The following is a 44,988-nucleotide window of genomic DNA, read 5'->3' on the forward strand; positions in this document are numbered from 1 at the left end:
CGGAACGATAACCTCAACCACGACCACTATCGTGCGACGCTCCGCGTCGGCATGCTGTTCTGGACGCTCCGCGTCTTCTTTTGTGACGCAGAGCGTCACGCACTGTATTCCCACCAGCGCGTGCGGAACGATCAGACGTCGCCGACGTGCTCAATCGCGCCATCGCTGTAGGGCAATCCCTACCCCCGGCCTTCCAGCCTGCCTAGGCCATTCTCTCCCGGTCCCCGATTTGCGGGGCGATCACGCTGCTCTAGGCTTGAGCCCACGCAGACAAAACAAAGGTGTGGGTAATGAGCGACGTCGATACAAGCGCTGGAGCGAGTGATGTTCTGGTCAGCTTTCGTGGTGTGCAGAAGAGCTACGACGGCGAAGCATTGATCGTCAAAGACCTCAATCTGGACATTCGCAAAGGCGAATTCCTCACCCTGCTCGGGCCTTCCGGTTCCGGCAAGACCACCAGCCTGATGATGCTGGCCGGCTTCGAAACACCGACCGCTGGCGAAATTCTGCTCGGTGGCCGCGCCATCAACAACGTGCCGCCGCACAAGCGTGACATCGGCATGGTGTTCCAGAACTACGCTTTGTTTCCGCACATGACGGTTGCCGAGAACCTCGCGTTCCCGCTGTCGGTGCGTGGCATGAGCAAGACCGACGTCGGCGAAAAAGTCAAAAAGGCTCTGGGCATGGTCCAGCTCGACACGTTTGCGCATCGCTACCCGGCGCAGCTGTCCGGTGGCCAGCAGCAACGTGTAGCTCTGGCGCGCGCGTTGGTGTTCGAGCCACAACTGGTGCTGATGGATGAGCCGCTCGGCGCGCTCGACAAACAACTGCGCGAACACATGCAGATGGAGATCAAGCATCTGCACCAGCGCCTCGGTGTGACAGTGGTCTACGTGACCCACGACCAGGGTGAAGCACTGACCATGTCCGACCGGGTTGCGGTCTTCCATCAAGGTGAGATCCAGCAGATCGCGCCGCCACGCAGCCTGTACGAAGAGCCGAAAAACACCTTCGTAGCCAATTTCATCGGCGAGAACAATCGACTCAACGGGCGTCTGGTCAGCCAGGACGGCGACCGCTGCGTGGTCGAGCTGGAGCGCGGCGAGAAAGTGCACGCACTGGCGATCAACGTCGGTCGGCCGGGTGGCCCGGTGACGCTGTCCATTCGCCCCGAACGCATCAACCTCAATGGCCGCAGCGAAAGCTGTGTGAACCGTTTCTCTGGTCGAGTGGCCGAGTTTATCTACCTCGGCGACCACGTCCGTGTGCGTCTGGAAGTGGCCGGCAAGACTGACTTCTTCGTCAAGCAGCCGATTGCCGAACTGGACCCGACGCTGAGTGTGGGTGACGTTGTGCCGATCGGTTGGCAAGTCGAGCACGTACGTGCGCTCGATCCCCTGCAGCAAGAGCATTGATCTGTACATAAAAGCAACAACAGAGGCGAATTGATCGCCCATCCCAATCGCTTACCAACACTGCTCGTGGAGAAAAGAATCTATGTTGAAGTCTTTGAAGTTCACCGCCATCACGTTGGGCCTGATGTGCGCCGCGCAAGCCATGGCCGCCACCGACCTGACCGTCATTTCCTTCGGCGGTGCCAACAAGGCCGCTCAGGAAAAAGCGTTCTACGCGCCGTGGGAAAAGGCCGGCAACGGCAAGATCATTGCCGGTGAGTACAACGGTGAAATGGCCAAGGTCAAAACCATGGTCGACACCAAGAGCGTTTCCTGGGATTTGGTAGAGGTTGAATCGCCAGAACTGGCTCGCGGCTGCGATGAAGACATGTTCGAAGAGCTGGACCCGAAACTGCTCGGCAATGCCGCTGACTTCGTGCCTGGCGCCATCACCACCTGCGGTGCGGGCTTCTTCGTCTGGTCCACCGTGCTGGCCTACAACGCCGACAAGGTTGCCAGCGCGCCAAGTGGCTGGGTCGATTTCTGGGACACCAAGAAATTCCCTGGCAAGCGCGGCCTGCGCAAAGGCGCCAAATACACCCTGGAATTCGCGTTGATGGCCGACGGCGTTGCGCCGAAAGACGTCTACAAAGTGCTGGCCAGCAAAGACGGTCAGGACCGTGCGTTCAAGAAACTCGATGAGCTCAAGCCAAACATCCAGTGGTGGGAAGCCGGCGCACAGCCGCCGCAGTACCTCGCTTCCGGTGACGTGGTGATGAGCTCGGCCTACAACGGCCGGATCGCTGCCGTGCAGAAAGAAAGCAACCTGAAAGTGGTGTGGACCGGCGGCGTGTACGACTTCGATGCCTGGGCAATTCCAAAGGGCTCGAAAAACGCCGATGCAGCGAAGAAATTCATCGCTTTCATGCTGAGCCCGGAGCAACAGAAAACCTACTCGCAGAACATCGCCTACGGCCCGGCCAACACCCAGGCGGTCAAGCTGCTGGACAAGGAAACGCTGCAGAACATGCCCACCACACCTGAGAACATCAAGGATCAGGTGCAGATGGACGTGGCGTTCTGGACCGACAACGGCGAATCCCTCGAGCAGCGTTTCACTGCCTGGGCTGCCAAGTAAGCCGTTTGCGTTGAGTCAGATCCGGGCGTTCCCTGCTGCAGGGAACGCCCCCTTGTTGAAAGATTTCGGAGTTCGCTATGGCCATCGCCGTGCCCTTGACTGAAGGCGCCAGCCCCACCTTGAAGCAACGTCTCGCTCGCGCCGAGCGGGTCAACCGCTGGAAGGCTCAGGCATTGATCGCGCCGTTGGTGATTTTCCTGCTGTTGGTGTTTCTGGTGCCCATCGCCGCGCTGCTCTACAAGAGCGTTGGCAACCCCGAAGTTGTTACCGCGCTACCGACCACCGTGGTCGAGGTGCAGAAATGGGATGGTAAAGGGCTGCCGCCCGAGTCGGTCTATAAGGCGTTGAGCCTGGACCTGGCTGAAACGCGCAAGAATTCCACGCTGGGCGACCTGTCCAAGCGTTTGAACATGGAACTGGCCGGTTATCGCAGCCTGCTGAGCAAGACCGCTCGCGCGCTGCCGTTCAAGACCGAACCGGCCTCTTATAAAGAAGCGCTCGAAGCGCTGGATGAACGCTGGGGCGACCCGGCTTACTGGCAGGCGGTGCGCCGCAACACCAGCAGTGTCACGCCGTATTACCTGTTGGCGGCGGTTGACCATCGCGTCGATGACCTGGGGGAAGTCGCCCCTGCAACGCCGGATCAGGCGATTTACCTGGATATCTTCGCTCGCACCTTCTGGATGGGCCTGGTGATCACCGCTATCTGCCTGGTGCTGGCGTATCCACTGGCTTACCTGCTGGCCAACCTGCCGGCACGGCAGAGCAACCTGCTGATGATTCTGGTGCTGCTGCCGTTCTGGACCTCGATTCTGGTGCGTGTCGCGGCCTGGATCGTGCTGTTGCAGTCGAGCGGCCTGATCAATAGTGCGCTGCTGGCGATGGGCATCATCGACAAGCCGCTGGAGCTGGTCTTCAACCGGGTCGGTGTGTACATCTCGATGGTGCACATCATGCTGCCGTTCATGATTCTGCCGATCTACAGCGTGATGAAGAACATCTCCCCGACCTACATGCGCGCCGCCATTTCGCTAGGCTGCCATCCGTTCGCCAGCTTCTGGCGCGTGTATTTCCCGCAGACCTACGCCGGCATCGGGGCGGGCTGTCTGCTGGTATTCATTCTGTCGATCGGCTACTACATCACCCCGGCCTTGCTGGGCAGTCCGAACGACCAGATGGTCAGTTATTTTGTCGCGTTCTACACCAACACCAGCATCAACTGGGGCATGGCAACGGCGCTCGGCGGGCTGCTGCTGTTGGCGACCATCGTGCTGTACCTGATTTATAGCTGGCTGGTAGGCGCCAGCCGCCTGCGACTGAGCTGAGGAGCGTCAACATGTTGAATGCCTACACATCGCCGATCGAGCGCATCTGGTATTACGCCTTGCGTATCCTCTGCGCGCTGATCCTGCTCTTTCTCGTGTTGCCGGTGCTGGTCATCGTGCCGTTGTCGTTCAATTCGGGGAGCTTTCTGGTCTATCCGCTGCAAGGCTATTCGTTGCAGTGGTACCAGGACTTCTTCAATTCTGCCGAGTGGATGCGGGCGCTGAAAAACAGCATGATCGTCGCCCCGGCCGCGACCCTGTTGGCAATGGGCTTCGGCACGCTTGCGGCGATCGGCCTGACCCGTGGCAATTTCCCCGGCAAGGCGCTGGTCATGGCCTTGGTGATTTCGCCGATGGTGGTGCCGGTAGTGATCGTCGGTGTGGCCAGTTACCTGTTCTTCGCGCCACTGGGCCTGGGTAACAGCTACACCTCGCTGATTCTGGTCCACGCCGTGCTGGGTGTGCCGTTCGTGATCATTACCGTGTCGGCGACCTTGCAGGGCTTCAACCACAACGTGGTACGCGCTGCGGCAAGCCTCGGTGCGTCGCCGCTGACCGCGTTCCGCCGTGTGACCCTGCCGTTGATTGCGCCGGGGGTGATTTCCGGTGCGCTGTTCGCCTTTGCGACGTCGTTCGACGAAGTGGTCGTGACGCTGTTTCTCGCCGGGCCGGAACAGGCAACCTTGCCCCGGCAGATGTTCAGCGGCATCCGCGAAAACCTCAGCCCGACCATCGCAGCGGCCGCGACGCTACTGATCGGCTTCTCGGTGCTGTTACTGCTGGTGCTGGAATGGCTGAGAGGGCGTAGCGAGAAACTGAGAACGGCTCAGTGAACTGGAGCTACAAGCTACAAGCTACAAGCTACAAGCAGATCAAACGCTTGAAGCTTGAAGCTTGAAGCTTGAAGCTTGAAGCTTGAAGCTTGCCGCTTAACGCTCCAGGCGAAGCTTGGCGTACAATGCGCACCACCGTGATTCTGCTCAAACAGGTGCGTCATGCAGCCCTTCGTTATTGCCCCATCGATTCTTTCCGCTGACTTCGCCCGCCTTGGCGAGGAAGTCGACAATGTGCTGTCCAGCGGCGCTGATTTTGTCCACTTCGATGTCATGGACAACCATTACGTCCCGAACCTGACCATCGGTCCGATGGTCTGCAGCGCACTGCGCAAGTACGGCGTGACCGCCCCGATTGATGTGCACCTGATGGTCAGCCCGGTGGATCGCATCATTGGCGATTTCATCGAGGCCGGTGCCACGTACATCACCTTCCACCCCGAAGCGACCCAGCACATCGATCGCTCGTTGCAGTTGATTCGTGAAGGCGGCTGCAAGGCGGGGCTGGTGTTCAACCCGGCCACGCCCCTGAACCTGCTGGAATACGTGATGGACAAGGTCGACATGATCCTGCTCATGAGCGTCAACCCAGGCTTTGGCGGGCAGAAGTTCATCCCCGGTACGCTCAACAAGCTGCGCGAAGCGCGCGCGCTGATCGATGCCTCGGGCCGTGATATCCGTCTGGAAATCGACGGCGGCGTCAACGTCAACAACATCCGCGAAATCGCCGCCGCAGGTGCTGACACCTTCGTCGCCGGCTCGGCCATTTTCAACGCCCCGGACTACCGTGAAGTGATCGAGAAAATGCGCGCAGAACTGGCGTTATCCCGCGCATGAGCGGCTTCGAGCAATTGTTTGCAGGCAAGCTGCCCAAGCTGATCATGTTCGATCTGGACGGCACGCTGGTGGACTCGGTCCCCGATCTTGCCGTCGCCGTGGACACCATGCTGGCTGAGCTTGGCCGGCCGACAGCCGGGCTGGAATCGGTCCGCGCCTGGGTCGGTAACGGCGCGCCGGTGCTGGTGCGTCGTGCGCTGGCCAACAACCTTGACCACAGCGGTGTCGATGAAGCGCTTGCCGAGCGGGGGCTGGACATTTTCATGCGCGCCTACGCTGAAAAGCACGAGTTCACCGTGGTTTACCCTGGCGTGCGCGAAACCCTCAAGTGGCTGCAGAAGATGGGTGTCGAAATGGCCCTCATCACCAACAAGCCGGAACGCTTCGTTGCGCCGCTGCTCGATGAAATGAAGCTGGGGCGGTTCTTTCGCTGGATCATCGGTGGCGACACCATGCCGCAGAAAAAGCCTGACCCTGCGGCGCTGTTTTTCGTGATGAAAATGGCCGGTGTCCCGGCCTCGCAATCGCTGTTTGTCGGCGACTCGCGCAGTGACGTGCAGGCCGCCAAGGCTGCCGGTGTGGCCTGCGTTGCGCTGAGTTATGGCTACAACCACGGCAGGCCGATTGCCGAGGAAAATCCGGCGATGGTAATAGATGATCTGCGCAGGCTGATTCCCGGTTGCCTGGATCTGGACGCTGAGATACTGTTGCCCGACATCAAACGTCCCTCCTCAAGAGAATCCATCGTGGTGGTCACTCGCAAACTCTGGATGAAAGTCATCAAGGCCCTGGCCCGCTGGCGTTGGCGCGCCTGACTTGATTCTGGCCGGCCTGCCGGCACGTTTGCCTACCTGACCGTTTACCCTCAAACCACGAGGTTGCTCATGAACCGTGAAGAATTCCTGCGTTTGGCTGCTGATGGCTATAACCGCATCCCGCTTGCCCGTGAAACCCTGGCTGACTTCGACACGCCGCTGTCGATCTACCTCAAGCTTGCCGATCAGCCGAACTCCTACTTGCTGGAATCGGTGCAGGGCGGCGAGAAATGGGGTCGTTACTCGATCATCGGGCTGCCTTGCCGCACCGTGATGCGCGTACATGGCCATCACGTCAGCGTGACCCACGATGGCGTCGAGATCGAAAGCCTGGACGTTGAAGACCCGCTGGACTTCGTCGAGACCTTCAAAGCGCGCTACAACGTGCCGACCATCGCCGGTCTGCCGCGTTTCAATGGCGGGTTGGTCGGTTATTTCGGTTATGACTGCGTGCGTTACGTCGAAAAGCGTCTGGCCAACTGCCCGAACCCTGACCCGCTGGGCGTACCGGATATCCTGTTGATGGTGTCCGATGCCGTGGTGGTATTCGACAATTTGGCGGGCAAGATGCACGCCATCGTATTGGTCGACCCGGCGCAGCAGGACGCTTACGACAGTGGCGCTGCACTGCTTGATGAGCTGATGCACAAGCTGCGTCAGCCGATCACACCGCGTCGTGGCCTGGATCTGGACCGGCCTCCGGCTGCCGACCCGGTGTTTCGCTCAAGCTTCACGCAGAATGATTACGAAACCGCAGTCGACACGATCAAGCAGTACATCCTGGCGGGCGACGTGATGCAGGTCGTGCCATCGCAACGCATGTCCATCGATTTTGCTGCAGCGCCCATTGACCTGTACCGTGCGCTGCGCTGCTTCAACCCGACGCCGTACATGTATTTCTTCAACTTCGGCGACTTCCACGTTGTCGGCAGTTCGCCGGAAGTGCTGGTGCGCGTCGAGGACAACCTGATCACGGTTCGGCCAATCGCCGGTACGCGTCCGCGCGGGGCTACTGAAGAAGCGGATCGTGCGCTGGAAGAGGATCTGCTGTCCGATCACAAGGAGATCGCCGAGCACTTGATGCTGATCGATCTGGGTCGTAATGACGTCGGGCGGGTGTCCGGGATCGGTACGGTCAAATTGACCGAGAAGATGGTTATCGAGCGTTACTCCAACGTGATGCACATTGTTTCCAACGTCACTGGCGAGCTGAAAAGCGGGCTGACGGCGATGGATGCACTGCGGGCGATTCTGCCGGCCGGCACCTTGTCCGGTGCGCCGAAAATCCGCGCCATGGAAATCATCGACGAGCTGGAGCCGGTCAAGCGTGGCGTTTACGGCGGGGCGGTGGGGTACATGGCGTGGAACGGCAACATGGACACCGCCATCGCAATTCGTACGGCGGTGATCAAGAACGGTGAGCTGCACGTGCAGGCTGGCGGCGGTATCGTCGCCGACTCGGTGCCAGCACTGGAGTGGGAAGAAACCCTCAACAAACGCCGCGCCATGTTCCGTGCCGTGGCTTTGGCTTCGCAGACTGCCGAGGGTTGAGCAGACGATGCCCTGCGTTTTGAAGCAGACGCAGAGCATCACGACAGTTGGGATTATCGTTCCTCACGCTGCAGCGTGGGAAAGCCATGGGTGACGCTCCGCGTCACAGATCTGCGCGGCACCGCAGAATCAGGGTAGGACGCAGAGCGTCCAGAAAGGCATGCCGACGCGGAGCGTCGCACGATAGAGAGGTTGTCGTTCCGCACGGTTCAGCGTGCTGTCTAGAAACTCATACTCAATGCCACATTAACCCCCTGCTGAGTCACGTCGTCGTTCTTGCGCCAGTTGTAGTTGCCGCGCAGCGTCAGGTCCTGGGTGAGTTTCTGGCTGACGCCGAAAGTCGCCCGGTTCAGGTCGCGTTGCGGCGTGTAGCCTTCGAGTGTGAAATCGACCGACTGCACGCTGTTGAGGGCCATCGTCACGTTCTGCTGATCGGTCTCGAACTCCCGTTCCCTTGCGACTTCTGCCCACAGTTGCGTGGTGGGCGTCACTTCGAATTTGCCCTGCAAACCAACGCCTGCACGACGCGACTTGCGCGTCTGATCGCTGAACGTCAGCGCGGTCGAGCGGTTGCCTTTTTCCGAGTAGCCATCCACGTCGATATGGGCATAGTCGGCACTGACGAAAGGCGACAGGTGCCAGCGACTGGCTGCCCCTGCGATGTCAAAACCGACTCGCCCGCTGACGGCCCACAACTCGCCGTCGGTGTCGCCTTTTTCCTGACCTTCGCTCACGCCCAGCGCGAACTTGCGTTCGGCGTTTTCGTAATCCAGCTTGCCGCCTGACACCGCAAGGTCGCCCCACCAGTGGTTGGCCTGATATTGCACAAAGGCCGTAGCGATATAGCTGTTGAGTTTGTAGTCCGAGTCTCTGGCACCGGCCTCAAGGTTCTGTCGATAAGCACCCGCAACGACGCCCGTGCGCCAGTGTTCGGCGAAACGGTAGCTGCCGCCAATGGTCAGGTTGTAGCCCCGGCCGTCAGCATCGGCCGAGCTGTCCTGCGCGTCGAAGTCCATTTTCTGACCACCCGCCGCAATAATGCTCTGCCATTGGCCGACACCCTGCCAGTTGCCCCAGTCGCTGAGCCATTGCGCGCGCAGTTCGTCCTGATGCATGCGCAACGTGCCATTGGCCATTTCCGGCAGCAGGCTGATTTCCCAGGGGGCCGAGAGCAGCGAATAGGCGTAGTCGGCCAGCAGTCGCTGCCCGGCTTCGGTAGGGTGGACGCGGTCATTGAAAAACACCCGGCTCGGATCAGGCGTCGCGCTGGACCGACCGTTGGCTGCACTTTCTCTACAACTGTCGCCACTGAAGCACGTGGCGACCAGATTCTCGTTGGGGTCGAAACCGAAGCGTGCGGGAGCCGCCAGCGTTTCAGATATCAACAGTGGCACGTTGAGCGGGATGACCTGTGCATCTATCTGCGCCAGACGGCTGACCAGTTGCTGATTGAACACGGCGCTGAGGGCTGATGTCGCTGACGCCAGAGGCGTACCGCTCAAGGCTGGCGTCTGGCCGATGTCCGGTAACAGCCAGACCATGATGTAGCGCGCGCCGGCCTGTTGCAGTGCCAGTGCACTGTCAGCCAAGCGGTTGGCGGCTTGTCCCGCGCTGCTGGCGCTCAACACGCGACCTTGCAGAAAGTCGTTACCGCCGCCGGTCAGGTAATACAGCGCATTGGGGTCGGCGCGAAAGCTGTTGGCGGGCAAATATCCGGTCCGGCTGCGCAACAGCGTGCCTGAGTTCGGATCGACCACGGTGGATTGCGAGTTGATCGAATCAAGGATCTGGTCCGTTCGGTAACCACCGACAGCCCAGTTGTTGCCATCCGCCTGCCCCAGAGCGGCGTTGACGGGTGAGGTGGAGGCTGCCAGATCACCCGCCGAGACATTGAGCATTCTGCCGATCAGCGTCGATGAGTTCAGGTTGAACGCTTCACCGCTGCCATCCTGATACGTCGGGCCGACGCGATTGGTGAAGCGCAACGTGGAGCCTCTGGGGCCAGCGGTGTCCGGGAACTGTCCGGCATCTGCCAGGCTGTCGCCGAACACCACCATGGTCGAATAGGGCCCCGCAGTGGCGGTGCCACAGGCCAGCGATAGCAGGCAGGCCGCGAAGGGCCAGCACCTTGATGTCTTGGTCATGAAAGAATCCTGATTGTTGTTATTTTGTAGCGGAAACGTACCAAGATTTGTCATGACTGCAAAGGTCAGCCGAGACTTTTTACTCGGCTGCGGCGCTTTTTTGAACTCATGCGGCCCTGCTGGTCACGATGTCGCTCAGGTAATTGGCCAGATCGTGCAAATAGACGAACGGGTGGCCCTGGCGAGTGCCGCCTGTGCGGCTTACTTTCAAGGCGATACGGCCCGCGTTGATCTTGCGCAGCAGATTGCGATCATTCGAAAGGTGCGAAAAATATCGCTCTCTGACGGCGCTCAACGAAGGGCACGGCGTGGCGAATTCTTTGCGAAGTTGATCGAGTATTTCGTTCATTCCATGACTCCCTGTGGTTTGCATGTAGGCACTCCCGAGATGAGGTGCAGACAAACAATACGATATGTAGGGCTTCGTTACAATACAGTTTGTATTTTAAATACAAATTGTCTTGTTTGCTTTACAGGGAGTCGATGTACCAGGACACGTGCGCGGTGCCATTTTCAGGGCTGCGGGTCACGACGATGCCCTCGGCCTCGCTGATCTGATCCACGATGTGATCCCAGTGGGCAGCGGATTCGCCAGGCTCTCTGATCAGCAGCACTTGATGCTCGATCTGGGCCTTGTCGCTGGCGATGGCGTCCTGAATACGCTGTGCCAGAGCGAGGTAAGCGTCGTGTTGCGAATTGCCGGGGGGCTGGTCAAGCATGCGTTAACTCCTTTTTACTGTATGTGCATACAGTAATTGAGGGGTGTTTCTCACGCAAGCGGCAAATTTTTCCTACAGATATGTGGACCTTTGCTCAGACCGGACGCATAAAAAAGCCCCGATGATCGGGGCTTGGGCAGATGGTGCGGGTATCACAAGCGCATCGTCATTTGCCTGATGACCCCGATCAGCTTGCAGTCTTCGGTGACCGGGAGGGTCGGATAGGCGGGGTTCAACGGCTTGAGAAAATAGCGTCCGGCATCTTCGACCAGTTTTTTGAAGGTGGCCTCGTTGCTTTCCGGCAGCTTGGCGATCACCAGCTTGCCGGCCGTGGGCTCGATTCCGGTGTCCACCAGGATCAGCATGCCTTCAGGAATGCTCTGGCCTGCGGGCGCAGTCATCGAGTCGCCACGCACCACCAGCCAGAAGGCGCGGCCCTTGGCTTTATAGTCGCTGATCTCGAAGGTGTCGGAATAACCCGCAGGGTAGGGCTCGACCGCCTCGCTCCAGCCGCCGGCCTCGACCCAACTGATAACCGGGTACCGATAGAAACGCGAAGGCTGCACCGTATGCGCCACGTTTTGCATGCCCGGCTCGCTCGACGGGATCGAGGTCGCGAGGATCGGCAGGCCCAGCTCACCCAGCAATCGATTAATGACCTCGATCTTCGGTTCGCGTTTGCCGTTGAGCCAATGCCCCACCGCGCCGGGGGTAACGCCCATGCGCTCAGCCATTTCTTCCTGGCTGATTTCCTGGGTTTCCATGACCTGTCTTGCGACTTCATACCATTTTCTGTTCATGCGTCGAATCATACAGGCTGTAGGGTGCGGATCAATATACATAATGTAATGCGTCATTGTGCTGAAAATATACAAAATGTATTGTTCGGCCTTGAGCGGTGTGATCGGAAGAGTCGCACTGCATTTTCAGAAAGGTCTGACAGGAGACACACGATGATCGAGAAAGTGGAAGCAGTGCTGCAGCATTGGGGCGAACAACGGATGCGGGTAGGTCTGGGCGGCGGGCTGAGCAGTCCGATGGCCGGGATCATGGAATGGGGCGCTTACATTCCGCGACGTACACCGGGTTCTCGTGCGCTGGTCGGCAATGGCAGTGGCATGGACTATATAAGCAGCGAAGTGGAAGCGGCCATTGCGCAAATGTCCCGCAGCCCTGCGAAAGGCCGTGGGCCTGAATTGGCTCGGCTGGCGACGTTGCGTTATGTCGAGTCGTTGCCGGTGCGCGAGCAGATGCGTCTGGTCGGCATCAATGAAGGCGCGGACCGCACCTATCGCAACTGGATCAACAAGCTTCACCAGCAAGTGCTGGCCATTCTTGCCGAACGCAGTGCTTCCAGAAGCAATAAAGCCACCGCGAGCAAGGCCGGATAAGTGCCCATGAACACGCTGGCCGGCACCGTTTATCCGGGTCGATTGCACAGCTGTGGTCGAACTCGTGTTGAACTCCGGTCAAACTCGACCCGCCCCGAAACTGCCCCTTCCCAGGCTTTCCGGAGGGGGGTAAAAAGGTCCCACGATATGCGATTTGCGCCTCAGGGCTGCAGCCGGACACAGGCTGTTCAGCAGCGCCAACCGGTCAAACGCAACCCACCCCAAACCCCGCTTCGGCGGGGTTTTTCATTAGGCCAGGCACACAGAGGCCTCGTGCACATGTTGAAAGACTTTCGATGCGGCCAGTGCTGGAAACTGCAAGCCCGTATGGGTGATCCTACCGAACTACATCAAGCGTTCCCTATGTGGAACGCTGAGCCATGTGAAGGCCGTGAGCCATGAGTCATCGCCTTTGATCTATATAGAAAAGCGGAATCCTTCGCGAACATCAACTTATTAACAGGTAAAATCAATGCCTATTGAGCTTCCTCCGACATACATCACCCCTTATCCTGAAATTAGCGCAGGAGGTAATGGTACCTATCGTGGTCAAGACCTTAGTTCTGGTCAAAGCTTTCCGCGAGGTATGCAGAATCCTGTAGCGACTGTGCTGCTTCTTCAGGGTGATTTGTATTGCAGCCCGAACTGTCTTGCCACGTTTCAGGATCAAGCGAGGCGTGACAGCTTCGGGATTCAATCCAAGGTTGCCTTGAAGACCTTCGCAGCGGCGGATCAGCGTGAGGCTGAAGGGCGTGATCTTCGAACGGCTTACAACGAAATCGCAACTGACATCGGCAGAAGCCAGCAGATCAACGAAAATATCATCAAGTATCCGCCAGGCAACCATGTATTGTCTGGCGGCCTTATGACACCATTTCATGCGCTGGCTCATGGCATGTTTGGTTTGGGCGCACCCCTTACGTTCCCTATTCAGAATGTTGGGCTTAACGTCGATATCCGTGGTATCCCTGATGTAATGAATGTTATTCAGAGCGCACGCCCAGTTGGCACCAGTTCGCTTGATGTCAACTTCGCCTATGATGTCGGTAAGGATTCCAACGCATCTTGGCTGACGCTGGGGAACATTACACTCAGGCTGGTGGGAACTATCGATAAAAACGCGAGTGGAGCATGGACATTCTCGGGCGAGATTCGCGCCTTCAATGATGTCTACGATGCCAATCCGTCCAATCATCGCGGATGGCTGGGTGAAAATCTTACTTCGTTGTTGAGTGCCGTTCCATTTACCTCGTACTCGATCGAAATTCCCGGTTCGTTGCCGGTTACGGTTAGTGGCAACTAGGTCAAAGGCATGACAGGTAGCGCCTGAGCAGTGGCGTAGCCAGCGTTGACTTATCTGTAAAAAAGACAGGCAGGCGTGTACTGTTTTTCTACTCGTTCGAACCTCTTTCCATAAGGATTGACAATGGCTGCGTTACGCAGGAATTTTGTTTTTTTATCATTTCCAGTCGCTCTAGGTGTTTTAGGCTTATCAATCAGGGGGGGCAGTGAAAATCCGCTACAGCCTTCTGATACCTATGGGCTGCCACCGGTGGCTATTTACTTCGTTGTGCTTGTTGGATTTGGAGCCCTCTCTTTTCTCCTGGCTGCGGCCGGAAGATTATTAGAGTGCTTCACCTCCAGTGTCGGCAGAATGGGGAGGGTGATTCGACTCGTTCTTTTCGCGCCTATGCTGCTCTCGACCTGTCTCGCCACGTTGGTAAGCGCTGGTTACGCTTTGGATTCATTGACTGGAATATTCGCCTGCTTGTTATCACTGATATCGATCCTCGGCGCTTATTCCTTGTTTTCAAAAAGGAAAAATTTGGGCTAGCGTCTGATTTCAGGCGCTCTTTTTCTCGAGCTCAAGTTCCTGCTTTCCGTGCGGTTGAACACTGATATGACACGCACGGCTATCTCAGGCCTCGGCATCTGCCGGGGCTTTTTCGTATCTGGAGTACCCATGGACCCAACCGACCTAGGCCCAGGCACAGCTACCTGGCTGGGCGGAACGGGCACCATTCTGCTTGGCGGCTTTTTGTGGCTGCGCAAGTTTCTTTCAAGGGATGCCACTGACCGGGCGATGGATAACGCTGATATCGGTACGGTTCGCCGCCTCAATGAACTGCTCGACTCCGAGCGGCAAGCTCGCAAGGAGGCTGAAGCGCGGTCCGATCAGTTTGCCAGGGAGCGCAACGAACTCGCCGCTGCGGTTGGCCGTATGGAAGGCAAGATTGAAGCCCTCACCAGCCACATCGTTCAGCTCACCGACAAGGTCACCACGCAGAGTGCCGAAATTGCCCGGCTCCGTTCCAAGCTCGGAGGTGCCAATGATGCACAGATGCGCAATTGATTTTATAGCTCGCCACTGGTGGCGGCGGCTGGAGATCTGGCTGATCGCCGTGTTGTTGATTGCCGGGTGCCTGATGCTCGGTTTTCAGGCCGGGCAATGGTCGGCCAGTGCCGAGCACACCCGGCAGTTGGCCGAGGTTCGTGATGCCTACGATGCAGCCTTGGGCAAGCGCGATCGTCGCCTGGACAGGCTGGCTGAAACCACCACCCAGGCGGCGGACAAGGTCGAGACGGCGGCGTCTATCGCCAGTCAGGCTGCGCATGCTGCCAACCGCGCTGCGGACAAGGCCGATGAAGCGCTGGGCAAGGCAAATCAGTAGGCATTTCTCACGCCGGATCAACCCTTACTACACGCGGAACCCCTTATGAAGATAACCCCGATAGTTGCCCATTTGCAGGCGACCTGCCCGACCTTTGCCGGTCGCATCAGCGCTGGCATCGACTGGGCTGCGGTTGCTCTTGGCGATCAACTTGCGCACCCCTCGGCCTATGTCATCGCTACGGGTGATGTGGCCACGGCCAATGACCTGCAAAACGTCATTCGCCAGAACATCACCGACCAGATCGACATCGTGGTGGTGCTTGACGGTGACGACAAGCGCGGGCAGCAGGCCAGCGATCAGTTGCATGCCGTTCGCGCCGAGTTATGGCGCGCGCTGGTGGGCTGGAATGCTGACCGCGATTACGACGCGATGCAATACACGGGCGGTGCGCTGGTGCAGATCAGCGGCGCACGCGTGACCTATCGCTTCGGTTTTGCCGCGCAGTTTCAACTGGGCCGCAGCACCTCGGATCAGCCCGCCGAAACCTGGCACGAAGCGTATCTGGATGGTTTGCCGGGTTTTACCGGCGCGACCCTCGAGATGGACTGCGTCGATCCCGCCGACCCGAATCTGAAATCCCCAGGCCCTGATGGCCGTCTCGAAGCGAAGTTCACCGCAGAGGTAACACCATGACCCAACGCATCACTGTAGTACCGGCCGAAGGCCGCACTGTGCCGGATCCGGAGGCGGGCGATTTGCTGCCCGTCGAAGGTCGGCAGGTGACATTCAATGCCTGGTGGCAGCGTCGTCAGAACGACGGCGACATCACCATTCAGACCGAGCAAACCCCTACCACCTATCAGGCCTTCACAGCCTAACCAAGAGGAAGCCCAATAATGGCTATCAGTTTTAACAACATTCCATCCGATGTCCGCGTGCCGCTGTTTTATGCGGAGATGGACAACACGGCCGCCAACAGCGCTTCGGCGAGCATGCGTCGCCTGATCGTTGCTCAGGTCAACGACGACGTGTCCGGACCTGAACTCGGCTCCCTGGTGCTGGTGCCCAGCGTGGCGCTGGCAAAAAACATCGGCGGTCAGGGTTCCATGCTGGCGGCCATGTACGAAATCTGGCGCAAGGCTGATCCGACCGGGGAAGTCTGGTGCCTGCCGCTGCTCAACACAGAAGGTGTCAAGGCCGGTGCAACCATCACCCTGACGGGGGCGGCGACCGAAGCGGGCTTGCTGAATCTGTATGTCGGCGGTGCACGGGTGCAGGCGACTGTCGTTAACGGCGCAACGGCTGCACAAGCCGCAACCGCGCTGTCGGTGAAGATCAATGCCACGCCCGATCTGCCGATCAAGGCCGTTGTCGAGGCCGGCGTGCTGACCCTTTCCTGCAAATGGAGCGGGGCAAGCGGCAACGACATTCATCTGGAATTCAATCGTCTGGGCAAAACCAACGGTGAGGTCATTCCAGCCGGCCTGACTGCCGCAGTGACTGCCATGACCGGTGGTGTGGGTACGCCTGATCAGCTCAAGGCGCTGGCTGCGCTGGGCGACGAACCGTTCGAGTTTCTGTGCATGCCATGGACTGATACCAGCACCCTGGATGCCTGGAAAGCGGCGATGGACGACAGCACGGGTCGCTGGAGTTGGGCGCGTCAACTGTATGGCCATGTGTACAGCGCCAAGCGCGGTACGGTCGGTACGCTGGTGGCTGCTGGCCAACTGCGCAACGATCAGCACATCACCATTCAAGGCGTGGAAACCGGTGTTCCGCAACCGGTCTGGCTGCAGGCCGCTGCCCTGGCTGCGCGCACTGCTGTGTTCATTTCTGCCGACGCCAGCCGTCCGACCCAGAGCGGCACCATGCCCGGCCTGGACCCGGCGCCAGCGAGTCAGCGTTTCACCCTGACCGAGCGTGAGTCACTGCTGCGTTATGGCATCGCGACGGCGTACTACGAAGGCGGTTACGTGCGTATTCAACGCTCGATCACCACCTATCAGAAGAACGCCTACGGCCAGGCTGACAACTCATACCTGGACAGCGAAACCATGCACCAGTCGGCGTTCATCATTCGTCGTCTGCAAGGCATCATCACCAGCAAATACGGTCGCCACAAGCTGGCCAGCGATGGCACGCGCTTCGGTGCGGGTCAGCCGATCATCACGCCGAGCACCCTTCGTGGCGAGTTGATTGCGCAGTACGCCCGTCTTCAAGAAGAAGGCCATGTGGAGAACGCCGAAGTGTTCGCCCAGCACCTGATCGTCGAGCGTGACGGCAATGATCCAAGCCGCGTGAACGTGATGTTCCCGCCTGATTACATCAACGGCCTGCGCGTGTTCGCGCTGCTCAACCAGTTCCGCTTGCAGTACGACGAAGCGGCGTAAGCCTCACTCATCCTTTCAAGCCCGCCGCGTGCGGGTTTTTTCATTCTGGAGATAAACAACATGGGTCAGAAAGTTGCGGGTACCTGCTACATCAAAGTGGATGGCACCCAATTGACCATCATTGGCGGCGGCGAAGCCCCTCTGACGAACGTCAAGCGCGATACGGTCGTGCCGGGCTACTACAAGGAAGTCGACAAGGCGGCCTGGTTGAAATTTCAGGCGCTGCATACCGCGGACCTGCCGATCAAGCTGCTCACCACCGGTGTGGACATGACCATCACCTGTGAATTCAGCAACGGCAAGATCTACGTACTGTCCGGCGCTTACCTGGTCGAAGACCCGATCAGCAAGGCAGATGACGGCGCCATCGATTTCAAATTCGAAGGCAGTCAGGGGAGCTGGCAATGAGTGAAGTCATCGACCTTGCCAGCCCGATCGAAGCACACGGGGAAACCCTTTCGCAGGTGACATTCCGACGTCCTACGGCGCAGGAAGCGCGAGCCATCAAGGCCCTGCCGTACAAGATCGACAAGAACGAAGACGTGTCGCTGGACCTGGACGTGGCGGCGAAGTACATCGCCGTCTGCGCCGGGATTCCGCCCTCGTCGGTCAATCAGATGGATCTGTGCGACATCAACACGCTGAGCTGGAAGGTTGCGAGTTTTTTCATGGCAGCGGCATCAGCAACCTTGAAGGACTGATCGCCGTCGTTTACGACCTCGCGTACTTCTGGAAGACCGATCCCGAACTGATGATGTCCAGGGAGCTGGACGTCATCACCGAATCGATCTTGCAGGCGCAACGCATTAACCAGATCCTGCAGGGGGAGTGATGGCAGACACTATCAGAACGCTGATTACCGGCGTCGACCAGCTGTCTCCAACGCTGGCAACTATCCGCAACAACGTCAAAGGCCTCGAGACTAGTCTGGGGGCCATAGAACTTGGCAAGGCAATCACGGACAACGCTTTGGCGGGGCCTTTGATTGCCGGGGTAAAGGCAGCGATCGGTTTCGAGACCAGCATGGCCGGCGTGAAACGGTCAGTTACCTTTGAAACACCGCAGCAATTTCAGCAGATGGGGTCCGATATTCTGGACCTCAGCGAACGGCTGCCGGAAAGCGCCAATGGCATCGCGGCGATTGTTGCCGCCGGTGCCAAGGCCAATGTACCGCGCGAAGAACTGACCGGGTTTGCCAGCGATGCCGTGAAAATGGGGGTCGCCTTCGATCAGACCGCGGCCGAGTCGGGCGACATGATGGCTTCGTGGCGATCTTCGTTCCAGATGACTCAACCGCAAGTCGCGGCGCTGTCCGAGAAGATCAACGTGCTCGGCGGCAACAATCTGGAAAAGAAAATTGCCACCATGGTCACCGCAATGGGCCCGCTCGGGCCGGTTGCGGGTCTGGCATCCGGGCAACTGGCGGCGATGGGCGCCACTTTGGCCAGCGTCGATGTACCGGCCGATGTGGCCGCCAGCGGCATGAAGCGCTTCATGCAGTCGTTGACCGAAGGCGGCGCGGCAAAAGCGGGGGCGTTCGAGGCGTTGCAACTCGACGTCAACCAGCTGACCCAGGGCATGCAGAGCGACCCGTCCGGGACCATTGAAAAGGTCCTGACGGCTGTCTCAAGTGTTGACCCCGACAAACAGTCGGATGTCATCACGCAACTGTTCGGCGCCGAATCGCTGGGTGCGATTACACCATTGCTGGCCAACCTCGATGTGCTCAGGTCCAACCTGGCCAAGGTCGGCGAGGGCGTGCAGAACAGCGGCACCCTCGAGAAGGAATTCGCCGACAACTCGCAGACCACGGCCACGGCCATCAAAGAGATGACCAACCGTGTCGATCGTCTGGGCATCAACATCGGCAGCATGTTTCTGCCTGCGATGAACCAGGCAATGGCCGTGATCGGGCCGATGATTTCTCAGGTCGCCGCACTGGCGGCCGAACACCCTGGCGTGATCAAGGGTGTGGTGGCCGCTGCAATTGCGTTCGGCGTCTTGCAAGTTGCGGTAATGACCGCAACGACTGCGATGAGCGTACTGAGCGCGGTAATGGGCCTGTCACCGCTGGGCCTGATCGTGCGCGGCCTGGCGCTGGCGGCAGGTCTGCTGATCGCCAACTGGTCGACCGTCGCGCCTTATTTTCAGGCCGTTTGGGAGGCGATTCGCGGGCCGGCCATGGCGCTGTGGGATGTACTCAAGGCGGTATTTGCCTGGACGCCGATCGGCATGATCGTAGCCAACTGGCAGCCGTTATCCGAGTTTTTTGCGGCGCTGTGGGATGTGATCAAAGCGCTGGCCACGCCGTTTTCCGACTTCCTGCAGACGCTGTTCTCGTGGACGCCGCTGGGCATGGTTGTGGCCAATTGGCAGCCAATTTCCGAGTACTTCGCCGGCCTGTGGGAAAGCATCAAGACCGCTGCGCAGCCGTTTACCGACGTGCTGGCAATGATGTTCAGTTTTTCGCCGCTGGGCATGGTTATCGAGAAGTGGGAGCCGATCAAAGCCTGGTTCGCGGATTTGTGGGCGGACATCAAGCCGTTCATCGACCCGATCATGAGCTGGTTTGGCGGCGACGGGGATAAGTCCTTGCTGAAAAGCGCCACCGAAAAGGTCAATCAGTTCGCTGAAGAGCAGCGGGTACGCAACGCAGGGCCTGGTGGCGGAACCGGGGCGTTTCTGGCTGCAAATGCGGTTGACGCCAGTCGCTCGCAACAGCAGCAGCTCAACCTGGCGACCGGAGTGCCGCCGACCAGTCAATTGCTCAGTGCGCCGAACTTTCCAGCCCCCGGCAACCTGTTGCTGCAACAGGGTGCTGCGGGGGCCGGCGCGCGGCTTGAAGGCGAACTCAATATTCGCTTTGAAAACGCACCGCCTGGCATGCGTCCGGGACAAGTGCAAAGCAACCAGCCGGGTTTGACGATTTCGCCAAACGTCGGTTATCGAACCCTCGGCGCAGGAGCCGGATTATGAGTACATGGCGTGACAGCCTGCTGCCAGCGTCTTTCCGTGGTGTCGGTTTTTTCATTGAAAAAGCCGTCGTCCCGGTGGGTCGCAAAGGGCAGTTGCATGAATTTCCACAGCGCGACGAGCCTTACTTCGAGTCGCTGGGCAAGCAGGCGCAGGTTCATACGCTGACGGCTTTTATTGTCGGTCGCGACTGTTTTGAAAAACGGGACAACTTGCTTGAGGCGCTGGAGAAGGACGGTGCGGGTGAGCTGGTGCACCCGTGGCTGGGGCGCATGCAGGTACAGGTCGGGCAGTGCAGTGTGACGCACACCCTGATTGAAGGCGGGATGGTCCGGCTGGACCTGGTGTTTTATCCGGCCAACCCGCTCAAGTTTCCTGTGTCGACGCTCAATACCCGGCGGCAACTGCTCGGCGCGTCCGCAAGCCTGCTGGACTCGGCGCTTCGGCGCTATCGCTCGGTGATGGCCGTCGTGGATGCCGTGCGCATCAACGTTCAGGCGCTGCGCAGTGCGCTGTCCGGGGTGTTTGCCACTATTCAGCGGCAGTTTGCGCCGTTCATGGCGATTTACTCGGATGTCACTGCGCTGGTGCATTCGCTGGTCAATGCGCCGCTGACGGTGAGCACGTTGTTCACCACGTTCTTTGCCAGTTTCGACGGCGACAGTCGCCGATCCAGACGAGCGAATGGCAGCAGCAGTGTCAGCGGTGCCAGCACCACAACAGGTTCTAGCAGTTCGGTCGGCGGGGGTTCAGGTGGTAGCTCGGGTGGAAGTTCCGGCAGCGGTTCCGGCAGCAGCACCTCCATCAGCCTGGCGTCGAGTTCCGGCAGCAGCGGTGGGTCTTCCGACCTTGAAACGGTCCCTTACCGGTCGGTCATTTCCGAGGCCACACAACAGGCACAGGCGGTGTCCGGCATCAACCTGGTCGGCCAGGGCAGTGGGCTCGATACCGGCCTGACGGCTCAGGCCATCGCCAATCTGGTTCAGGACGCGCTGCTGGTCAAGGTGGCGAGAATCGTTGCGAGCATGCCGGTGGCCACAACGGTTGCGCCGCTCACAGTGGTGCCCTCGCTGGACCAGCAAAGGGTGCAAGCGCTGCAACGTGTGGATGTGCCGGTCGCCGATGACGTGATCGAACTGCGTGACACGTTGAGCTCGGCCATCTGGGAAGCGTCGCTGAAGGCCGACCCTGACCATTACCTGGCGTTGAACACATTACGTCAGGCCTTGATCCGGCACCTCAACGCGGTAGCGGCGTCTGGCGTGCGTCTGGTGGACATGAAAGTGTCCGAACCGCTGCCTGCGCTGGTGCTGGCTTATCGGCGGTTCTGCGATGCCAGCCGGTCGCTGGAAATCGTCCAGCGCAACCGGCTTGCCCACCCGGGTTTCGTGCCGCCCGGTACGCTGAAAATCGCTCAGGAGTGACCCATGATCGACCCTAATGTTGTCACCCTGACGGTTGGCGATCACGACTATGCCGGTTGGAAGTCGGTGGAAATCTCTGCCGGGATCGAGCGTCAGGCACGCAGCTTTGAAGTGAGCATTACCTGGCAGTGGCCGGGCACCGAAGTCGCGCATCCGATCATGCCCGGCGCTGCCTGCGAAGTGCGTATCGGCGGCGAATTGATTCTGACCGGCTGGGTGTTCGCCGCGCCGATCAACTATGACGGCAAGCAGGTCACGCTGAAGATTTCCGGTCGCTCGAAAACCGCTGATCTTATTGACTGCGCGGCCATCAACAAGCCCAGCCAGTGGAAAGACGTCGGGGTGCTGAAGATCGTTCAGGCGCTGGCTGCTCCCTATGCGTTGTCGGTGATCAGCGAAATCCCGGAAACCTCGAAGATGGCCGATCACACCATCGAGCCTGCTGAAAGCGTGTTCAAGTCCATCGACCGGCTGCTGACGCTGTTCCGGATTTTTTCCACCGATGACGAGTTCGGCAATGTGGTGCTGGCAAGGCCGGGCAGTCGAGGGCAGAGCGCAGACGCACTGGAACTCGGCAAGAACGTGTTGAGCGCCATCATCGCGAGGGATTTTTCCGGGCTTTATTCCGAGTACCGGGTCATTGGTCAGCAGACCGGTAATGACAAGACGTTCGGCAAGGAAGCGGCGGAGGTGTCAGCGGTGGTTACCGATGACAGGAATAAAGAGCGCCTTCGCGTGCTGATCCTTCATGAGGATGCGCCGCTCACACCCAAGCTCGCGCTGAGCCGCGCCAATTGGGAGCGTGGTCAGCGGGCGGGCAAGGCGCTGCTCACCACCTACAAAGTGCAGGGCTGGCGGCAGTCCAACGGAGCGCTCTGGCGGCACAACACGATGGTGCAGGTGGTGGATCCGGTCATCGGTCTGGGCAGGAACATGCTGATTTCAGCCGTGACCTACTCGCTGAGTGACCAGGGCACCATCACCACGCTGGTGGTCGGACCGCCTGAAGGTTTCCAGGCCGAGCCCGGTGACCCCAACAAGCGCAGCAAGGTACAGCTCAATCAGGACGCTTACTCCTGGCTGCTGCCTATCGATGAGGAAACAACCGCATGAGCTTACTCAATCGCATGCTGGTGCGCGGCACGGTGGTGCTCGCCAAGGCCAGCAGCAAGATGCAGGCGCTGCAAATGCGCCTGACCGCTGGGGAGGTCAAGGACGACATGGAACACTTCGAACCCTACGGTTTTACCAGCAACCCGCTCGCGGGCGCCGAAGGCATTGCCGCCTTTATCGGCGGCGATCGTTCTCACGGCCTGCTACTGGTGGTGGCCGACCGACGCTATCGCCTCAAGGGCCTGGAGTCGGGCGAAGTGGCGATCTACACCGACGAGGGCGACAAGGTGCACCTCAAGCGCGGCAAGGTCATTGACATCGAAACCGGCACCTTGAACATCAAGGCAGCCGTGGCGGTAAATTTCGATACGCCGCAGATCACCCAGACCGGAAAGATAGTTTCCAAAGGCGACCAGATAGCCGGGGGCATCAGCCAGATCAGCCATTTGCACGGCAACGTTCAGGGCGGTAACGGCCAGAGCGGGCCACCCGTTGGAGGTGCCGGATGATCATTGAAGGCTCTCTGCAGGCTTCCTTGCTGCGCTCGGTGGTCATCAGCCTGTTCACCTGGCGTCGCGCCGAAGCGGACGATCCGATCGACGATGCCGAACGCTTTGGCTGGTGGGGCGACACCTATCCGACGCAGGCCAACGACCGCATCGGCTCCAGGTTGTGGCTGCTGCGTCGGGTCCGTCTCACCGCGCAGACCCAGCGTGACGCCGAGTTCTATGCGCGCGAAGCGCTCGCCTGGCTGATCGACGATGGCCAGGTCAAAAACATCAACATCCTTACCGAACAGGTTCAGAGCAATCGCCTGAACCTGGGCGTCGAGCTGGTCGTTTCTGACGGTCAGGTCGTGCGCTTCAACCCTTCAGAACAGTGGCAGGTGATTTATGCCGTTTGAAACGCCTACGTTACCGGCGCTGATCAACCGAACCCAGGTCGACCTCGCCGACGAAGCGCTGCGTCAGTCCGATGCCCGGGTATTGTCGCGTGCCCACAGCGGTGCGGCCTACGGGCTGTACGGCTATCAGGACTGGATCGCCGACCAGATCCTGCCGGACACCGCCGATGAGGACACCCTTGAGCGGCAAGCCATCCTGCGTTTGCGCCAGCCGCGCAAGGTCGCGCAGGCCGCCAGCGGCTCGGTGCGTTTTAGCGCTGCAGCCGGTGCGGTGCTGGATGTCGACACCGTGCTGCAATTCAGCGACGGACGCTTTTACCGTGTGACCAAAGGCGTCACCACGGTTGCGGGCAACAACACGACCACGGTCGAGGCGGTAGACGCAGGCGTTCTCGGCAACGCCGATGCCGGCCTGGTGATGACCGCCGTGCAGCCTGTCGAAGGCATCGACAGCACGTTTACCGTGATTGCGGACGGGCTGACCGGGGGGATTCCCCAAGAAAGTATCGAGTTGTTGCGGGCTCGTGTAGTGCGTTCCTATCGAGTCATCCCGCACGGTGGCAATCAGGATGATTACGTGACCTGGGCGCTGGAATTGCCGGGCGTGACACGTGCCTGGTGCGTGCGTCGTTACATGGGGCCGGGCACTGTCGCGGTGTTCTTCATGCGTGATGATGAAGTCAATCCGATCCCCGATGCCGGGCAACTGGCGGAAATGGCCGCCTACATCGAGCCGTTGCGCCCAGTCACTGCCGACGTGTACGTGCTGGCGCCGGTGCAGAAGCCGGTGGTCTACACGATCAGGCTCACGCCGGACACCTCGGCAGTCCGGGCGGCGGTAGAGGCTCAGTTGCTGGACCTGCACAACCGTGAAGCGGGGCTGGGCGAAACGTTGTTGCTGACCCACATCGCCGAGGCCATCAGCCGCGCGACAGGCGAAACCGATCATGTGCTGGCTGCGCCTGTCGCCAATGTCACCGCGGCCCCCAATCAGCTACTCACGTTCGGGGGCATTGTATGGTCGTCATAAGAACTGCCGAACACTACGCCGAGCAACTACAGGCGCTGCTGCCACCCGGCCCCGCCTGGGACCCGGAGCGTGTGCCGGAACTGCAGCAGGTCATCACCGGCCTGTCCCGCGAGTTCGCCCGTATCGATGGCCGCGCCTTCGACCTGCTCAACGAGATGGACCCGGCCACCGTCAGTGAACTGGTGCCGGACTGGGAGCGGGTCATGAACCTGCCTGACCCCTGCCTGGGGCTCAAACCCTTGTTCGCCGACCGGCGCCTGTCAGTGCGCCAGCGGCTGGTGGCAACAGGAGGGCAGAACGCAGGGTTCTACATCGACATTGCCGTCAGTCAGGGCTACCCCGACGCCACCGTGACCGAACACCGAGCGCCCCGTATGGGGCGTTCGCGTTTTGGTCAGGCGTACTTCGGCACCTGGAACGCGCAATTCATGTGGACCCTGAACACCGGCGGCCGTCAGCGGCTGGGCCGGCGCTTCGGGGCCAGCTACTGGGGAGAGCGATTCGGGGTCAACCCCGGCATCGCGATCGAGTGTTTGATTCGTCGAGCAGCACCGGCGCACAGCGTCGAATTCGTTAATTTCAACTGAGGAACACAATGTGGATTATCCCAAGAGTGTGCCAAGCGTAGGCTTGGTCAGCGGCAAATTTGTAGATGAAAACCCGGCCACCGGCACGCCTGGCTCGCTGATCCCTGCAAAGTGGGGAAACTCGGTGACGCAAGAAATTTTGAATGCCATGGCCGCGGGTGGCGAACTGCCGGACGAAACCAGAACAGACCAGCTCGCGTCGGCCATTACCCAGATTGGTTCGCAGGTCAGGCAGGCCTACCGAGGTGCCGGTTTTGGCTATACAGCGTCCGAGATACTTCTGCCGGGAGTGGCGGGGCATTGGCACAGGATCAACGTTGCAGGCATCACGCTCACACTGCCGTCCAAAGCGAACGTGACGGTCGGCAAGTCCGTGACTTTTCATAATGCATCGACCGGAGCGGCAACCATCAAGGCCAGCGGTGCCGAGGTTATTTCACTGTTTGGCTCTGGCAGCAATACGTTACAGCTGAATGCGGCTGAATGGGTGGAGCTTGTCTTTAATACTGACGCGATCTACATCACCAAGCGCGGGAAAATAACGGAGGTCGTTGGGGTCGACTCTCAAAGAGTGTTCTCGTTCAACGCCGATACAGCTTTTACAAAGGAGCAGATGGAGTTGCTGCTTCTGGATGCTGCTGGCGGCAATCGTGCGTTCACACTGCCCTCCTCAAATGCGGCACTAGGCGTCAGAGACGTCATCGTTCGCAGGATAGACAACAGCGGTAACCGGTTGACCGTCAATGCTGCTGCCGGCGAAAAGATCAGGTTTCACACCCATTTAAATGCTGCTGGCTACTCTTTTCTGGTTCTGATGGGGGCTGGAGACTGGTGGCGTCTGCGCAGCGATGGAGCCGGCAGTTGGTGGCCAGTAGGACGCTACGACAACACTCCGCTGGGGCGACCCGTCTTTGAAACAACGACATTGTTCAGCCCCGGAGGATATGGAGCGTTGAACGGTGCGCTGCTTAACCGCGCCGAGTGGCCGTGGCTCTGGGACCATGCGCAGAAATCCGGGATGGTTTACACCGAAGCAGCTCGTTCCGGTAAGGAAGGCGGATGGACCATTGGTGACGGTGCTCTGACCTTTCGCGGACCTGAGGGGCGAGGGGAGTTTCTACGGGTGCTTGATGAGTCTCGTGGCGTTGATACGTCGCGTGTTGCTGGTTCCTGGCAGGACGGTACTTGGCTGAGGACAATGTCACAAGAGTGGAGCGGGTCTGACATAGAGACCGGTACCTACTTGTTAGGCAACGGCCACGCTCAGTCAGATGGGCGTCTCAATTCCACGGGCCCTGGCGGTTTGTTGCCTCCTGGAGCGCTGGTTCCTGCTGGCGGTTCTGCGTACCTCCCTGAAACGACAGACAACGGTGTGACGGGAACTGTACTGAGGGATCAGCAGCCGATGAACAACTGGATTCGCTTCCGTAGCCGCAACATGGCCTATCCCGGCCGCATCAAACTGATCTGAGGACGTTATGCCTACTTACTTGATAGATGATTCGAATGCCTTGATTGGCCCTGTTGAACTTCCGGTTATTCCGGGGCTGGGCGAGCAGGTACCTGGCAATGCAGTCAGCCTGGCAGATTTTCTAAGCGAACCCGACAACGGGTTTACCTGGGCAATTGTTGACGATGAGCCGCAGCAGGTTGTGGATCGTCGTGGCTTGATGTACCGAACAAGCGACGGCTCTGAAGAAGAGTGGACCAGCCTGGGTGCGCCGCATGACGGTCTCACCACAAAAAAATGGCCTGGCAAATACCACGTATGGCGGGATGGTGCCTGGGCTCTTGATGATGAGACGCAAAAGTTTGCGTTGGCCGGTGCCGCACTGCTTGTCCGCGATCAGCGTTTGCAGGAGGCCGCAACACGTATAGCTCCCTTGCAGTACGCCGAGGATCTGGGGGAGGCCACTGAAGCAGAAAAGACAAGCTTGCTTGAATGGAAACGCTACAGCGTGAAATTGAACCGGATCGAGCAAAGCCCTGATTACCCTCTCCAGATCGAATGGCCGTCACCGCCCTTGGATGCACTCGCTCAATAATCCTGGCCGCGAAAGTGTTTTTACGGTGCTGATCTTGTTGGCGTTGCACGCGCTATCAATTCTTAACGTGAAGCCAGTCAGGCATAGCGTGTTAGCTAATTTAGACGTTGATTCTTAATGCTAAAAACAGCAGCAGCGGTATTGCATGCAACTTCGCAGTTGCAGGAGATGAAACATGAAGTTCACATAAAGCGTTTTCTAGTTCGCGAACACTCACGCTGTTTAACTACATTACATAAAAGGTATGCACATGAACATAGTCCCTACTTCTCGTAACCCTCAATGGGCCGATCAGGCCCACACGTCCATGACACTCTGGGTGATCGTTAGCGAACCCGGCTATATGGACCGTCAGGACGCTATATCGGTCTCTGCCAATCACCCGGATCCGCAATACGTAGCATTTTTCAACCGGGCAATCGCTGGTGAGTTTGGTGAGATTCTTGAGCCGAGCGAGCAGATGATTCTGATGAACGCCAACGCGGAACGCGGCGTCTACCTCAACAACGCCACCAAGAAAATCAACGAGCTGGATTTTCAACTGGTCATTGTGCAAAACGCTATCGCGTCGGGATCGGCCACTGACGCTCAAATCAAATCCCGGCCTGCGCTGCAAGCCGAGCTTGATGCCTATGCACTCTACCGGGCACAGCTTTCCAACCTCTCGACGCTCCCGGGATATCCGATGTCCTTCGCATGGCCCGTTCCGCCAGCGACGCCATTTGTTTACGTGGAGCCTCCGGTTGTCCCGACACCTCCTACAGGCGTGAGCGAAGATGAACTGCCTTGGGTCATGAACAGCATTCGCAACCCCCGCTGGGTCGATCAGGCTCATACGGCTATCGTGCTTTTGGTCGTCTTTGAAAAGACCAAATACACTAATGGCGAGGAGGCCGTAACTGTTTCTCCCGGCTCGCTGAAGCCACAAGCCAGAGAACTCTTCAATCGTGCCTTCAACGGCGAGTTTGGCGTGATTCTCGAGCCGATCACGGAAGTGGGTACGGGCGACGCCATCAGTCAGCGCAACGTGTACTCGGCCACGGCATCGGCGAAAATCGACTCACTGATCAGCAGGCTGGGGACCGTGCAAAGTGCCATTGAAGCCCAGTTGAAAACCCTGCCTGTGCTACAAGCCGAACTCAGTGCGTACTGGCTTTACCGGGTGCAACTCGCCCAGCTCGATGCGCATCCAGGCTTCCCAGGGTCGTTCGTGTGGCCCGTACCGCCTGCGTCGCCATTCGTGTATGTAAAGCCGATTGAACAGCCAACACCTTTTATCGGTGTCAGTGCAGACGAACTGCCCAAGTAATAACGCCCCGCACTGACGGGGCGTTGTTTTATCCGCGATGCGTAATTGCACTTGGAACAGGAAAACTTCGTCGATCGGTGAGTTAAGCAAGCTACTTAGGAGGATCCATGCCTATCAACCAGCAACAACTGCTACAAATCCTCCCCAACGCCGGCCCGCAAGCCGGCGTTTTTGTTCCTGCGCTCAACGCCGCCATGACTCGCTACGCCATCAACACCCGGTTGCGCATCGCCGGTTTCATTGCCCAGGTCGGGCATGAGTCCGGGCAGCTTCGTTATGTGCGTGAACTGGGTGGCAACAGCTATCTGGCCAAGTACGACACCGGGCAGTTGGCGCTGCGTCTGGGCAACACGCCAGAGGCCGATGGCGACGGTCAGCTTTACCGGGGGCGCGGGCTGATTCAGGTGACAGGGCGGGCCAACTATGAAGCGTGCGGAGAGGCGCTGGGGCTGGACTTGTTGCGCCAGCCGCAACTGCTTGAACAACCTGACCACGCCGCGATGTCGGCGGCGTGGTTCTGGGATCGGGCGAACCTCAATGTGCTGGCTGACAAAGGGGATGTGCTGATGATCACCCGACGTATCAACGGCGGCACCAATGGCCTTGCTGATCGGCAGATGCTGTACCAGCGGGCACTGGAGGTGCTGCCATGAAAGCACTGGATGTGCGCTTCCTGATCCTGGCATTCGTGCTGGGTTCGGGGCTGGGCACATGGTGTGCCTGGAAGTGGCAGGCGGCGTGTTACGGCCTGCAATTGTCCGCACAGGCGCTGGGTTATCAGCGTGAGCGCGAGCAGGCGGCGCTGGCGGTTATCGACTGGCAGAGCGCCGAGCAGGCGCAGCGGCGCGCGCTGGAAGTCCGTCTGCAAAACAACGATACACACATTCACAAGGAATTGAGCGATGCACAGACCTCTCAAGCTCGCCTGCGCGACCGTCTGGCTACTGCTGATCTGCGGTTGTCAGTCCTCCTCGCCAACCCCGCCGGTGGTGATGACGTGTCAGCCACCACCGATTCCGCCAGCGTGGTTCATGGAAGCACGCGAGGCGAACTTGACCCGGCGGCTGCTGGACGAATTGTCGCCATCACCGACTACGGCGATCAGGGATTGATCGCCTTGAAGGCTTGCCAGGCCTATGTGCGCGAGATTGCGCATTGATGTTCCTTTCGGCTCCCCACCCTCGGCCATCGTGCCCCCACCTCAATCCCGCCTCTGCAAGGAGGCGCGGCCCTCTTTCGAGCGTTTGCAGGCTTGCCAAACGGTCTTGCCCGGTACATTCATATTGCACCGGTCGATTCGGTACGCTAATGTCCCGAAACGTACCAACGAGACCCCCTCCGTGACGACAGTCAGCAAGCTTTTGATGCGCGTTATCAAGGCTCACGCCCGTTGGCGTTGGCGCGCCTGACTATTTCCTTGCCGGCCCTGCCGGACCCGTACCCGTATGCCTTCGATTTTTGATGTTTTTGCCGTTGTCACCTCAAGCGTAGTGGCTGAAGAGTGGCGCATGAGCGAAGCAGAATCCGGAAGGCTTGAATCAAGTCAGTAAATCAAAAGGTTGATAGCAAAATGTTGCTGATGATCGATAACTACGACTCCTTTACCTACAACGTTGTGCAGTACCTCGGTGAGCTGGGGGCAGACGTCAAAGTCATTCGTAATGACGAACTGACCATCGCGCAGATCGAAGCCCTGAACCCGGAGCGCATCGTGGTTTCGCCCGGCCCGTGCACGCCCAACGAAGCCGGTGTCTCGCTTGAGGTGATCAAGCACTTCGCGGGCAAACTGCCGATTCTGGGTGTCTGCCTTGGGCATCAGTCCATCGGCCAGGCGTTCGGTGGCGAGGTGGTGCGCGCGCGTCAGGTGATGCACGGCAAGACCAGCCCGGTGGTGCACGAGGACGGCGGCGTATTCGCAGGTTTGAACCATCCGCTGGTGGTAACCCGCTACCACTCGCTGGTGGTCAAAAGCGATACCCTGCCCGAGTGTCTGGAAGTGACGGCATGGACGGCACTGGAAGACGGCTCGGTTGATGAGATCATGGGCCTGCGTCACAAGACACTGAACGTTGAAGGGGTGCAGTTTCACCCTGAGTCGATCCTGACCGAGCAAGGTCACGAGTTGTTCGCCAACTTTCTCAAACAAAGCGGCGGCCATCGTCAGGGCTAAGGATTTTTTATGAGCACCCCCATGAATATCAAAAGCGCGCTGAACCGCGTGGTCAACCAGCTGGACCTGTCCACTGACGAGATGCGCGACGTCATGCGCGAGATCATGACCGGCCAATGCACCGAAGCGCAGATCGGTGCGTTTCTGATGGGCATGCGCATGAAGAGCGAGACCATCGATGAAATCGTCGGTGCGGTTTCTGTCATGCGTGAGCTGGCCGACAAGGTTGAACTGAAAACGCTGGATGGCGTTGTCGATATCGTCGGCACTGGCGGTGACGGTGCGAACATTTTCAACGTGTCCACTGCGTCGGCATTCGTGATTTCAGCGGCGGGCTGCACGGTGGCCAAGCACGGCAACCGCGCGGTGTCGGGTAAAAGCGGCAGTGCTGATTTGCTGGAGGCGGCGGGGGTTTATCTGAACCTGACGCCTGTCCAAGTGGCGCGCTGCATTGACAGCGTCGGCATCGGCTTCATGTTCGCCCAGTCGCATCACAGCGCGATGAAACACACTGCCGGCCCTCGCCGCGAGCTGGGGCTGCGCACACTGTTCAATATGCTCGGTCCGTTGACCAACCCGGCTGGCGTGCGTCATCAGGTTGTCGGCGTGTTCAATCAGGCACTGTGCCGCCCGCTGGCCGAAGTGCTGCTGCGTCTGGGCAGCAAGCATGTGCTGGTGGTGCACTCGCAGGACGGGCTGGATGAATTCAGTCTGGCGGCGCCGACGTTCGTCGCCGAACTGAAAAATGGCGAAGTGACGGAATACTGGGTGCAGCCTGAAGACCTGGGCATCAAGAGCCAGAGCCTGTATGGCCTGGCGGTGGAAAGCCCGGCGCAGTCGCTGGAGCTGATTCGCGATGCTTTGGGTCGGCGCAAGACCGAGATCGGGCAGAAGGCTGCGGAAATGATCGTGCTCAATGCCGGTGCTGCGCTTTATGCTGCCGATCATGCGACCAGCCTGAAAGAAGGCGTGGCGCTGGCCCATGACGCACTGCACACTGGCCTTGCGCGGGAAAAACTGGATGAGTTGGGTGCCTTCACGGCGGTATTCAAGCAGGAGAACGAAGCATGAGTGTGCCAACCGTACTGGAAAAAATTCTTGCCCGTAAGGCCGAAGAGATCGCTGCTCGTCGCGCTGTCGTGAGCCTGGCCGAACTGGAGCAACAGGCTGCCAACGCCGATGCGCCACGTGGCTTTGCCAATGCGCTGATCAATCAGGCCAGGCTGAAACAACCAGCAGTGATCGCGGAAATCAAGAAAGCGTCGCCAAGCAAGGGCGTCATCCGGGAAAACTTTTTGCCGGGCGAGATCGCCAGAAGCTATCAGGCTGGGGGCGCTACCTGTCTCTCGGTACTGACCGATGTCGATTTTTTCCAGGGTTCGGACGCCTACCTTCAAGAAGCGCGCGCGGCGTGCAATTTGCCGGTGATCCGCAAGGACTTCATGATCGACCCTTATCAAGTGGTCGAGGCGCGTGCGCTGGGTGCAGATTGCATCCTGCTGATCGTCTCGGCGCTTGATGACGTGCAGATGGCCGAGCTGGCCGCCGTTGCCAAGGGTGTCGGCCTGGACGTGCTGGTTGAAGTGCATGACGGTGACGAACTGGAGCGCGCGCTGAAAACCCTCGACACCAAGCTGGTCGGCGTCAACAACCGCAACCTGCATACCTTCGAGGTCAGCCTGGAAACCACGCTGGACCTGCTGCCGCGCATTCCGCGTGATCGCACGGTGATCACCGAAAGCGGCATTTTCAACCGCGCCGACGTCGAGCTGATGGAAATCAACGATGTCTACTCGTTCCTGGTAGGTGAAGCCTTCATGCGTGCCGAACAGCCCGGCGCAGAGCTGCAGCGGTTGTTCTTCCCGGAGCGCAAGCCGGCAGCGGGCGGCCCGGCTGTCGACTGACTGTAGCGTGCCAAACATTACTCTGAGGTCCGGCATGCAAGACTCGATCATCGACATCTGTGTCGAACAAGGCTTGCAGGCCGAGCAGGATCTGCTGGCGTCGGTATGTTCCGGTGCTTCCGGGCATGGGTTGCTGCTCTGGCGGCCCAGTGACCGCGCGCTGGTCATGCCGCGACGCATGAGCCGTCTGCCGGGTTTTACCGAAGCCAGCGAAACCCTGGCCGACAATGGATGGCCCGTTCTACTGCGTGAGACGGGGGGCGAGCCCGTGCCGCAATCCTGCGCGACGGTGAATATCGCGCTGGTTTACGCTCAGCCGCCTGCGGACACTGACAGAGACCGGATCGAAACCGCTTACCTGCGGCTGTGTCAGCCGATTCTGGACCTGCTCATCGAACTGGGGGGCAAGGCGTCATTGGGGGAGGTGGCAGGCGCATTCTGTGACGGGCGTTTCAACGTCAATCTCGAAGGCCGCAAGATGGTCGGAACAGCCCAGCGCTGGCGTCAGAGTCAGGGCGGCACGCGTCCTGTGGTGCTGGCTCATGGAGCGTTGTTGCTGGATGACGAGCGGGTGCCGATGGTGGCGGCGGTCAATCGTTTCAATGAACTCTGCGAGCTTGACCAACGGGTGCGTGCCGACAGTCATATTGCCCTACATGAAGCGTTTCCGGATGCTCAGGTGCTGGAGCGTCTGGCGCAAGCCTACCGGCGCCTTCTCGCCGACCTCTGAATAGCACGCACTCAGCGCGTTCCGTAGACCACCATCGTTTTGCCTTTGACGTTGACCAGACTCTGTTCTTCCAGCGCCTTGAGTACGCGGCCGACCATTTCCCTCGAACAACCCACGATGCGTCCGATTTCCTGGCGGGTAATCTTGATCTGCATGCCGTCCGGGTGGGTCATGGCGTCCGGCTGCTTGCACAGGTCCAGCAACGTACGGGCGACGCGTCCGGTGACATCGAGAAACGCCAGATCGCCCACCTTGCGCGTGGTATTGCGCAGGCGCTCGGCCATCTGACTGCCGATGGCGTAGAGAATTTCCGGGTCTTTTCGGGTCAGCTCGCGAAAGGTCTCGTAGGGTATCTCGGCGACCTCGCACTCGGTCTTGGCCCGCACCCATGCGCTGCGCACGGATTCATGCCCCGGCTGCTCGAACAGGCCCAGTTCGCCGAAGAAGTCTCCGTTGTTGAGGTAGGCGACAATCATTTCCCGCCGTTCGTCGTCTTCTATCAACACCGTGACGGTGCCTTTGAGGATGAAGAACAACGACTCGGAGCGATCTCCCGCACTGATGATGTTGGTTTTCGCGGGGCAGCGACGCCGCTCTGCATGGGGCAGCAGCTTGTCCAGACCGTTCGCTTTGGGTGTAAAGCTTATTGCGACCATGCGCGACTTCCGAAATAAAGACTATGGCCAAATGGCATACTTGTAGGTATCGGCTGCGCATGCATTCTCGCCAGCTTTTCGAGGCTGTGCGGGTGCTATTTGCGAATGTTCCTACACGTTTCCTACAAAAAGCATTCTTTTCCCGGCCCCAGACACCTTTTGGCGCTGTGCTAAGCTGACAGCCCCTTTTTTACAGTGGAGTCTTGGCGATGAAGGCACGCATCCAATGGGCTGGCGAAGCCATGTTCCTCGGCGAATCCGGCAGCGGTCATGTGGTGGTAATGGACGGTCCGCCTGAAAGCGGCGGTCGTAATCTGGGTGTCCGGCCAATGGAAATGGTGCTGATCGGTCTGGGCGGCTGCAGCAACTACGATGTGGTGAGCATCCTCAAGAAGTCGCGTCAGCCGATTGAAAGCTGCGAGGCTTTCCTTGAAGCCGAGCGCGCAGATGAAGACCCTAAGGTGTTCACAAAGATTCATCTGCACTTTGTCGTCAAGGGCCGTGGCCTGAAAGAAGCACAGGTCAAACGTGCCATCGAGCTGTCTGCCGAGAAGTACTGCTCGGCCTCGATCATGCTCGGTGATGCCGGCGTCGAGATCACTCACGATTATGAAATTGTCGAGCTCGGTTGAACGCCAGACATCCAACGATCATAAAAACGGCGCACACTCTGGCAGACGGCTTCGGACGTCTGCATAATGCGCCACTTTTTCAGGGCGCAGCATGTACTGGTTTTCTGCTGCCGGCCCGAACAGACAACCAAAATCGCCAACGCGAAGAGGTGTTAACCGTCCTACGCAGATGAGCCGGGCTCAGCTGACGGGCATGCTTGATCACGCGGCTGGCGCCGCACACATATAGAGAGTTTTTAACGGTGAAAAGCAAACTCAAGCTCCACGGGTTCAATAACCTGACAAAGACCTTGAGCTTCAACATTTATGACATCTGCTATGCGGAAACCCCGCAGGACCAGCAGGCGTACGTCGAGTACATCAACAGTGTGTACGACGCAGAACGCCTGACGCGGATTCTGACTGATGTTGTCGATATCATTGGTGCCAACATCCTGAACATTGCGCGTCAGGATTACGATCCACAAGGTGCCAGTGTGACCATTCTGATCTCCGAGCAGCCGGTGACGCCTACCGAAAGCCAGATCGAAGAGTCGCCAGGTCCATTGCCGGAAACCATCCTGGCCCACCTGGACAAGAGCCACATCACGGTGCATACCTATCCGGAAATTCACCCGGTAGACGGTATTGCAACGTTCCGCGTAGACATCGACGTGTCGACCTGTGGCGTTATTTCACCGCTCAAGGCGCTGAACTACCTGATTCACAAGTTCGAGTCGGACATCGTGACCGTCGATTATCGCGTGCGCGGCTTTACACGCGACGTGGAAGGCAAAAAGCACTTCATCGATCACGAGATCAACTCGATCCAGAATTACCTCTCCGAAGACACGCGCAACGGTTACCAGATGACCGACGTGAATGTGTATCAGGAAAACCTGTTCCATACCAAGATGCTGCTCAAGCAGTTCGAACTGGATAACTACCTGTTTGGCGACGCTACCAGCAACTTGTCTGCCGAACAGCGTGAGCAAGTGACCGCCAAGGTCAAACACGAAATGCTGGAAATCTTCTACGGTCGTAACGTAGCGGTGTAAACCCGGATTTCAGGCATTGAAAAGGCGCCTCTTGCAGGCGCCTTTTTTGTTCTTGCGGCGTCAGATGCGATAAGTGGACTTGGTCATGACCTTGGCCAGCACGCCCATTCCGAATTTGACCGGAGCCGGAAAGCGGAAACCGCCCGCTTCCAGCGCGGACTCGGCGTGGTGTTCTTCGTCGCTGAGCATCTGCTCAAGAATCGCCCGGGACTTTCCGTCCTCGATCGGCAATTGCTCCAGGTGCTCACCCAGGTGCTTGCACACCTGATCCTCTGTCGCAGCGACAAAACCCAGGCTGACCCGGTCGCTGATCACCCCGGCCACCGCGCCGATCCCGAAAGACAGGCCGTAGAACAGCGGGTTCAGCACGCTGGTGTGGCTGCCGAGTTGATGAATGCGTTGCTCGCACCAGACCAGGTGATCGATTTCTTCTTCGGCTGCATGCTCCATTGCCTTGCGCACCTTGGGCAGCTTGGCCGTGAGCGCCTGCCCTTGGTACAGCGCCTGGGCGCAGACTTCGCCAGTGTGGTTGATGCGCATCAGGCCGGCAACGTGGCGTGTGTCGACGTCGCTCATCTTGTGATCGGGCTGGACGATGGCAGGGGAAGGGCGGCGTGAATGAGCGCTCGACGGCAGCAATGTGCGCATTGCGCTGTCGGCTTGCAGTAACAGACGGTCGATGGGGGAATATTGACGTTCGGTAGCCATGGGCACCTCCGGAAGATCATGGGGGCAGTTTACCCGAATCGGCCGGAGGCGGCAGGGCTTGTGTCAACCGGTCGGCGAGCATTGAAATCGCTGACCGGCTGCACAGTCCGCAAATGCGGGATCAGCCCGGCGGCCAGCTCATCTGGCGCTGACCCAGTACGTGCATGTGAATGTGATAGACGGTCTGCCCGCCCAACTCGTTGCAGTTCATGACCACACGGAAGCCTTCCTCACAGCCCAGTTCGATCGCCAGACGCTGCGCAGTGAACAGGATATGCCCGGCCAGGCCTTTGTCTTCTTCGGTCAGGTCGTTGAGGGTACGAATGGGCTTTTTCGGGATGACCAGAAAATGCACCGGTGCCTGTGGGGCGATGTCGTGAAAGGCCAGTACCTGATCATCTTCATAGATGATCTTCGCCGGGATCTCCCGATTGATGATCTTGGTAAACAAAGTTTCCACAGCCGTTTGCTCCTTGTCGGTTGATGGGCGTCGCGGGTGTCGCGGTGCTGCATTGGGGGTCGAGTGTACTGAGCGAGACGCGGCTCGCCCAGTCGTTCGTCCAATCAGCGCGGGCAGTACTTCTTGTTGATGTAGCCGCTGATCTGGCGAGCCAGCCAGCGTGAAACCAGACGCGGGCTTAAGGTCCACAGCCTGTTACTGAAGCCTGGGACGATCACCGCGCGGTTTTTTTCGAGTGCACGAACGGTGTACAGCGCCACTTCTTCGGCACTCATCAGGTTGTCGACGTTCACTTGCAACTGTGCAGTGCGGAAAAAAGCGCTTTTGGTCGGGCCGGGGCACAATACCGACACCTTGACCCCGGCTTTCTTCACTTCCTCGCGCAGCCCTTCGGAAAAGTGCAGCACGTACGCCTTGCTGGCGTAGTAAGTGCTCATCCACGGCCCGGGCTGAAACGCAGCCACCGAAGCGATATTGAGAATCTGCCCGCCACCCTGAATGGCCATCAGGTTACCGACCGTATGGCAAAGCCGTGTGAGCGCGAGGATGTTCAGGTCGATCAAGTCCTGTTCGGCACTCCAGTCCTGCGCCAGAAACGGTCCGCAGGTGCCGATGCCCGCCGCATTCACCAGCAGGTCAATCTGATGCGCGCCGTCTTCCAGTTCCAGCAGGAAGCCCGAAAGACGAAGCGGCTCACCGAGGTCGCATGCGCGAAACAGCACTTCTACGCCGAAACGCTGCGTCAGCTCCAGGGCAATTGTTTCCAGCAGATCGCGCTGGCGGGCAATGAGGATCAAGCTGTGACCGCGACGTGCCAGCGCCTCGGCCATGGCCAGACCTATGCCGCTGGAAGCGCCGGTGATCAGGGCGTAACGGGTCATGCAGTTCTCCATCGTACGTATTGCGCCCGGCGGTCTGCCGAACCGTGAGCGTTCTATTGCTTGTCGTTCTGGTCTTGGGGCTCTTCAATGACATCCGCCGGCGCGTTCAAGGCACTGCCAGGGTCTTGTTCATCGTCGTAAGGCAGCGATTGCTCGTACTCGTCGGTTTGCAGTGCCAGTTCTGCCTCGGCCAGTTTGCCAATGCTGTAGTAGATACTGGCTACCGAGATAACCGGGATCATGGCAATCCAGATGATGCCCAGCACCTTGACGCCCCGCGTGTTGGGCGGCGGTGGCGGGCCGTACTGGTTGGCGCCTCGGGTGCCCGGCAGCAGCATGATCAGGAAGGGGAACAAACTGCCTACGAACGGTACCAGGTTCAAAAGCAGGAGCCAGCCGGACCAGCCCAGGTCATGCAGCCTCTGCACGCCTATCATTACGCCGATGGTCACAAATACCATCACCAGTACCGCGATCAGCAAACCACCGGCGACCAGCGACCAGTTCAGCACTATCAGCGCCAGTGCTATCAGTGCCACCAGGGTGACGCACTGAACCATGCTCCATGCCAGAAAGCGCAGGCGTCCTATGCGGCCATTGGTGGTGAAGACCTTGAGCGTCGAGTGCCCGTAATGCTCACTGCCTACCTGAGCCTTGGGGGGCGCATACGGGGAGGCATCCTGGGGCGCCTGCCTGGCGGGAGTCCAGGGCGAGGCCTGGTTGCTGACTTCATTGAGGTTGAAACTGATTGCCTGATCGGGCTCGATACGGGCTTCAACACCTGCCTCTTTCAGGGCTTCTATGTAGCGCTCGGCTTCTGCATGGACCAGGCCGCGCTTCAACGCAATGGGCTCGCCGTTGAACAGTTTCTGAACGGCCGCCGTTTCACTCTTGAACAGCCCGGCCAGATTGGCCTTTGCGGTCTCCGGCTTTACGCCGTCACGCACCTGCCCTTCAAACATGATCTTGAAGAGGGTATCGGTCATACAGGGCTTCCTTGTCTTGAATTGAAAACAGTGCCGGACGTCTCTGCGCGGGCGAGACGTCCTGTTACATCACCGATCAGGCGCAAACGGCCTTCGGGTCAGAAGGGTTTGACGATGACCAGAATCACGATGGCGATCAGAATCAGCACCGGAATTTCATTGAACCAGCGATAGAACACATGGCTGCGACCGTTTTCGCCACGGGCGAAGCGTTTGACCTGCGCGCCGCAGACATGGTGATAGCCGATCAACAGGAAAACCAGCGTCAGCTTGGCGTGCATCCAGCCCTGGCTGAAATACCCGCTGGCATCGAAGCTGATCAGCCAGCCGCCGAAGACCAGCGTCGCGATCATTGCCGGGGTCATGATGCCACGGTACAACTTGCGCTCCATCACCATGAAGCGCTCGCGGCTGACGCTGTCCTCGCTCATCGAGTGGTAGACGAACAGTCTCGGCAGATAGAACAGCGCTGCAAACCAGCAGACCATCGAAATGACGTGCAGCGCTTTGATCCATAAATAGAGCATTTTTGGTTATTCCCAGGTTCACGGTGGCCGAATAGTAGTGTCTTGTAAGGCCATACGTCACGTTGTCGGTTGTCGTAGAGGCGATAGGCTCCTATTATCGACCGCTTTCCAGTTGTTTCGTTGAGGGCAGGTTATGGTCAAGGTCGGTATCGTCGGCGGCACGGGTTACACCGGGGTCGAGCTGCTGCGTCTGTTGGCACAGCATCCGCAGGCAGAAGTCGTGGTTATCACCTCGCGCTCGGAGGCCGGCCTGCCAGTCGCCGATATGTACCCGAACCTGCGAGGTCATTACGACGGCCTGGCCTTCAGCGTGCCTGACGTAAAAACCCTGGGTGCCTGTGACGTCGTGTTCTTCGCCACGCCGCATGGTGTTGCTCATGCTCTGGCGGGTGAGCTGCTCGCAGCCGGCACCAAAGTGATCGACCTGTCTGCCGACTTCCGTCTGCAGGACCCGGTCGAGTGGGCCAAGTGGTACGGCCAGCCGCATGGCGCGCCGGAATTGCTGCAGGATGCGGTTTACGGGTTGCCGGAAGTCAATCGCGAGCAGATCAGGAACGCGCGGCTCATTGCTGTGCCTGGCTGCTACCCAACGGCTACCCAGCTGGGTTTCCTGCCGCTGCTTGAAGCAGGCATTGCCGATAACACGCGCCTGATTGCCGACTGCAAGTCCGGCGTCAGCGGCGCCGGTCGCGGTCTGAACATTGGCTCGCTGTATTCGGAGGCCAACGAAAGCTTCAAGGCGTACGCCGTCAAAGGCCACCGTCACCTGCCTGAAATCACCCAAGGGCTGCGTCGCGCTGCCAGTGGCGATATCGGCCTGACCTTTGTCCCGCATCTGGTACCGATGATTCGTGGCATTCATTCCACGCTCTACGCGACGGTCACGGATCGCTCGGTAGATTTGCAGGCCCTTTTCGAGAAGCGCTATGCCGACGAGCCGTTTGTGGACGTGATGCCTGCGGGCAGCCACCCGGAAACCCGCAGCGTACGTGGCGCCAATGTCTGCCGCATCGCTGTGCATCGCCCGCAGGATGGCGATCTGGTAGTTGTGCTGTCGGTCATCGACAACCTGGTGAAGGGGGCATCGGGGCAGGCGGTTCAGAACATGAACATCCTGTTCGGTCTGGATGAGCGCGCCGGGCTGTCTCATGCGGGGATGATGCCTTAGAGGGGCAGCTTTGAGCTTCGAGCGGCAAGCTTCAAGTGGTAAAGCGAAGACCGGCCAGCCCATGCTCTTGTAGCTTGTAGCTGCTCCCGATCAAATAGTTGACCGATTTTCTAGGAGAAGCGGATAATGCCGTCATTACGCATTACGACGGCTAACGCCGGGAGATATCTGACATGAGTGTCGAATCCTTCACGCCTACCGCTTTGGAGTTCACTCCAAATGCAGCGCACAAGGTGAAAACCCTGGTCGACGAAGAGGGCAACGATCGCCTCAAGCTGCGTGTTTTTGTAACGGGCGGTGGTTGTTCCGGTTTCCAGTATGGCTTCACGTTTGATGAAGACGTGGCAGACGATGACACTATCGTCGAGCGCGAAGGTGTCAGTCTGGTGGTTGATCCGATGAGCTTCCAGTATCTGGCGGGCGCAGAGGTGGACTATCAGGAAGGCCTGGAGGGTTCGCGCTTCGTGATCAAGAACCCTAATGCCTCCACGACTTGTGGTTGCGGTTCTTCGTTCTCGATCTGATTGAGTGCTGCTTCAAACAAAACGCCGCTCATTGGAGCGGCGTTTTTGTTTGCGGCATAAGGGTCAGGCGGGGTAAATAGCGCCCAGAACCCTGCGGCCTTTGGCGCCGGTTACCGTTGGACGGTTCGCCGGCACGCCTTCAAGGCAGCAATGAGCCAGCCAGGCAAACGCCATTGCTTCAACCCAGTCAGGGTCCACGCCGAATTTCTCGGTGCTGTTGACCTCGGTGTCTGGCAACAGCTCAGCCAAGCGCTTCATCAGCGCCTTGTTATGTGCGCCGCCGCCACAGACCAGAAGCTCCTTGGTGACCGCCTGGGCTGTTTGCAGCGATTCGGTGATGGTCAGCGCCGTCAGTTCCAGCAGGGTGGCTTGCACATCTTCCGGAGCCAGCGTTGGCAGCTGAAAGAGGTGGTGGTGCACCCAGCCCAGGTTGAACACTTCCCGGCCGGTACTCTTCGGGCCCTTGGTCAGGAAAAACGGATCGCTGAGCAGTTTTTTGAGCAGCTCGGGATCAACTTTGCCGCTCGCGGCCCATGCGCCGTCCTTGTCATAGCTTTCGTGGCGCTGCGATTGTATCCAGGCATCCAGCAGCACATTGCCGGGCCCGCAATCGAAACCCTCAACCGGGCGATCGGATTCGATCAGGCTCAGGTTGCTGAAGCCACCAATGTTCAATACCGCGCGGTGGTCTTTATTGTCGTCGAACAACGCCTCGTGGAATGCAGGCACCAGAGGTGCGCCTTGTCCGCCTGCTGCGATATCGCGGCGGCGGAAGTCGCTGACCACGGTAATCTCGGTCAACTCTGCAAGCAATGCGGGGTTGCCGATCTGAATGCTGTAGCCGCGCGCAGGCTCGTGGCGGATGGTCTGGCCGTGGCTGCCGATGGCGCGGATATCGGCGACAACCTTGTTTTGCTCTTTCAGCAAGGTCTGCACGCCCTGTGCAACCAGTTTGCACCACTTCTGTTCGGCAATTGCCGCACGAGCAAACTCGTCCGCGCCGCTGGAGCAAAGCCCCAGCAACTCGGCATGCAGGTCTTCCGGCATGGGAATGTAGTGAGTGGCCACAAGCCTTGAACGGTCATCCTGCTTCAAAAGGGCGATATCAATCCCGTCGAGACTGCTGCCAGACATCACACCTATATAGAAGAAGTCCATGGATTACCTTTTATTCGAGGCCAGCGTGGTGGCCTTTTCCTGATCCATGCGCGCCATTAACGGCTGGCTTTGCTGCATGAACCGCTGTTTTTCGGATTTGGCGATCGGATCCGCCATCGGAAGCTTCTGGCCCAGCGGGTCTACATGAACACCATTGACCTGAAACTCATAGTGCAAATGCGGGCCAGTCGACAGGCCTGTCGTTCCAATATAGCCGATTACCTGACCTTGCTTGACGGTTCCACCGGTTTGTACACCTTTGGCGAAACCCTGCATGTGGCCATACAGCGTACGGTAGGTGTCGCCGTGCTGAATGATGACTGTGTTGCCGTAGCCGCCGCGACGGCCAGCCAGCAGAACCTTGCCATCGCCGGTCGCCTTGATCGGCGTACCGCGTGGCGCCGCATAATCGACGCCTTTGTGCGCGCGTATCTTGTTGAGGATCGGGTGTTTGCGACCCATCGAGAACATCGAGCTGATGCGGGCGAAGTCTACCGGTGTACGGATAAACGCCTTGCGCATGCTGTTGCCGTCGGCGGTGTAGTAATTGGTAGTGCCTTGTTTGCTGGTGTAACGCACGGCCGTGTAGGTCTTGCCGCGGTTGGTGAAGCGGGCGGAAAGAATATTGCCTGTGCCGACGCTTTTGCCGTTGACTACTTTTTGCTCGTACACCACATCAAATTCGTCGCCCTTGCGGATGTCCTGAGCAAAGTCGATGTCGTAGCCGAAGATATTGGCCATGTCCATCGTCATGGTGTGTGTCAGACCAGCACGTTGCGCGGATTGCGAAAGGGAGCTGTTGATCACGCCGTGTACGTAGGCGTTGCGCACGTTGGGCTTGCTGATTTCGCGATTGAACACGAAGCCGGAAGCCGATTTCGACAGGCTGATGGTCTCGAGTTCGCTGAGCTTGGTGTGCAGTTGTTTGAGCTGGCCATCCGGCGACAACTCGAACTGCAGGGTCTGCCCGTTCTGCAGCTTGCTGAACTGCCTGGCTTGCTTGTCGCTGGCCAGAACCTCATGAACCGTGGAGGCGGGCAGGCCGACTTTTTCAAACAACGTCGAAAGCGTGTCGCCCTTGCTGACAGTGACTTCCCGGTGATTGGGGTCCTTGGCAGCGGCCGGAGCCGGTTTTTCTGCCTCCGGCTGTGCGGTGGCGGTGTTCTGAGCCTGATCGTCAGCGTTGTCGATCTGGGCAAATGGCGATTCTGTGGTTTCAGGTGTGGCTTGAGTGTCTTTCGCAGCGTCTTGGTCTTGTACGTCCTGATCTGGCATCTCCAGATCAAGGGCAAGGTTCGTTCGTTTGGCTTCGACTTCGCTTGAAGGGAAAACCAGGAGAGCCAGGCTCAACAACGCGGCGATGCCGCTTGCAGCGAGCAGGTGACTCTTCGGATAAAGCGGGGGCGCTTTAGGCGGTGTGTCTTTCATAGGTAATTTGACTTTGAAAAAGGTGAAATGGAAAAGATGAATGACATGATGAAGATGAAATAACTGTATAAAATATAACCAAAACCTGCTCGAAGCAACCCTTCCTGCGGATCAGTTGCTGATTCGCGGGTGAACGCTGGGCAAAACTTGTAATTGGGCTCTGATCTTGTAAGGTTGGTTCCCTTTGAATTGGGGGCTGAAATGAAGTCGGTTGAAGAACAGCTGGCGCTGATCAAGCGCGGTGCAGATGAACTCCTGGTCGAGGCTGAACTGGTCGAAAAGCTCAAGCGTGGCCAGCCGCTGCGTATCAAGGCTGGTTTCGACCCGACAGCGCCCGATCTGCACCTGGGTCACACGGTCCTTATAAACAAGCTGCGCCAGTTTCAGGATCTGGGGCATCAGGTCATCTTCCTGATCGGTGACTTCACCGGCATGATCGGCGACCCTAGCGGCAAGAGCGCCACCCGTCCGCCGCTCACCCGCGAGCAGGTTCTCGATTATGCCGAGACCTACAAGTCTCAGGTTTTCAAGATTCTCGATCCGGCCAAAACCGAGGTGGCGTTCAACTCGACGTGGATGGACAAACTCAGCCCGGCCGATTTCATTCGTCTGTCCTCGCAGTACACGGTTGCGCGAATGCTTGAGCGCGATGATTTCGACAAGCGCTATAAAAGCAACCAGTCCATTGCCATCCATGAGTTCCTTTACCCGTTGGTGCAGGGCTATGACTCCGTGGCCTTGAAGGCTGACGTCGAACTGGGCGGCACCGATCAGAAATTCAATCTGCTGATGGGGCGTGAGCTTCAGCGCGCCTATGGGCAGGAGCCGCAATGCATCCTGACCATGCCATTGCTGGAAGGTCTGGATGGCGTCAAGAAGATGTCCAAGTCGCTCGGCAACTATGTAGGCATTCAGGAAGCGCCGGGCATCATGTACAGCAAGCTGGTGTCTATTCCTGATTCGCTGATGTGGCGCTACTTCGAACTGCTGAGCTTCCGCTCGATGGAAGAGATCAACGGGTTGAGGGCTGACTGCGAAGCGGGTGCCAATCCGCGTGATATCAAGATCAAGCTGGCTGAAGAGCTGGTTGCGCGCTTCCATGGTGAAGAGGCAGCAGCCACAGCGCATCGTTCTGCGGGCAACCGTATGAAGGAAGGCGAGCTGCCGGACGATCTCCCGGAGATATCCGTGGCTGCTATTGAGGATATGCCGATCTCGGCCGTCCTTAATAAAGCTGGCCTGGTAAAGAACGCTGCTGTTGCGCGTGATCTGCTGGCGTCCGGCGGTGTGCGTATAGATGGTGAAGTCGTGGACCGCAGCTTTATAGTCAAGCTGGGTGCGACGCATGTCTGTCAGGCTGGCAAGAAGGCTTTTGGGCGCATTACTCTGGTTTCTGACGAAAGTTCAAAATAACGGTTGACGCGCTCTGTGATGTGTCTATAATTCGCCCCACTTCCGGCGCAGACGGAAACGAAAAAG

Annotated in this window: 50 protein-coding genes and 1 pseudogene; 39 read left to right on the forward strand and 12 right to left on the reverse strand. The window is 58.8% G+C overall.

What is annotated here, in order from left to right:
• The first annotated feature begins 290 nt into the window (after positions 1–290).
• The 7 genes from QRN38_RS26320 (at position 291) to trpE (ending at position 7,893) form a co-directional block, all read left to right on the forward strand.
• Positions 291–1,415, forward strand: coding sequence for an ABC transporter ATP-binding protein (locus tag QRN38_RS26320; protein ID WP_005768050.1), 1,125 nt, complete (start codon positions 291–293; stop codon positions 1,413–1,415).
• Positions 1,416–1,497: 82 nt separating this feature from the next.
• Positions 1,498–2,532 (forward strand): polyamine ABC transporter substrate-binding protein, encoded by a 1,035-nt coding sequence (locus QRN38_RS26325; protein ID WP_003377314.1) that lies wholly within the window; start codon positions 1,498–1,500, stop codon positions 2,530–2,532.
• Between the two features lie 77 nt (positions 2,533–2,609).
• On the forward strand, positions 2,610–3,857 hold the full coding sequence (locus tag QRN38_RS26330) for an ABC transporter permease (protein ID WP_003377316.1): 1,248 nt from the start codon (positions 2,610–2,612) through the stop codon (positions 3,855–3,857).
• Positions 3,858–3,868: 11 nt separating this feature from the next.
• Positions 3,869–4,690 (forward strand): ABC transporter permease, encoded by an 822-nt coding sequence (locus tag QRN38_RS26335; protein WP_057418371.1) that lies wholly within the window; start codon positions 3,869–3,871, stop codon positions 4,688–4,690.
• A gap of 162 nt (positions 4,691–4,852) precedes the next feature.
• A complete protein-coding gene (rpe, locus tag QRN38_RS26340) occupies positions 4,853–5,527 on the forward strand; it encodes a ribulose-phosphate 3-epimerase (RefSeq protein ID WP_005739815.1) in 675 nt (224 codons plus the stop codon).
• Positions 5,524–6,342 (forward strand): phosphoglycolate phosphatase, encoded by an 819-nt coding sequence (locus QRN38_RS26345; protein WP_007244436.1) that lies wholly within the window; start codon positions 5,524–5,526, stop codon positions 6,340–6,342. Before rpe ends, QRN38_RS26345 begins: the two co-directional genes overlap by 4 nt.
• Positions 6,343–6,411: 69 nt before the next feature.
• Positions 6,412–7,893, forward strand: a complete 1,482-nt coding sequence (trpE, locus tag QRN38_RS26350) for an anthranilate synthase component I (protein ID WP_007244435.1) — start codon at positions 6,412–6,414, stop codon at positions 7,891–7,893.
• Positions 7,894–8,114: 221 nt separating this feature from the next.
• On the opposite strand, the gene estP is transcribed toward trpE, so the two are convergent.
• The 4 genes from estP to QRN38_RS26370 all read right to left on the reverse strand — a co-directional run bounded on the left by estP (position 8,115) and on the right by QRN38_RS26370 (position 11,520).
• Positions 8,115–10,037, reverse strand: coding sequence for an esterase EstP (estP, locus tag QRN38_RS26355; RefSeq protein WP_057418372.1), 1,923 nt, complete (start codon positions 10,035–10,037; stop codon positions 8,115–8,117).
• Between the two features lie 106 nt (positions 10,038–10,143).
• The gene (locus tag QRN38_RS26360; protein ID WP_003377326.1) at positions 10,144–10,386 is read right to left on the reverse strand and encodes a pyocin activator PrtN family protein; all 243 of its coding nucleotides are present in this window, start codon (positions 10,384–10,386) and stop codon (positions 10,144–10,146) included.
• Between the two features lie 121 nt (positions 10,387–10,507).
• Positions 10,508–10,756 carry a DUF1654 domain-containing protein gene (locus tag QRN38_RS26365; RefSeq protein ID WP_005768037.1) on the reverse strand — a complete coding sequence of 83 codons (249 nt, stop codon included), beginning with the start codon at positions 10,754–10,756 and terminating at the stop codon, positions 10,508–10,510.
• Positions 10,757–10,908: 152 nt separating this feature from the next.
• The gene (locus tag QRN38_RS26370; RefSeq protein WP_057418373.1) at positions 10,909–11,520 is read right to left on the reverse strand and encodes a LexA family protein; all 612 of its coding nucleotides are present in this window, start codon (positions 11,518–11,520) and stop codon (positions 10,909–10,911) included.
• Between the two features lie 189 nt (positions 11,521–11,709).
• Between QRN38_RS26370 and QRN38_RS26375 the strand changes: the two genes are divergently transcribed.
• From QRN38_RS26375 to QRN38_RS26505, 27 genes and pseudogenes are all read left to right on the forward strand, one after another.
• On the forward strand, positions 11,710–12,147 hold the full coding sequence (locus tag QRN38_RS26375; protein ID WP_057418374.1) for a hypothetical protein: 438 nt from the start codon (positions 11,710–11,712) through the stop codon (positions 12,145–12,147).
• A gap of 279 nt (positions 12,148–12,426) precedes the next feature.
• A pseudogene (locus tag QRN38_RS26380) lies at positions 12,427–12,607 on the forward strand (Com family DNA-binding transcriptional regulator).
• Between the two features lie 12 nt (positions 12,608–12,619).
• A complete protein-coding gene (locus tag QRN38_RS26385) occupies positions 12,620–13,450 on the forward strand; it encodes a lipid II-degrading bacteriocin (RefSeq protein WP_011103200.1) in 831 nt (276 codons plus the stop codon).
• Positions 13,451–13,573: 123 nt separating this feature from the next.
• On the forward strand, positions 13,574–13,981 hold the full coding sequence (locus QRN38_RS26390; protein ID WP_123633177.1) for a hypothetical protein: 408 nt from the start codon (positions 13,574–13,576) through the stop codon (positions 13,979–13,981).
• Between the two features lie 129 nt (positions 13,982–14,110).
• Positions 14,111–14,500: a hypothetical protein gene (locus tag QRN38_RS26395; protein ID WP_005739807.1), complete on the forward strand. Its 390-nt coding sequence runs from the start codon at positions 14,111–14,113 to the stop codon at positions 14,498–14,500.
• A complete protein-coding gene (locus QRN38_RS26400) occupies positions 14,481–14,819 on the forward strand; it encodes a hypothetical protein (RefSeq protein WP_005768026.1) in 339 nt (112 codons plus the stop codon). Before QRN38_RS26395 ends, QRN38_RS26400 begins: the two co-directional genes overlap by 20 nt.
• A gap of 45 nt (positions 14,820–14,864) precedes the next feature.
• Positions 14,865–15,455: a phage tail terminator protein gene (locus QRN38_RS26405; protein WP_007244429.1), complete on the forward strand. Its 591-nt coding sequence runs from the start codon at positions 14,865–14,867 to the stop codon at positions 15,453–15,455.
• A complete protein-coding gene (locus tag QRN38_RS26410; RefSeq protein WP_007244428.1) occupies positions 15,452–15,640 on the forward strand; it encodes a DUF2635 domain-containing protein in 189 nt (62 codons plus the stop codon). Before QRN38_RS26405 ends, QRN38_RS26410 begins: the two co-directional genes overlap by 4 nt.
• Before the next feature lie 18 nt (positions 15,641–15,658).
• On the forward strand, positions 15,659–17,155 hold the full coding sequence (locus QRN38_RS26415) for a phage tail sheath subtilisin-like domain-containing protein (RefSeq protein ID WP_007244427.1): 1,497 nt from the start codon (positions 15,659–15,661) through the stop codon (positions 17,153–17,155).
• Positions 17,156–17,215: 60 nt separating this feature from the next.
• Positions 17,216–17,563 carry a phage tail tube protein gene (locus QRN38_RS26420; RefSeq protein ID WP_005768018.1) on the forward strand — a complete coding sequence of 116 codons (348 nt, stop codon included), beginning with the start codon at positions 17,216–17,218 and terminating at the stop codon, positions 17,561–17,563.
• A complete protein-coding gene (locus QRN38_RS26425) occupies positions 17,560–17,856 on the forward strand; it encodes a phage tail assembly protein (protein ID WP_005614160.1) in 297 nt (98 codons plus the stop codon). The genes QRN38_RS26420 and QRN38_RS26425 overlap by 4 nt, the downstream gene beginning before the upstream one ends.
• 130 nt (positions 17,857–17,986) lie before the next feature.
• Entirely contained in the window at positions 17,987–20,131 is a 2,145-nt protein-coding gene (locus QRN38_RS26430) for a phage tail tape measure protein (RefSeq protein ID WP_057418375.1), read from the forward strand.
• The gene (locus QRN38_RS26435) at positions 20,128–21,552 is read left to right on the forward strand and encodes a DNA circularization protein (protein ID WP_057418376.1); all 1,425 of its coding nucleotides are present in this window, start codon (positions 20,128–20,130) and stop codon (positions 21,550–21,552) included. Before QRN38_RS26430 ends, QRN38_RS26435 begins: the two co-directional genes overlap by 4 nt.
• Positions 21,553–21,555: 3 nt before the next feature.
• A complete protein-coding gene (locus QRN38_RS26440; RefSeq protein WP_057418377.1) occupies positions 21,556–22,665 on the forward strand; it encodes a phage baseplate assembly protein in 1,110 nt (369 codons plus the stop codon).
• Positions 22,662–23,174, forward strand: coding sequence for a phage baseplate assembly protein V (locus QRN38_RS26445; protein WP_017683442.1), 513 nt, complete (start codon positions 22,662–22,664; stop codon positions 23,172–23,174). Before QRN38_RS26440 ends, QRN38_RS26445 begins: the two co-directional genes overlap by 4 nt.
• Positions 23,171–23,569: a phage GP46 family protein gene (locus QRN38_RS26450; RefSeq protein ID WP_005768009.1), complete on the forward strand. Its 399-nt coding sequence runs from the start codon at positions 23,171–23,173 to the stop codon at positions 23,567–23,569. Before QRN38_RS26445 ends, QRN38_RS26450 begins: the two co-directional genes overlap by 4 nt.
• On the forward strand, positions 23,559–24,599 hold the full coding sequence (locus QRN38_RS26455; protein WP_007244423.1) for a baseplate J/gp47 family protein: 1,041 nt from the start codon (positions 23,559–23,561) through the stop codon (positions 24,597–24,599). Before QRN38_RS26450 ends, QRN38_RS26455 begins: the two co-directional genes overlap by 11 nt.
• Positions 24,587–25,186: a YmfQ family protein gene (locus QRN38_RS26460; protein WP_005768005.1), complete on the forward strand. Its 600-nt coding sequence runs from the start codon at positions 24,587–24,589 to the stop codon at positions 25,184–25,186. The genes QRN38_RS26455 and QRN38_RS26460 overlap by 13 nt, the downstream gene beginning before the upstream one ends.
• A 10-nt stretch (positions 25,187–25,196) precedes the next feature.
• Complete coding sequence (locus QRN38_RS26465) at positions 25,197–26,657, forward strand: hypothetical protein (protein WP_005768002.1); 1,461 nt, start codon at positions 25,197–25,199, stop codon at positions 26,655–26,657.
• Between the two features lie 7 nt (positions 26,658–26,664).
• Complete coding sequence (locus QRN38_RS26470) at positions 26,665–27,231, forward strand: tail fiber assembly protein (protein ID WP_024667809.1); 567 nt, start codon at positions 26,665–26,667, stop codon at positions 27,229–27,231.
• A 250-nt stretch (positions 27,232–27,481) separates the two neighbouring features.
• Complete coding sequence (locus tag QRN38_RS26475) at positions 27,482–28,540, forward strand: tail fiber assembly protein (RefSeq protein WP_162839062.1); 1,059 nt, start codon at positions 27,482–27,484, stop codon at positions 28,538–28,540.
• 107 nt (positions 28,541–28,647) lie between these two features.
• The gene (locus QRN38_RS26480) at positions 28,648–29,193 is read left to right on the forward strand and encodes a glycoside hydrolase family 19 protein (RefSeq protein WP_054069691.1); all 546 of its coding nucleotides are present in this window, start codon (positions 28,648–28,650) and stop codon (positions 29,191–29,193) included.
• Positions 29,190–29,699 (forward strand): lysis system spanin subunit, encoded by a 510-nt coding sequence (locus QRN38_RS26485; RefSeq protein WP_024667811.1) that lies wholly within the window; start codon positions 29,190–29,192, stop codon positions 29,697–29,699. The genes QRN38_RS26480 and QRN38_RS26485 overlap by 4 nt, the downstream gene beginning before the upstream one ends.
• A 411-nt stretch (positions 29,700–30,110) precedes the next feature.
• On the forward strand, positions 30,111–30,710 hold the full coding sequence (locus tag QRN38_RS26490; RefSeq protein WP_005739790.1) for an aminodeoxychorismate/anthranilate synthase component II: 600 nt from the start codon (positions 30,111–30,113) through the stop codon (positions 30,708–30,710).
• Positions 30,711–30,731: 21 nt separating this feature from the next.
• Positions 30,732–31,781, forward strand: a complete 1,050-nt coding sequence (gene trpD, locus QRN38_RS26495; RefSeq protein WP_011103215.1) for an anthranilate phosphoribosyltransferase — start codon at positions 30,732–30,734, stop codon at positions 31,779–31,781.
• Positions 31,778–32,614, forward strand: a complete 837-nt coding sequence (gene trpC / locus QRN38_RS26500; protein WP_007244414.1) for an indole-3-glycerol phosphate synthase TrpC — start codon at positions 31,778–31,780, stop codon at positions 32,612–32,614. The genes trpD and trpC overlap by 4 nt, the downstream gene beginning before the upstream one ends.
• A 34-nt stretch (positions 32,615–32,648) precedes the next feature.
• Positions 32,649–33,344: a lipoate--protein ligase family protein gene (locus tag QRN38_RS26505; protein WP_005767889.1), complete on the forward strand. Its 696-nt coding sequence runs from the start codon at positions 32,649–32,651 to the stop codon at positions 33,342–33,344.
• Between the two features lie 11 nt (positions 33,345–33,355).
• Here QRN38_RS26505 and crp read toward each other — a convergent pair whose 3' ends face one another.
• On the reverse strand, positions 33,356–34,000 hold the full coding sequence (crp, locus tag QRN38_RS26510; protein ID WP_005614181.1) for a cAMP-activated global transcriptional regulator CRP: 645 nt from the start codon (positions 33,998–34,000) through the stop codon (positions 33,356–33,358).
• A 209-nt stretch (positions 34,001–34,209) separates the two neighbouring features.
• Between crp and QRN38_RS26515 the strand changes: the two genes are divergently transcribed.
• Positions 34,210–34,632 carry an OsmC family protein gene (locus QRN38_RS26515; RefSeq protein WP_057418378.1) on the forward strand — a complete coding sequence of 141 codons (423 nt, stop codon included), beginning with the start codon at positions 34,210–34,212 and terminating at the stop codon, positions 34,630–34,632.
• Positions 34,633–34,874: 242 nt separating this feature from the next.
• Positions 34,875–35,669, forward strand: a complete 795-nt coding sequence (gene speD / locus QRN38_RS26520; RefSeq protein ID WP_002551946.1) for an adenosylmethionine decarboxylase — start codon at positions 34,875–34,877, stop codon at positions 35,667–35,669.
• Between the two features lie 60 nt (positions 35,670–35,729).
• On the opposite strand, the gene coq7 is transcribed toward speD, so the two are convergent.
• The 5 genes from coq7 to hemJ all read right to left on the reverse strand — a co-directional run bounded on the left by coq7 (position 35,730) and on the right by hemJ (position 39,231).
• Entirely contained in the window at positions 35,730–36,377 is a 648-nt protein-coding gene (coq7, locus tag QRN38_RS26525; protein WP_005767884.1) for a 2-polyprenyl-3-methyl-6-methoxy-1,4-benzoquinone monooxygenase, read from the reverse strand.
• A 121-nt stretch (positions 36,378–36,498) separates the two neighbouring features.
• Positions 36,499–36,837, reverse strand: coding sequence for a histidine triad nucleotide-binding protein (locus tag QRN38_RS26530; RefSeq protein ID WP_005767882.1), 339 nt, complete (start codon positions 36,835–36,837; stop codon positions 36,499–36,501).
• A 104-nt stretch (positions 36,838–36,941) separates the two neighbouring features.
• The gene (locus QRN38_RS26535; protein ID WP_057418379.1) at positions 36,942–37,718 is read right to left on the reverse strand and encodes an SDR family NAD(P)-dependent oxidoreductase; all 777 of its coding nucleotides are present in this window, start codon (positions 37,716–37,718) and stop codon (positions 36,942–36,944) included.
• Positions 37,719–37,771: 53 nt separating this feature from the next.
• Entirely contained in the window at positions 37,772–38,704 is a 933-nt protein-coding gene (locus tag QRN38_RS26540) for a DUF805 domain-containing protein (RefSeq protein WP_057418380.1), read from the reverse strand.
• Positions 38,705–38,802: 98 nt separating this feature from the next.
• A complete protein-coding gene (hemJ, locus tag QRN38_RS26545; RefSeq protein ID WP_003377457.1) occupies positions 38,803–39,231 on the reverse strand; it encodes a protoporphyrinogen oxidase HemJ in 429 nt (142 codons plus the stop codon).
• Positions 39,232–39,364: 133 nt separating this feature from the next.
• Here hemJ and argC point away from each other — a divergent pair, with 133 nt between their 5' ends.
• Positions 39,365–40,399, forward strand: coding sequence for an N-acetyl-gamma-glutamyl-phosphate reductase (gene argC, locus QRN38_RS26550; RefSeq protein ID WP_007244409.1), 1,035 nt, complete (start codon positions 39,365–39,367; stop codon positions 40,397–40,399).
• Between the two features lie 173 nt (positions 40,400–40,572).
• Entirely contained in the window at positions 40,573–40,923 is a 351-nt protein-coding gene (gene erpA / locus QRN38_RS26555; RefSeq protein WP_002551953.1) for an iron-sulfur cluster insertion protein ErpA, read from the forward strand.
• Between the two features lie 63 nt (positions 40,924–40,986).
• Here erpA and QRN38_RS26560 read toward each other — a convergent pair whose 3' ends face one another.
• Together QRN38_RS26560 and QRN38_RS26565 are read right to left on the reverse strand one after the other, a co-directional pair.
• Positions 40,987–42,081, reverse strand: a complete 1,095-nt coding sequence (locus QRN38_RS26560) for an anhydro-N-acetylmuramic acid kinase (protein WP_005614195.1) — start codon at positions 42,079–42,081, stop codon at positions 40,987–40,989.
• 3 nt (positions 42,082–42,084) lie between these two features.
• A complete protein-coding gene (locus QRN38_RS26565; protein ID WP_005767873.1) occupies positions 42,085–43,509 on the reverse strand; it encodes a peptidoglycan DD-metalloendopeptidase family protein in 1,425 nt (474 codons plus the stop codon).
• 201 nt (positions 43,510–43,710) lie between these two features.
• Here QRN38_RS26565 and tyrS point away from each other — a divergent pair, with 201 nt between their 5' ends.
• The gene (gene tyrS / locus QRN38_RS26570; protein ID WP_010201143.1) at positions 43,711–44,922 is read left to right on the forward strand and encodes a tyrosine--tRNA ligase; all 1,212 of its coding nucleotides are present in this window, start codon (positions 43,711–43,713) and stop codon (positions 44,920–44,922) included.
• Positions 44,923–44,988 lie beyond the last annotated feature (66 nt).

The organism is Pseudomonas sp. CFBP2511, assembly GCF_030209255.1.
Classification (GTDB): domain Bacteria; phylum Pseudomonadota; class Gammaproteobacteria; order Pseudomonadales; family Pseudomonadaceae; genus Aquipseudomonas; species Aquipseudomonas avellanae.

Bases quoted from the DNA above. Each gene is read 5' to 3' on its own strand.
- crp (WP_005614181.1), bottom strand. From the start codon at position 34,000: ATGGTCGCAATAAGCTTTACACCCAAAGCGAACGGTCTGGACAAGCTG.
- QRN38_RS26470 (WP_024667809.1), top strand. From the start codon at position 26,665: ATGCCTACTTACTTGATAGATGATTCGAATGCCTTGATTGGCCCTGTT.
- QRN38_RS26415 (WP_007244427.1), top strand. From the start codon at position 15,659: ATGGCTATCAGTTTTAACAACATTCCATCCGATGTCCGCGTGCCGCTG.
- QRN38_RS26540 (WP_057418380.1), bottom strand. From the start codon at position 38,704: ATGACCGATACCCTCTTCAAGATCATGTTTGAAGGGCAGGTGCGTGAC.
- tyrS (WP_010201143.1), top strand. From the start codon at position 43,711: ATGAAGTCGGTTGAAGAACAGCTGGCGCTGATCAAGCGCGGTGCAGAT.
- QRN38_RS26475 (WP_162839062.1), top strand. From the start codon at position 27,482: ATGAACATAGTCCCTACTTCTCGTAACCCTCAATGGGCCGATCAGGCC.
- QRN38_RS26390 (WP_123633177.1), top strand. From the start codon at position 13,574: ATGGCTGCGTTACGCAGGAATTTTGTTTTTTTATCATTTCCAGTCGCT.
- hemJ (WP_003377457.1), bottom strand. From the start codon at position 39,231: ATGCTCTATTTATGGATCAAAGCGCTGCACGTCATTTCGATGGTCTGC.
- QRN38_RS26330 (WP_003377316.1), top strand. From the start codon at position 2,610: ATGGCCATCGCCGTGCCCTTGACTGAAGGCGCCAGCCCCACCTTGAAG.
- QRN38_RS26395 (WP_005739807.1), top strand. From the start codon at position 14,111: ATGGACCCAACCGACCTAGGCCCAGGCACAGCTACCTGGCTGGGCGGA.
- QRN38_RS26320 (WP_005768050.1), top strand. From the start codon at position 291: ATGAGCGACGTCGATACAAGCGCTGGAGCGAGTGATGTTCTGGTCAGC.
- QRN38_RS26440 (WP_057418377.1), top strand. From the start codon at position 21,556: ATGATCGACCCTAATGTTGTCACCCTGACGGTTGGCGATCACGACTAT.
- QRN38_RS26490 (WP_005739790.1), top strand. From the start codon at position 30,111: ATGTTGCTGATGATCGATAACTACGACTCCTTTACCTACAACGTTGTG.
- QRN38_RS26460 (WP_005768005.1), top strand. From the start codon at position 24,587: ATGGTCGTCATAAGAACTGCCGAACACTACGCCGAGCAACTACAGGCG.
- QRN38_RS26445 (WP_017683442.1), top strand. From the start codon at position 22,662: ATGAGCTTACTCAATCGCATGCTGGTGCGCGGCACGGTGGTGCTCGCC.
- QRN38_RS26420 (WP_005768018.1), top strand. From the start codon at position 17,216: ATGGGTCAGAAAGTTGCGGGTACCTGCTACATCAAAGTGGATGGCACC.
- QRN38_RS26515 (WP_057418378.1), top strand. From the start codon at position 34,210: ATGAAGGCACGCATCCAATGGGCTGGCGAAGCCATGTTCCTCGGCGAA.
- trpC (WP_007244414.1), top strand. From the start codon at position 31,778: ATGAGTGTGCCAACCGTACTGGAAAAAATTCTTGCCCGTAAGGCCGAA.
- QRN38_RS26365 (WP_005768037.1), bottom strand. From the start codon at position 10,756: ATGCTTGACCAGCCCCCCGGCAATTCGCAACACGACGCTTACCTCGCT.
- rpe (WP_005739815.1), top strand. From the start codon at position 4,853: ATGCAGCCCTTCGTTATTGCCCCATCGATTCTTTCCGCTGACTTCGCC.
- QRN38_RS26535 (WP_057418379.1), bottom strand. From the start codon at position 37,718: ATGACCCGTTACGCCCTGATCACCGGCGCTTCCAGCGGCATAGGTCTG.
- QRN38_RS26385 (WP_011103200.1), top strand. From the start codon at position 12,620: ATGCCTATTGAGCTTCCTCCGACATACATCACCCCTTATCCTGAAATT.
- trpD (WP_011103215.1), top strand. From the start codon at position 30,732: ATGAATATCAAAAGCGCGCTGAACCGCGTGGTCAACCAGCTGGACCTG.
- QRN38_RS26455 (WP_007244423.1), top strand. From the start codon at position 23,559: ATGCCGTTTGAAACGCCTACGTTACCGGCGCTGATCAACCGAACCCAG.
- QRN38_RS26480 (WP_054069691.1), top strand. From the start codon at position 28,648: ATGCCTATCAACCAGCAACAACTGCTACAAATCCTCCCCAACGCCGGC.
- trpE (WP_007244435.1), top strand. From the start codon at position 6,412: ATGAACCGTGAAGAATTCCTGCGTTTGGCTGCTGATGGCTATAACCGC.
- QRN38_RS26430 (WP_057418375.1), top strand. From the start codon at position 17,987: ATGGCAGACACTATCAGAACGCTGATTACCGGCGTCGACCAGCTGTCT.
- QRN38_RS26335 (WP_057418371.1), top strand. From the start codon at position 3,869: ATGTTGAATGCCTACACATCGCCGATCGAGCGCATCTGGTATTACGCC.
- QRN38_RS26565 (WP_005767873.1), bottom strand. From the start codon at position 43,509: ATGAAAGACACACCGCCTAAAGCGCCCCCGCTTTATCCGAAGAGTCAC.
- QRN38_RS26560 (WP_005614195.1), bottom strand. From the start codon at position 42,081: ATGGACTTCTTCTATATAGGTGTGATGTCTGGCAGCAGTCTCGACGGG.
- estP (WP_057418372.1), bottom strand. From the start codon at position 10,037: ATGACCAAGACATCAAGGTGCTGGCCCTTCGCGGCCTGCCTGCTATCG.
- QRN38_RS26325 (WP_003377314.1), top strand. From the start codon at position 1,498: ATGTTGAAGTCTTTGAAGTTCACCGCCATCACGTTGGGCCTGATGTGC.
- argC (WP_007244409.1), top strand. From the start codon at position 39,365: ATGGTCAAGGTCGGTATCGTCGGCGGCACGGGTTACACCGGGGTCGAG.
- QRN38_RS26505 (WP_005767889.1), top strand. From the start codon at position 32,649: ATGCAAGACTCGATCATCGACATCTGTGTCGAACAAGGCTTGCAGGCC.
- QRN38_RS26375 (WP_057418374.1), top strand. From the start codon at position 11,710: ATGATCGAGAAAGTGGAAGCAGTGCTGCAGCATTGGGGCGAACAACGG.
- QRN38_RS26435 (WP_057418376.1), top strand. From the start codon at position 20,128: ATGAGTACATGGCGTGACAGCCTGCTGCCAGCGTCTTTCCGTGGTGTC.
- QRN38_RS26485 (WP_024667811.1), top strand. From the start codon at position 29,190: ATGAAAGCACTGGATGTGCGCTTCCTGATCCTGGCATTCGTGCTGGGT.
- QRN38_RS26450 (WP_005768009.1), top strand. From the start codon at position 23,171: ATGATCATTGAAGGCTCTCTGCAGGCTTCCTTGCTGCGCTCGGTGGTC.
- coq7 (WP_005767884.1), bottom strand. From the start codon at position 36,377: ATGGCTACCGAACGTCAATATTCCCCCATCGACCGTCTGTTACTGCAA.
- QRN38_RS26425 (WP_005614160.1), top strand. From the start codon at position 17,560: ATGAGTGAAGTCATCGACCTTGCCAGCCCGATCGAAGCACACGGGGAA.
- erpA (WP_002551953.1), top strand. From the start codon at position 40,573: ATGAGTGTCGAATCCTTCACGCCTACCGCTTTGGAGTTCACTCCAAAT.
- QRN38_RS26405 (WP_007244429.1), top strand. From the start codon at position 14,865: ATGAAGATAACCCCGATAGTTGCCCATTTGCAGGCGACCTGCCCGACC.
- QRN38_RS26370 (WP_057418373.1), bottom strand. From the start codon at position 11,520: ATGGAAACCCAGGAAATCAGCCAGGAAGAAATGGCTGAGCGCATGGGC.
- QRN38_RS26410 (WP_007244428.1), top strand. From the start codon at position 15,452: ATGACCCAACGCATCACTGTAGTACCGGCCGAAGGCCGCACTGTGCCG.
- QRN38_RS26400 (WP_005768026.1), top strand. From the start codon at position 14,481: ATGCACAGATGCGCAATTGATTTTATAGCTCGCCACTGGTGGCGGCGG.
- QRN38_RS26360 (WP_003377326.1), bottom strand. From the start codon at position 10,386: ATGAACGAAATACTCGATCAACTTCGCAAAGAATTCGCCACGCCGTGC.
- QRN38_RS26345 (WP_007244436.1), top strand. From the start codon at position 5,524: ATGAGCGGCTTCGAGCAATTGTTTGCAGGCAAGCTGCCCAAGCTGATC.